Genomic DNA, 56,031 nt, shown 5'->3' with positions numbered 1-56,031 from the left:
CGGCTCATTGACCCAAAGACCTTTGAGCTTTTTGTCCCACACGCCAAGCTTCGGCATGACGAAGAGGTAGAGAGCAGGCACGTCTTCAGCCAGTATCTTTTGTGCATCGCCGTAAAGTTTTGCCTGCACGGCCGGATCGCTCGTTGCTTGAATTTTCGTCATCAGATCATTGAAGGCGGGGTTCTTGTAATTGAAGTAGTAGCCGTCGCGCGCATAGATATCGATGTCCAGCGGCTCTGCATGGGCAACGATCGTCATGTCGTAATTGGATGCCTTGAAAACATCGGCAACCCATTTGGCCGGAAATTCGCTGGTTTCGATCGACATGGTCACGCCGATATCGGCAAACATCGCCTGCATGACCTGAGCGCTGCGCTGCGCATAGCTCATTTGCGGCACCTTGATGGTGAAGCTCAGGCCGTTCGGATAGCCTGCCTCGGCAAGCAGGGCTTTGGCCTTTTCCGCATCGTAGGGCAGGAGCGTCGTCGTATCAATAAAACCTGGATCGTTGGGCGTGTAGTGGCTGCCGATCGGCGTTCCAAGGTTCGACCATGCGCCGTCGATGATCGTCTTGCGATCAAGCGCCATCATCAGCGCCTGGCGCACCCGCTTGTCGTTGAACGGCTTGCGGCTGTTGTTCATTCCGGCCACGACCTTCAATTCGGTGTTGCCGATTTCGACGGTCAGACGGTCATCCCCTTTGAAGCTCTCGATCAACTCCGGCGCAGTCAGCTCCGGAAAGGCGTCGACATCGCCGGATTTGAGAGCGGCAGCTTGCGCTTGAGGATCGGGAATGAACCTGAAGCTGACCTTATCGAGCTTAACGGAAGCAGATTTGTCCCAGTAGTCGCCGTTTCTTTCCATCTCGACCCTGTCGCCCTTGACCCAGCGCACGAACCGGAAGGGTCCCGTCCCGATAGGGTTGGTCTTGTTAGTCTCGGCAGAATTGGGTGAGACCATGACCGAAGCCGGCCAGCCGAGCCAGTAAAGCAAGCTTCCGGTCGGGGCGGAAAGATGCAGGACGAGCGTTCGCGGATCTGGTGTTTCGATCGAAGCGATCGAAGCGAAAAAGCGCTTCTGCGGGTTGATGGACGCTTCGCCGCGTGCGCGGTCCAGCGAGAACTTGGCGGTCGATGAATCGAAGGCGCTACCATCATGGAATTTGACGCCTTCGCGCAGCCTGAACGTGTAGGTCAGAAGATCGGGCGAAATCTGCCAGCTTTCAGCCAATTGCGGGCGCACCTTTCCGTCTTCACCGATCGTCACCAGCCCTTCGAAGACATTCTGCCAAGTGACCTGGCCGATTGCCACAGGCGCCGCTGCCGTCGGATCAAGGCCCGCCGGCTCGATGCTCATGCCGAGATTGAGACTTGTTTTTGCCGCATGCGCCGGGGCAAGGCTGAGCATCAGCCCGAGGGCAAGAGCGGCGCCAAATCCCACCTTCTCAAAGTGGCGGCCCGCAAACATGCGAAGGGGGGGCAAGCTCATGTTCATCATCCTGTTCTGGCAACCCCAAGGGCTCAGCGGCCGCTCATTGATCCATGTATCGTTTTTGTGTTCTCGGTGTATCGGAAAACGATACGCAGATAAAGCCCCTGGCGGTCTGGCCTTGATAGGAAGGTTACCGAGCGACTTGCTCGCGCATGAACTCGTCCAGAAAGCCGATCAGTTTCTTTGCCGCGAATGAAAGCTGACGATCCGGGGCGATCAACAGATCGATCCGGGTGCGGATTGCGGCGCTGTCTTCAAGCGGGACGGCAACAAGCCGGCCGGCCTTAATATCGCGAAGCATGGTCTGAGCTGGGAGCAAAGTTGCCGCCACCCCTTGCAGCATCAGCTCACGCAGCATTTCCAAGGAGCTTGTCACGAAGAGCGGATCAACGCTCGCCCTCTCCTTGCGCAACAGTGCATCGAAGCTTTGGCGGAAGCCGAAAGAGCCGTCCGGCAGAGCCAGCGAAACGTGCAATACATCGTCAAGGCTGACCTGCTTCTTGCAGGCCAGCGGATGAGCGGCGCCGACAATAAGGTCATAGCGCACCTCGGCATGAAGGCGAATGTCGAGATCGGGCGCTGGCGGCGTAAACAAGGTGATGGCCATATCCGCAAAAGCATCGCGCACAGCCTCCACGGCCTGAGGCGCACTGCCGATCGTCACCTCGAACCGGAGCTTCGGATATTGCAGGCTGAAGGCGGCCAAGGCTGGACCGAGCAGGTAGGCAACGCTCGCGCCGCTCGCATAGATGTTGACGCGGCCGCGTTCAAGGTCTTTGAGATCTTCGATGAGCCGTTCCACATAATCGAGCTCACGCAAGGTCCGTCCGGCCTGGCTCGCCAGCAACTCTCCTGCAGCCGTCAGCGTGACGCCTCTCGTGCTTCGCTCGACCAGCGGTGCGCCGAAATGCTCTTCCAGATTTTCGATCTGACGGCTGATCGCGGTCGGGGCGACGTTAAGGTTCTCGGCCGCCTGACGCATGGATTTGGTGCGAACCAGTTCATCAAAATAAAGAAGGGCTTTGAGTTGCATCGACATGGGCAGTGTTTCTGTTCGTTAAGCCGGCTGACCGAAGCGATCCGACCAGGCGGGCTGCGCCCCGTCATAGGGGAGGGCGTTGGCGTGATAAACGCCTTTCGCGACCGCCCTCGCCATGACGATAGTGGCAAGGTGGCACAACTCCATCAGCGTGCCGACATCCTGAACCGGCTTGTGGCCGGTCGAGGCCGAAAATACGGTATCGCCGTCAAACGGAAGATGCGCCGGCAGTAGGGCACGCGCCAGCCCGTCATGTCCCATGATCGCAAGACGATGGGCTTCGGCTTTGGTCAGAACCGCGTCTGTGACAACGAGGCCGATCGTGGTCGCGGTGATCTTGAAGCCCTTCAGGCGCATCGCAATATGCGAGGCATCAAACTGCGCGGGCAGGCCGAGGCCGCCATATTCCTTGTCCCGTTCATAAGGCGCCGCCCAGAAGTGCGGCCCCTCACCGATGAGCGGCGAGCCGAGCGCGTTGACGGCGACGATGGCGCCAACGCGGTGGCCTTCCGCCGTGCGTGCGCTGGCCGAACCCAAGCCGCCCTTCACCGATGCTGTGGTCGCGCCGGTGCCTGCACCGACGCTGCCCAGCGCAAAAGCGCCCTTTTCGGCCGCCCTATAGGCGGCGTAACCTAGCTCGGTATAAGGAGAGTAGCGTCCCCATTCCTTATCGCCGCCATTCAACAGGTCCATTAAAATCGCCTGCGGCACGATGGGCACACGCTTGTCGCCGACCAGAAAGCCGCGGCCGTCCTCCCGCAGGCCGGCCTGCATGCCCCCGGCCGCATCTAGCCCGAAGGCCGAGCCACCCGATAATACGAAGGCATCAACCTCGCCAACCGTCATTGAGGGATCTAAAAGCGCCGTATCACGTCCGCCCGGTGCTCCGCCAAGGACAAGCCCGGAGGCTTTCGCCGGACTATCAAAAACGATGGCAGTTACACCGGAACCAAGCTTGAGGTCGGTTGCATGCCCGACACGGACCCCTTCGATATCGGTGAGAAGATTGAGCATGTCTTTTCCTCGCAGAAGCCGATGGCGGTGAAGTCGGGCCTATCCTTCGCGCAATTTCGGGACAACGGCAAGCGCATGAGAAGGGAGCTGACACACCAAAGCATTGGCGAGGTGCTGCCATAAACACATCGCGCCCGAATGGTCCATTCGGGCGCGATATCAATATTATGAAATTTTTATTCACGTCAGCGCAGCGGGCTCTGCAAAAATTGTCACTGACTTTCAGCGCAGTGCCCGAATGCGGCTGGCGAAATGGTGATGTGAGATCGCTTTCGCCTCAGGCGTGAATGGGTCGGGGCGCGCGACGCGTCATCAAATCATGGATGGCATGCTTGACCTCCGCCGGAGAGTTGAACTGCTGCTCGTCCAGGTCATGGACGTGAAATTTCACAGCAATGAACTTCAACCTGTCCTCGTGAGGGACCACGATGCCGACGGGCACGCCTGCATATTCAATTACTTCTTTTTTCATGCGTAGTACTCCTGCGGTGCGGTAAGCACCAGCGAATGACGAACTGACTTGTCTGGACCGTTTAACGGGGGACGAAGGTCACATTCGACAGCTCGGGCGGGAGGTGGCGCCCGGACGGTCATTGCAAAGTGCAAACCGCCCGATGACGCTTTTGAGCACGGCAAATTCAGTCATGTCTTGCTCCTTGCGGTTGGCGTTGCACTTGTCGGCATTCCTGCCGACGCGCTACCGATCTCTACACTGCTGGTAGAATATATTCGGTAGTGAACCGGAAATATATTCCGAAAAATGTCAAAATGGCGACGATCCGAAAAATATCATTCCACTTTCTTCTCGTTCCACTGAAGAAACTTTACGCGTCTTCTGTGCAAGCTCGATGACAGTGATCACCGTTTCGACTGCGGACGAGAGATAGGAAGTTGCTCTGATTCCGGCAATGGGACTTTTATTAAAAAACGGTCATCTCGCAAAATGAACAAAATGGTTAATGGCCGCAGCCGTCTCAGCCGCGACGACCGTTTCATGGCCTGCTGTGTCAGCGACCGAGTTCTAAGCGAGTTCTAGGAGTGTCATGTCCAGCATATCGATAAAGAAGTCGGCGCTGTCACGTGAGATGCAAAGCGGCGGCTTGATCTTCAGAATGTTCAAATGATCGCCTGTCGGTTGCATGATGACACCAAGTTCCAGGAGCCGCTCGCATATCAGTGCGGTTTCATGCGTTGCCGGTTCAAGCGTTTCGGCGTCACGCACAAATTCGGCACCGAGGTAAAGCCCCATGCCGTGGACCGCGCCAAGCAGAGGATGCTTCTCGGCAAGCGCCTCCAGACGCGACCTCAGGTGCGCCCCGATCTGCCGGGCATTTTCCTGAAGGTTGTCGGCCTGCATGACATCAAGAACGGCCATCCCGACAGCGCAGCTGACAGGGCTGCCTCCGGACGACGAAAAGAAATAGCCTTCTCGTTCCAGCGAGGCGGCGATCTCTTTGGTTGTGATCACGGCACCGAGCGGATGTCCGTTGCCCATGCACTTTGCCAAGGTAATGATATCAGGCCTCACGCCCTGTTCTTCGAACCCCCAGAAATGATCGCCAAGCCGGCCGTATCCGACCTGCACCTCATCGGCGATGCAAAGCCCACCGCGCGCGCGAACTTCTTGATAGATGCCGGCAAGATAGCCTGCCGGAAGGCGAAGACCGCCAGCGCTGCCGTAGACCGCTTCGCAAATAAAGCCGGCGAGCCCCGCTCCGCTAAGTTCGATCAGGTCAAGCTTGCTGCGCGCTGCCTGAAGATAGGCTTCTGCTGCATTTTCACCTCTGAATTCGCCGCGATAGGTATTGGGGCAGGCGATGGCATGAACCCATGCCGGCCGCGTCTCCAATGCGCGCGGATTGTCCGCAATCGAGGTCGAAATGGCATCGCTGGCCACAGACCAGCCGTGATAGGCTTCCAGCAGGCACAGCATGTTTCGTGCGCCAGTATGGGCCCAGGCAAGACGCAAGGCGAGGTCGTTTGCCTCAGATCCGCTATTGACCAGAAAGACTGTATCGAGACCTTCAGGGGCAAGCGATGCAAGCCGCGCACTGAATTCGGCAACGAGACCGTAATGAAAACGGGAGTTGGTGTTGAGCTTTTGCCATTGCGCCGCGGCAACCTCGGCAATGTAGGGATGTCCATGCCCGAGGATGGTGACATTGTTGACCATGTCGAGATAGGCGCGGCCCTTTACATCGAAAAGATATTCGCGCCAGCCGCGCTCGATCTGGGGTGGTGTCGCATAATAATGCTTTTGTGGAGCCGCAAAATGGGCTTGCCGAAGAGCGAGAGATTGTGCGTCATCAGGCTGTTGCGCTTCGGCAGATGCGCCAAGCAGATGCTTCATGGACGGACATAAGATGGTCCAGGCCCCAGCCTCGCGTGAAGTCGCAAAAAGAGGTGGATCGGCCAGATCGGGCTGGCAGAGCTGCAGGCGAAGTCCGCCCAGCGCGCCCTCTTCACCGCTGACGGCCCCGAGCAGCTGACCGGCTTCGACGACAGCCTCGCCTTCAAGGTCCGTCTCGATGCCATCAAGATGCAGGCTCAGCATATCGCCGTTCAGGATCAGGTGCTGGTTGTTCCACGAAATACGGCCGGCAAAAGGGGCGGCAATGGAGGTGCGGGCTGGCAAGCAAAGGTCTGAATGCAGGGCAAAACTCGCTGGTTCGCCGGCGCTGAGCGGAGCGGCCCGTGACAGGCGATACTCCCCATAGCGGGTTGCGGCAGCACCGGTTTCGGACGCCGTGCGCGCCAAGAGCCGCCAGTCGAAATCGGGTTCGCGCCAGTTGCCGTCCACGAAATGCGGACCGTCGATACTGAGGTCGAGAAAGGCGATCTCGTTCTGCAGGTTCGGAAAGATTGCCGACCAGCTGCTGGTATCAGGGGCAGCGGGCGCAAAGCCTGTTGCCTGCAGGATCGCGGCTTCCATAAGGTCGAAGGACATTCCCGTCGCGACATCGAAGATTTGTCGTTCGGCGGCGAGGTTGCCGAGCACGTAATCGTTCTGCGGATCGACCGCAAGCTGCTGCTCGCTGCTTGCGACGAGAATGACGGCCCGCGCCACGATCAATGGCCAGAGGGCTTTGGCTTCGACTTCCTCGAGAGGATAGATGGCGTGATAGGCGGCGATCGCCGGCAGCATATCGAATGGATTGCCGCCCGTCTGGTGCAAGAGGGCCGCGCAGGTGACGGCAAGATCGCCGGCTCGCCAGCCGCTGATAATATCGCCGAAGTCGATGACGCCATCAGGGATCAAAAGACCCGCCTCATTGACCTTGCCGACCACATTGTCGGCGGTGACATCATGATGGACAGCCTGCACGCGAAGGTGAGGTGCGAGCGGCTGAATGCGCCTTACCGCCGCAACCATGGCCTTTGCGATGCGGTCGCGCGCAGCGCCGTCGGTAATGGCCGAGAGAAGCTGAACGGCCACTGGCCCAGCGCGTCGCAAATCCCATTGCAGATTTCGGTCGAGGCCGGGATGATTGAAGTCGGACAAGGCAAGGGCAAGTCTTGCGCAAAGCGCGCCCAGGGCCGAGATGGCGGCCTGAGGCAGACGCTGCGCATCTTTCAGGCTCTCGCCCTCCAGATAGCCAAGCAGCCTTACTTTGTAGGTCTGATCGCGGACGAGAACATCGACAATCTCCTGCCCATCCGCGGTCGGCACGACCGAGGGCACGCGCGGAGCGCCGTCGATGGCGCGAAGATGCGCGAGCGCCGCGATCTGAGCTTCCAACTCTTGTGTCTCATAGGCGGCATGGCAGATTTTCAGCACATAGCGGCCGCTATCGCTTGTCAGCTGGTAATTTCGGTCTTGCTGGCTTCCCAGTTCGGAAAGGGTGCCGGAAAGATGATAGTGCTCGGCGAGGATGTGCGCGGCCTCGTCGGCCGTAACATCCGGACGTGGCAATTCCATACGATCGACAGGCGTCTCTCCGGCCATGACGTTTCCTCAATACGATTCGATACGGTCGAGCCGATCATTGGGCTTTTTCCACTGCTTAGCAATGCTGAAGCGTTTTGCGCTTGTTGATTGTATCTCGGTGATTGTCAGGACCGGCGGTATCAACCTCAGGCCGTCTTGAGGGGAGCCTGCTGCGACATAGGATCGATTTCCTGCCGCCCCTCATTGAATTTCAGGAAATTGATCAACAACCACACCAGTCCTGCGGTCTTCATCGAGAAGATCGAGGTCGCTCCGATCATCAGGTTAAGGAACATGAAAAGGCAAACGGCATGTCCGAGGCGCTTCTGGTTCGCTGTCTTCCCACCCGGATAAAGCGAGATGAAGAGCCAGAACAAGATAAGGCCGAAAATCGTCGCGCCGTAGGTGATGTAGACGTAGCCGCTATCGACGTACACCGTCGCCTTGTCGAGTTCGAGGCCGAGTGTTGCCTGCAGGTCCATGTCGATGATGTTGCGCACAGTTCCGCTGATGCGCCCGACGAAATCGTCCTCATGCGCATCCGGCCGGAAGGAGTGGATGATAAAGCCGACGGCCACGATGCCCGGCATCATGAAGATATCGAGAACCTTCGGAATAAAGGGATAGATGAAATAGCCGACGATGCTGAGGAGCGAAAAGATCAGCATGGTGCGTGCGTCATTGGTGATCAGAATGAGGATCGCGGTGCTAAGGCACAAGAGCTTGTCGAAGACGTTGAGCCGGTTGATGAAACCGACGAGATAAATGGTCATTACGCCCGCATAATTGGCGTTCGACACCTGCTCGAGAAAGATCGAGGAGGAACGGTGGTCGATGATGCCGAACGAAAAGCGGCCGGGAAAGCCGAGCGCACCGCGAAAAAGACCGAGGTCGCTGTAGGTGGCGGGAGGGACGCCGCGCGTATTGAGGAAATATTCCGCAGGGTGAACCAGGGAGACGTAAGTCTTCACCGAAAAGATTTCGATTAGAAGCATGATCAGGACGGCCAGCGTGCAGGTCCTGAAAACCAGCTTCAGCGTCCGCTCGTTGCACCAGCGTCCGAGAACCGTGAAGGAGAAGATGATCATCACATTGCGCAGATGATCGATATAGACAGAGCGGTTGACAACGATGACGTACACTGTGAGGGCAATGGTGGCGAGCAGATACCCGAGCGGAATGAGATCTTCTTCGTAGATGCCTTTGTAGAGGATATAGCCGATGCTGTAGGTCAGGATCAGGATTTCGCTCAGCACCACGATCGATGGGCCGAGCGGCATGATATTGTGATTGATGAAGGCAAGGATCGCATTATAGGTCACGCCGAGCACGCCGACGGCAAGAATGCTCCAGTCGATCTTCTCCTTCTCGAGCAATTTGTCGTCCACGGTTGCCGCGCCTATCTGGTCAGAGCTTTGCAGGCCGCATCTTTTGCAACGTCCTTGCGTGCGGCGGCCGAAAGGGTTGCCATCTGCTGGCGGTCTCGTCCCTTTTGCGGCTGCACATTCAGCGGTTCGGTTTCCGGCCACCACTCGCCCGCAACCCAATAAGTCCAGCCGAGCCAGACATCGCCGTTCTTAGCGATCGTTTCCAGCAAGGCTTTCAGGTCTGCGATACAGGCGGTGTCCTGTGGAACGCCGAACTCGCCGAGAAAAAGCTTTCGGTTGTTCTTTCTCGCCCAATCGCCGACATCGGTAATAGCCTGACGTGCTTTTTGTCCACCGGAACATTCCGCATGCGTGCCGGAAAAGTCGGCGTCAAAATATTGATGCACCTCGTAGGCAAGGTTGTTCTTCGGGTCTCTTACCTTCAAAAGAGTTGCGGCATTTTGGCCGAGCGGGCCATCGCTCATCCAGGAATGAGCGCCGGTCCAGTAGGTGCCGGGCACAAGAATGATGTTTTCGGCCCCGCCAGCGCGGATGGCGCGGATGGCAAGATTGGCTGCCTTCAGCCAATCCTCTGCCGCAATATCGTATGGCTCGTTCATCAGTCCGAAAATTACGTGCGGGTCGCCTGAAAATTCCGCCGCCAGCCGCGCCCAAAATTCTGCGAACTGCGCCTCACTGACGTCAGCCGTACCGATCCGGCTCTTCCCGTAATAGGCGCCGTCGTGTGGGTCTAGCACGATAGCCATATGGTATTTTTCCGCCAGCACCACCGTGTCTTTGATGTGGGTCAGTTCTTCGTCGGACAATGGCTTGCCGAGCTCTGGCTGCAGGCGCTGCCAGCGGAAGGGCAGACGGATGGTGTTCATGCCCTTGCCCGAGAAATAGCGGATATTCTCTTCGCTCGGATATATGTAGTTCTTGCCGTAGGTTCCTCCGGCATCGCCGAATTCGGCGCCCGAAAGATTGATGCCGCGAAGGCAAGGGCCTGCGGCGTTTGCAACCTCTGCAAGAGACAGGCTGATGGCGCTGGCCAGAACAAGAGCCCGCCAAGCCGCAGCGCGCCAATACGTCGATTGTCTCTTCATAATGCGTGCATCCAGCGTGGGGTTGATCTCAATTTAGCCGCTATCTGCTTAACGATCCCTTAGCTAAGACTTGCTTAAACTTTGACAAACCCCGCTCACGGGGTCAACGAGTACCGTATGAGCGAATTCGACAAGATGAGGGACGACCGGCAGCCAATGCCGTCGCAGCGTCATGCGCAGCAATCGGCTTCTGCCGAGCCTGCGCCGCGTAGCCCTGTCTTGCGTCCAGCCGATTATGGCGCGCGCTACCGCAATGAAGCCGAGGAGATCGCCAAGGCGCAGGCCGACCTGGAGCGCAAGCGCCGTCTGGAGAGGGACTATCTTTCAACAAGCACGGCTGTGCCCGCCGAAAAAGTCGAAGCAGCCGCACCGCCGCCGCCGACACCACCACCACAAGTGCCGCCTCCAGCCTCACAGCCACTTCCGGCGCCGACGCCCTTGCTGGATCTACGGTCCGGCGCGCAATCGGTATGGGACCGCCGTCTTCTCGTTCTCGTTCTGGCGGTTGCCGGCGCTCTCGCCGGAGGCTTTATTCTGCCGAGGTTGCCGCAGAAATTCACGGCCAATGCCAGCCTCTACTTCGACCCACGCCAGATCGGACTTGCCGATCCAAGTGCGCAAAATTCGACGCCGCCCGCCGATATGATCTCGGCAACGATCGACAGCAAGGTGCAAATCCTCACCTCGGGCAATGTGCTGACCCGTGTCGCAAAAGCCTTGAACCTCGATCAGGACCCGGAATTTAATGCCGGGCGTACGGACGGCGCGGCTGTATTGACGAATGTGAAGAAGGCGCTGACTGTTACCCGCGAAGGCTTCACCTATGTTGTCTCGCTTACCGCCACCACGAAGGATGCGCAAAAGTCTGCGCAGCTTGCCAATGAGGTGATCAAGGCCTTCATGGCTGAGGAGGCCGACGCCTCCGGCGGTCTTTACGACAGCACAACGGCAACGCTCGACAATCGCTTGAACGATCTGCGCGCCAAGGTCCAAGAGGCCGAGCAAGCCGTCGAAAACTACCGCGCCGAAAACGACATGGCGGCAACGTCCGAAGGCTTGATCTCCGACCAGCGGCTTGCCTCGCTCAACAACCTGCTGGTCACGGCTCAAGAGCGCACCATCCAGGCCAAAGCCAAGGCGGACGCAGCCTCGCATCTCAATTTTGAAAGCGTGGTCTCGGGAAGTCCGGCCAACCAGGACGGCGCGCAGACCACCAACGCCTTGTCCAGCCTGCGCCAGCAATATGCGACGCAGGCTGCCACCGTCAGCAGTCTGCAAAGCCAGCTCGGTGCGCGTCATCCGCGCCTCTTGGCAGCGCGCTCGTCGCTCGACAGCATCGGCGGGCAGATCCGAGACGAGATCCAGCGCCTCGTCAATGCCACCAAAGCAGATTACGATCAGGCCAAAAAGGCCGAAGACGCCATCGCGAAACAGCTTGCGGTTCAGAAGTCGTTGCAGGCAACGACATCGGACAAGCAGGTCGAACTCAACGAGTTGCAACGCAAAGCCGCCGCCGCTCGCGATCTCTACGAGACCGTGCTGAAGCGCTCTGGCCAGACCAGCGAAGAGCGCAACCTTGTCAGCAACAATATCAGGGTCTTGTCACAGGCCGAACCGCCCGTGAAAGCGAATGGACCGGGTAAGACAAGCCTCCTGGTGGCCGGCGTTATCGGCGGCTTTTTCGGCGGCTTCGGGCTAGGCGCGGTCTTGGCTGTTTTGGCCGGTATGGCGGCTCATCCCACCGTGCGCGGTTTTGTCCGCCGGCGGTGAGGCGGACGGTGAGGCCAAATCTTCAGGGCCCTGGGCGATCCCAGATGCCTTGATCCTGCCGGATGTGCCACCTAAGTTATGGACTACGCCAGCGAAGGATGTGAACGCGGCGAGAGGCAAGGCAATGTTACGGTCTCCGACGGTTTTTCTGGCATTCGCGACGCTTCTGGCGGCGCATTCTGCCGCGCTGTCTACCGATTGGAAAAACGCGGGGAAGGATGATTCGAAGTCGCCGTACCCCTTCGCCGATCTGCCGGGCGTCACGGCGCAAGGCACCAAGAAAGACGAAGACCAATATGCCTGCCGTACCGAGACGCGAGAAGTGCGGCGTCTTGAAACCCGCACCTTCCGGCCAAGTGGCATTCCCGAACTGGTTTATGTCTGTGAGCGTGACGGCGTCGAGTCAGTCGGCGATCAGGTGCCATTGAAGGGACACTATCAGCCGGTCCGCTGACGGGCATTGGGCCGTGCTGAAACACATTACATAGCGTTTTCAGGTAAAGGGCTGAATGCGAAGCAGCGCCTGGCCGATGAGCTATACGCTCGTCTACCGTCTCACTGATCCTTCATAAAGGGAATGGTGCCCAGAAGAGGACTCGAACCTCCACGCCTCGCGGCACAGGTACCTGAAACCTGCGCGTCTACCAATTCCGCCATCTGGGCGACGAGGTGCCGTGTAAGGGGAGGGTCGGTTGCTGTCAACTGGTTTTTTGAAGTTTTCCTGACGGCCCTTCAAAAAGGCCGCAGGAGCGCCGCAAAGCGCACGCTTCGATGAAAGGCATGGGCGAGAGAAGCTTTCGGCCTATATAAGAAAAGACGAAAGGATGGGCTTATGCATATGCTTCGATTCGCCGGCGCTTTGTCTTTGTCTTTAATGGGATCTTTGGCTTTGCCGGGAGGAAGCGGGGCAGCGCTTGCCTTCCCTATGGTAAAATCGGTGGATGCGCCTCGCTCCCCATCACTGCCTGTGATCGACGTGCAGACGAAATGCGACTATCGCGGCTGCTTTACCTTCGGACCTGTCCAGTCCTTCCGCCCCGCCTACCAGCAGCCCAACTATCGCCCGCCCGGCGCACCGGAAAATTATTACCGGCCGCGTGCAGCGGGGCCCGCGCCACTCTACAACAATCCGCCGCCGGTTCGGCGTATCCTGCCGGATCAGACCAAGGCGCGGTCGAGCGATCACGTGCAATGGTGTCGCAACCAGTACCGCAGCTATAATCCACAGACGGACCGCTTCATCAGCTATGAGGGCGTCTACAAGACCTGCAATTCGCCCTATAAATGATCAGCTTTCCGGCGAGGCGCGATCGATGTGACCGAGATCGCGCCCCGGCTCGATCACATCACGTATCCGCTGCTTGAGCTCCTTCGGCCCGGGAAAGCCGCCGTCACGTTTGCGTTCCCATACCAGGTGATCGTCAACACGGATCTCGAAATTTCCGCCTGTTCCCGGCAGCAAGGCCACTTCGCCGAGCGAATCGGAAAAGGTACTGAGCAGTTCCTGCGCCATCCAGGCGGCGCGTAGCAGCCAGTTGCACTGCGTGCAGTATAAGATCGCGATGCGAGGTTTCCGGGTCATTGCCCTCTCCAGTCCAGTTCTGCAAAAGAACACGCCGATTCTCTGCGTTCTTGTCTTCAATAGAGCAATTTAGGACGATTTGCGGACGTAGACGCAAGCTGGAAATACCATCAACCGTCGCGCCTGCTCTTGCCAGCTTTGATGCATCATGGTCATTTGGAGCCTCAAGACGCATCCGCTCTAGCTGGACAGACACAGGAGGCATCATGCGCGTTGCCATCATTGAAAATATGATCAACACGCAGCTCGGCGCTTTGGGCGAAGCGCTGAACGAAGCGGGCGCGCTTCTTAACTGGTATCGGCCTTGGAAGGACGGTGTTCTACCCCGCTTCGATAGTGCCTACAGCGCTCTTCTCGTTATGGGCGGAGAGCAAAGCGCGGTCGATGATGATGTGCATCCTTACTTGCCTGAGCTCGTTCGCCTCTTGCGCCAGTATGGTGAGGCTGGACGTCCAGTGCTTGGCATCTGCCTTGGAAGCCAGATCCTTGCGCGGGCCTATGGCGCGGAAAACAAGCTCGGCGCGACGCTCGAATTCGGGTGGCACGAGATCGAACTGACAGACGAAGGAAAGGACGATCCTGTTCTTTCTGCCGTGGCCGGCAGTTTCACCATCTTCCAGTGGCATTCCGACACCTTTTCTCTGCCTGAAGGCGCGATCCGTCTCGCCAAGAACGGCGCCGTTGCCAATCAAGCCTTTCGTGTCGGCAGTTTGGCCTACGGCACGCAATTTCATTTCGAGGCAAATTCGGACGTCATCGAGGTTTGGAAAGGCGAATCCGCACCGACGATCGAGCGGCTGGCGCCCGGCTGGCTTGCCGACTACGATCGTATTGCTGCGGAAAATGCACCCAATGCGGAGGCCGCCGGACTGGCTCTTGCGCGGGCTTGGGTTCGGCTTGTCAAGCAACATGAGCAGGCAACGCAGATGCCGATAAGAATGAGGGAGGCAGGAGGATGAGCAAGTTGAAACTTCCGGCAAATGGCAGTTGTCGCTGTGGCCAGATCAAGTTCAAGGTCGATGCGCAGCCTCTCGTCACCATGGCCTGCCATTGCAAGGGCTGCCAGCGCATGTCTTCCAGCGCTTATTCGCTGAGCGCTGCAATTCCGTCCGAAGGTTTCTCGGTCACGGAGGGCGAGCCGGTGCTCGGCGGCCTGCGTGCCGATCTCAAGCATTATTTTTGCCCGTCCTGCATGAGCTGGTTATTCACCCGGATGGACGGCATGGACTCGTTCGTCAACATCAGGCCGACAATGTTGGAGGAGGTCGGTTGGTTCAGCCCCTTCGTCGAGACCTACACCAGCACGAAACTGCCTTTCGCAGAAACCGGCGCTCAACACAGCTATCCCGAATTTCCGCCGATGGAGGCTTTCGAGCCACTGGTGAAGGAGTATCAGGCCCTGCCATAGAAAGCCTGACGGACCGCGCGACACGCTAAAGAAAAAGGCGCGAAGCCTGCTCGCGCCTTCTGAACGTCTTACCCCAGTAGAAGCGGTCTATTCGTCGCCCATCTTGAGCGCGGCAATGAATGCTTCCTGCGGAATTTCGACTTTGCCGAACTGGCGCATGCGCTTTTTGCCTTCCTTCTGCTTTTCCAGAAGCTTGCGCTTGCGCGTCGCGTCGCCGCCATAGCATTTCGCTGTGACGTCTTTACGCAAAGCACGCACCGTTTCTCGGGCAATCACCTTGCCGCCGATCGCCGCCTGAATCGGGATCTGGAACATGTGCGGCGGGATCAGGTCTTTTAGCTTTTCGCACATCGTCCGGCCGCGTCTGTCCGCTGCCGAGCGGTGAACCAGCATCGAAAGCGCGTCGACCGGTTCGGCATTGACGAGGATCGACAGCTTGACGAGATCGCCGGCGCGGTAATCCGCCAGATTGTAGTCGAAGGAGGCATAGCCTTTGGAAATCGACTTCAGACGGTCATAGAAATCGAACACGACTTCGTTGAGCGGTAGCTCGTAGCTCAGCATGGCACGCGAGCCGACATAGGTCAGTTCGGTCTGGATGCCGCGCCGGTCCTGGCAAAGCTTCAGGATGCCCCCGAGATATTCGTCCGGCGTCAGGATGGTGGCCTTGATCCAGGGTTCGCGGAATTCTTCGATCTTCACGACGTCAGGCATGTCGGCCGGATTGTGCAGCTCGCGCTCCGTTCCGTCCGTCATGGTGATCTGGTAAACGACCGAAGGCGCTGTTGCGATGAGGTCGAGGTCGAATTCGCGTGACAACCGCTCCTGGATGATTTCCAGGTGCAACAGGCCGAGGAAGCCGCAGCGGAAGCCGAAGCCCAGTGCCGCAGAGCTTTCCATCTCGAAGGAGAAGGACGCGTCGTTGAGGCGCAGCTTGCCCATGGCGGCGCGCAGCTCTTCAAAGTCGGCGGCATCGACTGGAAACAGACCGCAGAAGACGACCGGCTGCGCGGGTTTGAAACCGGGCAAGGCCTCCGCCGTCGGCTTGCGATCATCCGTAATCGTATCGCCGACACGCGTATCGGCCACTTCTTTGATCGACGCGGTGATAAAGCCGATTTCGCCGGGGCCCAAACTGTCGACATTGACCATCTTCGGTGTCAACACACCGATCCGTTCGACCTGGTACTTCGCACCGGTCCCCATCATGCGGATCTGCTGGCCCTTTTCGAGCGTGCCGTCGATGACGCGCACCAGAACCATGACGCCGAGATAGGTATCGTACCAGCTGTCGACGAGAAGTGCCTTCAACGGTGCCTTTTCGCCTCCGGCGCTTTTCGGCGCGGGCAATCGCTTGACGATCGCTTCCAGCACATCGGGAATGCCAAGGCCGGTCTTGGCTGAAATCAGGACGGCATCTGACGCGTCGATGCCGATCACCTCCTCGATCTGTTCCTTGATTCGGTCGGGCTCGGCGGCCGGAAGGTCGATCTTGTTGAGGACCGTGACAAGCTCGTGATTGTTGTCGATCGCCTGATAGACGTTGGCAAGGGTCTGCGCTTCGACGCCCTGAGAGGCATCGACCACCAGAAGTGAGCCTTCGCAGGCTGACAGCGAGCGTGACACTTCATAGGCGAAGTCGACATGCCCGGGCGTGTCGATCAGGTTGAGGACATAGGTCTCGCCGTCATTTGCCTTATAATGCAAACGTACCGTCTGGGCCTTGATGGTGATCCCGCGCTCACGCTCAATCTCCATATTGTCGAGCACCTGTTCGCTCATTTCACGCTCGGCCAATCCGCCTGTCGTTTGAATGAGGCGGTCAGCCAGGGTCGATTTGCCGTGGTCGATGTGGGCCACGATCGAGAAGTTGCGGATATGGGAAAGGGGCGTCGTTGAATTGGTGCTCATGCGCGCCATATAGCAGCGCCCTTGAGCCCCGCAAAGCGGAAAGTCAAGCTCTTTGACCAGCCTTTTGCGGCAAGGGAAAGAGTGTGACGAAGCATTGGGCAAGCGCTCGATCTCCAGCAACGGTCACCAGCCCGTCTTTTTCGGCCGCATCAAGCGGTTGGCCGCCGTAAATAACGGCGGCAATCGCGGGTGGCTCTCCCTGCAAAGCAAATGAAAAATCTGTCGCTTCGGAGCGCGAAATCGTCAGCCCCTCAGCGCTGAAGTGGCCGACAAATCGTTCAACTGGGAGAATAAGCGCAAAATCATGATCAAAGCCCTGTGCCTGCGAGGCGTCGAACATAGTGCGCAAAGACAGGCAAAGAGAAGATGCGGAAAAGGGCAGCGTCGGATCATGCAGTGGGGAGCGGGCGCCGAAATTGCCCAATGCCTGAAATATCGGCTCGGCCTCGTATCCCCATTCGGTGAGCTCGTAGACCTTGACCTTGGCTGGGGCTGGCAACGTCCTCTGAATGAGGATGCCCGAAGCTTCCAGTCCTTCCAGGCGCTGCGTGAGGATATTGGCACTGATGCCGGGGAGGCAGGCGCGAAGATCGGAAAACCTTTTCGGCCCGAACATGAGTTCTCGCACCACAAGCAGCGACCAGCGCTCCCCAAGCAGGTCCAGCGTATGTGCCGCGGCGCAGGCATCCTTGTACCAGCGATCACGCAAACCAAGAGCTTGAGAGTTTTTGGTTATTTTTTGTAACTTCATAGTTGCTAATAATAACAAACCATGAGAGCCTGTAAATATTGCTTCTGCAGTTATCCGCAGAGCCGGCGCCTTAGGCGGCGAGGAGCATCGACGTCAGCAAGCGCTTCGGAGGAGGAGCTCAATGTACGATCAGGTTTTCATCAATTTTCCCGTACTCGACCTCAAGAAGGCAATCGCCTTTTACGAAGGTGTTGGCGGGCGCGTGAACCCGCAGTTCAGCGACGAAACAGCTGCCTGCATCGTTCTGTCAGACAAGATTCACGTGATGCTGCTGACCCACCCAAAATATCGGCAGTTCACGAACAAGGAGATCATCGATGCCAAAACAGGCAGTGAAGTCCTTGTGTGCCTGTCGGCCGATAGCAGGGAAGCCGTGAACGATATCGCCGAAAAGGCAAAGGCCAGCGGCGGTCGCGCCGATCCCAATCCACCGCAGGATTACGGTTTTATGATGAGCCGTTCGATCGAAGATCCGGACGGCCACGTTTTTGAAATCATGTTCATGGACATGGAAGCGGCAGCCAAAGCGATGGCGAAGTAGGGGCAGGCGATGGATAAGATTACGCCTTGCCTTTGGGCTGACGGCAACGCTGAGGAGATGGCGGCTTTCTATATCTCGATCGTGCCCGATAGCCGCATTGTTGCCGTCACCCGCTCGCCTGCGGACAATCCTGGGAACAAGGAAGGCGAGATCTTGATGATCGAGCTCATCCTTGCTGGGCGGAGCTTCACCATTTTGAACGGTGGTCCGCAGTTCAAATTCACGGAAGCGCTTTCGCTGCAAGTCCTGTGTGAGGATCAGGCCGAGGTCGACCGCCTGTGGAGTGCCTTGTCGGCTCATCCGGAGAGCGAAATCTGTGGCTGGCTGAAGGATCGGTTCGGCCTCTCCTGGCAGATTGTGCCAAAGGTCTTGCTCAAGATGATTTCGGATCCCGATCGAGCAGCCGCCAAACGCGCAATGCAGGCGATGATGTCCATGAGCAAGCTCGATATCGCGTCCCTAGAATCCGTATTTAAAGCTGCTTGATCTACTATAGTAATCATCTATTCTAACATAATGGATGATTCGACGGACAGCGCGATTGCCGCAAAACTGAGAGAGCTGCGAGCGGAGCAAGGGCTGACAATCGAAGCGCTTGCGACAGCATCGGGCGTGAGCCGCGCGATGATCTCGAAAATCGAGCGCGGCGAAGCAAGCCCCACGGCCGCGCTTTTGGCGCGTCTCTGCTCGGCCCTCGGCTTTTCCCTTTCAACCTTCTTTGCCGATCAGACCACGGCCCCATCGCCCCTTTTGCCGCGTCGAGAGCAACCGGTCTGGCGTGATCCGGAAACCGGCTATGTTCGGCGTTCCGTATCGCCTGCGGGCAGCCCCTCCAGGGTCGATATCGTCGAGGTCGACTTTCCATCCGGTGCGCGTGTTTCGTTACCGCCGCAGCCCCAGCGCGGCGAATTGCAGCACGTCTGGCTGTTCGAAGGCGAGCTTGAGATGACGGTGGGCGAGAACACACATCGACTTTCGCCTGGCGATTGTCTGTTCATGCCGCTCGGTCGCGGCCACATCTTTTACAATCCGGGAAAGACACCTGCTCGCTACGCAGTGATCTTCGAGCGTCAATCCATCCCATATGCCAAGGAATTGCCATGACTGCACCCGTCATTATCACGATATTGGATCATTTTGCTGCAAGGGCTGCCGTCAACGACCTGGCCGCCGTGCTTGTCGCATGTGTCGAAGGAGGCGCCTCCGTCGGCTTCATGCAGCCTTACCGGCACGAAGATGCTGTCGCCTATTGGGAAAAGATTGCCGAGGATGTGGAGGCGGGTCGCCTGATCCTGATTGGGGCGCAAATACGCGGCCGGACTGTCGGGACGGTACAGGTGGCGCCATCGGCCGCGCCGAACCAGCCGCACCGGGCCGATCTGCGCAAGCTTCTTATCCACCCTAAGGCGCGGGGCCAGGGTCTGTCGCGTGAACTGATGCAGGCGGCCGAGGCGGCTGCAGTGAAGCAGGGACTGAGCCTGCTGGTCCTCGATACCGCGACCGGCAGTGATGCCGAGGCTATCTATCCCCGCTTCGGCTGGCAACGAGCTGGCGTCATCCCCGATTATGCCCTTTGGCCGCAGGGCGGCTATTGCGATACGACCCTTTTCTACAAAAAGATTGCCGCACATCGTTGACATTAACGCATGCCTCCACCTTATCGGCTCGCATGACGTCCGTAACGTGAAGGCCTGATATGGTGACTGTGCCGCCCGAAGACGAGCCGCAGGCTGCGCCCACGCCGCGCATGCTGACCTGGGCAAAAAACGCTACGATCTACCGTCTCGAACGATGGATGATGAGCGAGCGGCAGCTGCATGATGCCATCGCACGCAAAGCCAAGAGTAAATTTGAGGATATCAACGAGGCGCAGGTTGCTGCCCTTGCGCGCTACGCGGTGTCCTTCGCCCACGAACTGAAGGCGATCGACGACCGCACTTATGCCGAGACCATGGCACGTTCAGGCGAGCGCAGCGGTCGTTCCAAGCGTTTTATGGCTCAGAAGCTTGCCATCAAGGGCGTAGGGCAGGAAGATATTTCAGCCGCGTTGGCGCAGGCGGACGATCGCGCTGCAGCCGTGGCCTTTGCAAAGCGCAGGGCCTTCGGCCCGTTCCGCCGGTTGGACGCGGATGAAAAGCGCCTTGCGAAAGAATTCGCAGCCTTCATACGCAATGGCTTTTCCAGCAGTCTTGCCCGTCAGGTCATGGACATGGAGCCTGAAGAGGCGCTTGAGATCCTCGATGAGGCACGCGGGCGCTGAGGTGATGCCTGCTCCAAAGCGCAGACGATCTTGCGCGTCGCGCTTTTGGCGGAATTCGATTTTCCCGCCTTGTCAGACGACGCAATCTTGCTAGATTAGAATTTATCTAAACTAGGAATGCTCTGATGCTGCGTCTCTTCCGCTCGTCCAAACGCTCTTTCGATTCATTGACCGAACAGGAAATTCTGGCCGTCGCCATTGCGGCGGAGGAGGATGATGCCAGGATTTACCTTTCGTATGCCGATTCTGTCCGTGCCCAGTTCCCGGCGTCTGCCAAGTTGCTGGAGGACATGGCCGAGGTCGAGCAGACCCATCGCAATTCGCTGATTGCCATCCATCGCCAGCGTTTCGGGGAACGTATCCCGTTGATCCGACGTGAGCATGTCAGCGGCTTCTATGAGCGTAAGCCGGATTGGCTGCGCAAAAACCTCTCGATCGATTCTATCCGTCATGAAACGGAGGCCATGGAGGAGCAGGCCTATCGTTTTTATGTGGAAGCCGCAAAGCGGACCAGCGATGCCTCGACCCGGCAGCTGCTCGGCGATTTGGCGCTGGCCGAACAAGGCCACGAAGACATCGCCCGCATGTTGACCGAGAAGCATGTTCCCGAAGACGTCAAAAGCGCCGAAGACGAAACGGCGAAGCGCCAGTTTGTGCTGACCTATGTCCAGCCCGGCCTTGCCGGCCTCATGGACGGCTCTGTCTCGACCCTCGCTCCGATCTTCGCTGCCGCTTTCGCAACGCAAGATACCTGGCAGACCTTTCTTGTTGGTCTGTCGGCCTCGGTCGGTGCTGGTATCTCCATGGGCTTCACCGAGGCAGCGCATGACGACGGCAAGATTTCAGGACGCGGTTCGCCGATCAAGCGGGGGCTTGCCTGCGGCATCATGACAGCGCTCGGCGGCCTTGGCCACGCGCTTCCTTATCTTATCCCAGAATTTTGGACGGCAACCATCACCGCCGCCGTCATCGTCTTCTTCGAACTCTGGGCGATCGCCTTCATTCAGAACAAATATATGGAAACCCCGTTCCTGCGCGCTGCCTTCCAGGTCGTGCTCGGCGGCGGCCTCGTACTGGCAGCCGGCGTTCTCATCGGCAATGGATGATGCAAGCGGCGCGTGGACAGGTGTCGTCCAGCAAGTACGTCGTGGTCTTTCCGAAACCCCGAGTGAGATTGACTGTCTTGGACGGCTGATTCCTTTCGAGACGAATGTCTCCATCGGTGTGATCCTGCGTTCAAGTCAGTACACTCGATGAAAGTTGGCTAGTTTCGCACCCGCCCTTAACAAAAAAGCCCCGCTGGCGACAGCGGGGCTTTCGATATCGGCTTCTTCTTGTTTCTTAGTGCAACGCGCCAACCAGAAGGTCGCGGCCGTTTTCGATCGTGACCCAGCGTCCGGCGTTGTAGCTCGCCTGGCGTTTGATAAAGGAGTATGGCGTATCCGACCACAGCTTCACGGAAGAGGACAGGTTATCCAGAATGTAGTCGCCGTCGGTCGTGCGCAGCGTCAGCACGGCGTGGCCTTCACCGTCCGGCTTGCGAACAACGGTCATCAAGAGATTTGCCGCTGAAATTCCGCGCTGCATGAGGATACGACGCTTCAGGAGTGCATAATCCTCGCAATCGCCGGCAGTCGTTGGGTAAGCCCAATATTCTTCCTTGCCGTAGATCTCCATGTCGGTCATCGGCTTGATCGTGGTGTTCACCTGCATGTTGACCGATTGGACGAGGGCCCATTTGTCCGCGTCCATCTGAAGCACCGCCGTATCGCGGATCGAGCCGCACTCATTGCGGTATCTCTGACAGAAATCGTAATGGCCGATCGGCTGTGACGTCGTATTGCCAATGACCATGGATCGCGTTGTTGTCGTGGATGCCGGCATGGCGGCGCTCGACATTGCACAGAAGGCCATCATGGCCAGGAAAAGACCCTTGATTTGCACGCCCTATTGTTCCCTGCATCGCCCTTTGATCGTTAACAAAACGTTAACGGAGAGGGGCGCGGCAAGTCAATCGGTAGTTGTTCGGGCTGTCATAGAACCGTAAAAGATGGTTAAAATGCAACAGAAACCCCCATTTCTCAGGGGTTTCGCGACGTTCATAGTTCCTTAAGGGAGATTAACCGACGAGGTTTTCAACCGCCGAAAGCATCTGGGCGATGTCTTGTGGACGCGAGAGGCGGTGGTCGCCATCGCGCACGAAGGTCAGAACGACATCGTCCGCCGGCAGATGCTCGACGAGCTTCATGGCATGCAGATAGGGAACGTCCTTATCTTCCATTCCTTGAAGGATATGCACGGCGCAGCCGACTTCGATAATGCCGGTCAGCACCCGGTTCTTCCGGCCGTCCTCGATCAGGGCGCGCGTATAGATGTTGGGCTCGGGGCTATAGGCAGACGGCTCCTCCAAATATCCCTTTTCGGTCAGAACGGCGCGGTCTGCGTCGCTCAGCTGCGGCTCGATCAGGTCGCTGGTAAAATCAGGGGCAGGGGCAATCAACACCATCCCGGCTACGGCCGTCGCCGCGCCTTGACGCTGCAGTTCCTGCGCAAGGCGAAGCGCAATCCATCCGCCCATGGAAGAGCCGACCACCAGCACTTCGGCCGGCGCAATATGCGCGAGAATCGCCAGCACCTCCTCAAGCCAGCGCGAGATCGTGCCATCTGCGAACCGCCCCTTCGAGGCCCCATGACCGGAATAGTCGAGGCGAATGCAGCCAAAGCCGTTTTGCGCGGCGAAGCGATCGAGCTCCACGGCCTTCGTGCCGCTCATGTCGGACCGGTAGCCCGACAACCAGAGCAAAGTCGGTAGATCTTTGTCTGGTGCTCCCGGACGCACTATATAGGCAATATCGCGCGCCTCAGCGCCTGTTCCCACAGTGATGAATTGAGGTGTGTCGGTCACGGCTGCATCAGACATCAACGAATCTCCTGTTTTCCGGTCTATAAAACAGATTCTTGACAGGCTGACAGCAGGTGATTTTTACGCTAAAGCGTGCTATCAAATCGACCGCAGCGCTTGAGCCGTCCCGTGGGTGGAACCTGTCTTAATGCCGGGCGTTGCAGCGATTGAAACAATTCGAAGGAGAATACGACCATTCGCAGACCGTTTAAAGCCGACGCGCCCGTCAAGGAAGGGCCGCGCTCGAACCGGGAAATCCGCATCCCCCGCGTACAGCTGATCGACGCAGAGGGACAGAATCTAGGCATCGTGCCGACCGATCAGGCTATAAAGATGGCGGAGGAAGCCGGTCTCGATCTCGTCGAAATCTCGCCGAATGCCGAGCCGCCGGTGTGTAAGATCCTTGATCTGGGCAAGCTGAAATATGCGAACCAGAAAAAGGCTGCTGAGCAGCGCAAGAAGCAGAAGATCGTCGAAGTCAAAGAGATCAAGATGCGTCCGAACATCGACACCCATGATTATGAGGTGAAGATGAAGGCGATGGGTCGTTTCTTTGAAGAGGGCGATAAGGTCAAGGTGACGCTGAAGTTCCGTGGCCGTGAGATGGCTCACCAGGAACTTGGCATGAAGCTTCTTCAGCAGGTTAAGGCCGACACGCTGGAATATGCGAAGGTGGAAGCCGAACCGAAGCTGGAAGGCCGTCAGATGATGATGGTGCTGGCTCCGAAATCGTAAAATGACACTGGCCGGCGAGTGTCCTGGGGTCTGACTTCGGGCTGATCGCTGGTGTCAAAGCCGTCCGTAAGGGCGGCTTTTGTGTTTTGAGCGGTTGCCTCGCGGTGAAGCCGAAAGCTGAGTGTCGGCATGGTCCGACCATCGGACAAAGATTCCTGATATCGACCGTTGCGCTTTTATGACTTCGCGGTTATAAGCGCGCGTCCGAACTGGCCGGCAGGGCATGCCGTGGCAGTTTCGAATGCTTGTGGGCCGGTTCGTCGCCGTGTCCGCAGATCAACAACAAAAACTCTTCGCCCATCGTGCGGCAGCCGGAGACGGTTCGTCGATGCAGGCGGCCTTTGTGGCAGGCCGGCGCAAGAGACCAAGAACGGAGTAGCAAAATGCCCAAGATGAAGACGAAGTCTGCTGCCAAGAAGCGGTTCAAGATTACCGCATCCGGCAAGGTCAAGGCCGCTGCCGCCGGCAAGCGCCATGGCATGATCAAGCGTTCCAATAAGTTCATCCGCGATGCACGTGGCACGATGGTTCTGGCAGAACCAGATGGCCGCAAGGTCGTGAAGAACTACCTGCCGAACGGTCTCTAAGACTGATCGCGAACGCTGAAGATTAAGGAGATCATGAAATGGCACGTGTAAAAAGAGGCGTTACCGCCCACGCCAAGCACAAGAAAATTCTGAAGCAGGCTAAGGGTTTCTACGGCCGCCGCAAGAATACGATCCGCGCCGCCAAGGCTGCTGTCGATCGTTCAAAGCAATATGCTTATCGCGACCGCAAGGCGAACAAGCGCAACTTCCGCGCTTTGTGGATCCAGCGTATCAACGCTGCAGTTCGCGAATCTGGCCTTACCTATGCTCGCTTCATCGACGGCCTGAACAAGGCTGGCATCGAAGTCGACCGTAAGGTTCTGTCCGATATGGCAATCCATGAGCCAGAAGCATTCGGTGCGCTGGTTTCTGCTGCCAAGAAGTCGCTTGAGTATCTCAAGAACACCGGCCAGGCCAACGAGTTTGAAGCAGCCGTCAAGTAAGCCGGCGCTCTTCGAATAATCGAAAGATGAATTCAAACCCGCGCTGGTCAATCCGGCGCGGGTTTTTCATTTCAGCCTTATGATCTCAAATGCGCGGAAGGTTTGCCTGCGTGAATATGCATAATGGACATGACATGCTGCCCGCAGTTGCCGAGAATGACATTCCTCAGCTTCTTGCTGCGCTTGTGTCATCGTCCAGCCGTGTGGAACGGGTGCCGCTCTCGCAGGGGCCCGTCTGGATCAAACGCTATGGAACGGAACGCGGCCCAAAGCTGCTTTTTCTGCAAAGCCTCATCGCAAAACTCTTGAACAAGGCCTTTCTGCGTCCTTCGCCGATTTTAACGGATGAGGAAATGGCCGAACGTGAGGTGCGCCGGATCGAGGAGTTCGCGGCATGCGGCGTTCCGACGCCGGAGGTCCTTTACAGGTCCGGCAGGGCGGTCGTCTTTTCCGATGTCGGCATCACGCTGAGCCGACAGCTTTCGCGCTTCGGCGATGACGCGAAGGGCCATGACGATCTCCTTGTTTATTGCGCGGCAGAGCTTGGCGCACTCCATGCCGCCGGGCTTTGCCATGGCCGGCCTTACCCCCGCGATATGTTCATCAAGGACGGCCGCATCGGTTATATGGATTTCGAGGAAGAACCCACGAGTGTCATGCAGCTTTCCCTGGCGCAGGCGCGCGACGTTTGGCTTCTTTTTCTTCAGTTGACGAGCCGCGCCCGCCAAGGCCGATCAACATATGACAGAGCCTTTCAAGCCTGGGCTGAACGCGCGCCTTCCGCCGCATTGGGCCAGTTGAAGGATCTGACCGATTTTCTCGGCGGCTTGTTATCAATTGCCCGGTTGATCGGCCGCATCCACATGGGTAGTGATCTGCGGCGATTTATCGACGCGACGAGCTATCTGAAACACGTTTCTCATCAAAGACAGGACGCCCGCGAGAGGCAGGAAAAATGACGGATCTGGATATTCTCGAAAAACAGTTGCTCGCCGATATTGCCGCGGCGCAGGACGAGGCTGCCGTCGAGGCGGTTCGTGTTGCCGCCCTCGGTAAGAAGGGATCGATCTCGGAGCTCCTGAAGACCTTGGGCGCCATGACGCCCGAAGAGCGGCAAACGCGCGGCGCGTCCATCAACGCGTTGAAGACGACTGTTACCGAAACGATCGGTCTGCGTCGCAGCGAACTCAAGAAGGCAGCCATCGAGGCCCGCCTTGCCAGCGAGACGGTCGATGTCACCCTTCCGGTGCGCTCGTCGCCGGCAGAGCGCGGGCGCATTCATCCGATCAGCCAGATCGTCGATGAAATCACGGCAATCTTTGCCGATATGGGCTTTTCGATTGCCGAAGGTCCCGACATCGAGACGGATTACTACAACTTCACGGCATTGAACTTTCCCGAAGGCCATCCGGCCCGCGAAATGCACGACACCTTCTTCATGCAGCCGGATGAAAATGGCGAGCGCAAGGTTCTGCGCACCCATACGTCTCCCGTTCAAGTGCGCACCATGGAAGCGCAAAAGCCGCCGATCCGCATTGTCATTCCCGGCAAGACCTATCGCCAGGATTCGGATGCGACACACTCTCCGATGTTTCATCAGGTCGAAGGTCTGGTCATCGATAAGACGGCGCATGTCGGCAACATGCGCTGGATCCTCGAAGAATTCTGCAAGACCTTTTTCGAGGTCGACAGCGTAACGATGCGCTTTCGCCCGTCCTTCTTCCCTTTTACTGAGCCCTCTTTCGAGGTCGATATCCAGTGCGACCGTTCAGGCCCCATCATCAAGTTCGGTGAAGGCAAGGATTGGATGGAAATCCTCGGCTGCGGCATGGTGCATCCCAATGTCCTTCGCGCCGGTGGCCTCGATCCGGACGAATATCAAGGCTTTGCTTGGGGCATGGGTCTCGACCGCATCGCCATGCTGAAATACGGCATGCCCGACCTGCGCGACTTCTTCAATGCGGATGTGCGCTGGATGAGCCATTACGGCTTCCGCCCGCTCGATGTGCCGACGCTGTTCGGCGGCCTCAGCGCTTAATGGAGGGACAAAAATGAAATTCACGCTCTCCTGGTTGAAGGACCATTTGGAAACCGATGCCTCGCTCGAGGAAGTCTGCGCGCGCCTGACCGCTATCGGCCTTGAAGTCGAGGATGTCGATGACAAGGCGGCTTACAAGCCTTTCGTGATCGCCAAGGTGCTGAGCGCAGAGCCTCATCCGCAGGCCGACCGCCTGAAGGTTCTGTCCGTCGACACGGGCGATGGAAAGCCCGTGCAGGTGGTTTGCGGCGCTCCGAATGCGCGGGCCGGTCTCGTCGGCGCCCTGGCGCGGCCTGGTACCTATGTGCCTGGCATCGATGTGACGCTTTCTGTCGGCAATATCCGCGGCGTCGAAAGCCACGGCATGATGTGCTCCGAAAAGGAGCTCGATATGTCCGACAATCACGACGGCATTATCGATCTGCCCGCCGATGCGCCGGTTGGCCAGTCCTTCGCCTCCTATGCCGGACTTGATGATCCGGTCATCGAAATCAACCTGACGCCAAACCGTCCCGACTGCACCAGCATTTACGGAATTGCCCGTGATCTTGCAGCGTCCGGTCTTGGCCAATTGAAGCAGCCAAAAGCGCCGTCATTCGACGTCGCGGGAGAGACCCCGCAGGTGGTCCGACTGGATCTTGATGATGCGCGTCTTTGCCCGGGCTTTGCTTACCGGCTGGTGCGCGGCGTCAAGAACGGCGCGAGCCCTGCATGGATGCAGCGCCGGCTGAAGGCGATCGGTCTGAGGCCGATCAACGCCCTGGTTGATGTGACCAACTACATGACCTTCGATCAAGGTCGGCCGATGCACGTTTTCGATGCTGGCAAAGTCAGCGGCGAGATCGTCGTGCGCCGCGCCAAAGACGGAGAAAGCATCCTGGCTCTTGACGGGCGGGAGTATAAGCTCACGCCGAGCAACGTTGTGATTGCGGACGACAAGGGTCTGGAATCAATCGGCGGGATCATGGGCGGAGAACATTCCGGCTGCGATGAGAATACAACGGATGTTTTGATCGAGTCTGCGCTTTGGGATCCGATCAACATTGCCAAGTCCGGACGTGCGCTCGGCATCATCACTGACGCCCGCTACCGATTCGAACGTGGCGTCGACCCAGAATATATGGTGCCCGGTTTGGAGCGCACGACGCAGCTTGTTCTGGAGCTTTGCGGCGGGCAGGCAGCTGAGAAGAAGGTTGTCGGCTATCAAGGTCACCAGAAGAAGCTCGTTGAGTTTCCTTTCTCTGAAGTGAAGCGGCTGACCGGTCTTACCGTTTCTCCTGACGAAAGCCGGCAAATCCTGACGCGCCTCGGCTTCGAGGTCTCCGGCAGTGGCGAGCGTATTTCCGTCGCGGTGCCTTCCTGGCGTCCCGATGTCGACGGCAAGGCCGATCTTGTCGAGGAAGTGATGCGCATCCACGGCGTAGATCAAATCAAGCCGGAACCTTTGCCGGCTAAGGATGCGGTAAACGGTCGCATCTTGACGGTTTTGCAGATGCGTACCCGGTCGGCGCGGCGCGCCTTGGCCGCGCGCGGCATGCTTGAAGCTGTCACCTGGTCCTTCATTCCCGAAGATCACGCCCGTCTTTTCGGCGGCGGAAAACCCGCGTTGAAACTGCTCAATCCGATCGCCGCGGAAATGTCGGATATGCGCCCGTCGCTTCTGCCCGGTCTTCTGACAGCCGCACAACGCAATGCCGATAAGGGTTACGGCGATGTCGCGATCTTCGAGGTCTCTGGGACTTATGAAGATGACACTCCAGCCGGACAGCGGCGCGTTGCGGGAGGGCTTCGCCGTGGCACTGCGTCACTGCATGGCAGTGGGCGTTTGTGGTCAAATGCTGCCAAGGGTGGCGGGAAGTCTGTCGACGTCTTCGATGCAAAGGCAGACGCTCTTGCCGTTCTCGAGGCATGCGGTTTGCCGATGGCGAATATCCAGATAGAGCGGGGCGCGCCTGACTGGTATCATCCGGGCCGTTCCGGCGTCATCAAGATGGGGCCAAAGGTCGTGCTGGGCCATTTTGGTGAATTCCATCCTCAGACATTGGAGGCACTCGATGTCTCCGGTGCGCTCTGCGGCTTTGAGATCTACTTGGACGCTATGCCCGAGCCGAAGAAAAAGGCGACGAGAACCAAGTCGGCGCTCGATCTCTCACCGTTCCAGATGGTCAAGCGCGACTTTGCATTCGTTGTCGATAAATCGGTGGATGCGGGTGCCATCATCCGGGCGGCAAGCGGCGCTGACCGCAAGCTCATCACGGCCGTCAACGTCTTCGATATCTTCGAAGGCGCAAGCCTCGGCGAAGGCAAAAAGTCGGTGGCAATCGAAGTACAGATCCAGCCTGTCGATAAAACGCTGACCGATGAAGACTTTGAGGGACTGACCGCAAAGATCGTCTCGAATGTTGAAAAGACGACCGGCGGTGTGTTGCGCGCCTAAATAAAAAGGCCGTGGCGGCTGGGCCACGGCCTCTCATTTGCATGGAAGCTAGCTTAGGCCGCAGCTTTGGCGTTTGCCGCCGTGCCTGCCAACTTGGTCAGCTTCTGGTCGGTGGCGCCTTCTTCCTGAAGCGTCTGGTCCAGGAGCGTTGCAGCCTCCTTGTAGCCCAGCGTTTGTGCCCAGGTCTTCAGCGTCCCGTAGCGCGCGATTTCATAGTGTTCGACAGCTTGGGCGGAGGAGATCAGGCCGGCATCGAGAGCGGATGTGCCCTTGAAGTCTTCCATGATTTCTTCGCCTTCTGCGATGATGCCTTGAATGGCTTCACATGTTTTGCCCTGAGCACGACGGCCAATAATTTCGAAAACCTGCTGCAGACGTTCGATTTGCCCTTCCGTCTGGTCGCGATGTTCCAGGAAGCCTGCCTTCAGTTCTTCCGACTGTGCAGCGCGAGCCATCTTCGGCAATGCCTTCAGGATCTGCCGTTCAGCGTAGTAAATGTCTTTCAGCGTGTCATAAAACAGGTCTTCCAGGGTCTTTTCCTTGGCCACGATAGCTCTCCTCGATTGATAAACACTCGATACGCCGTTCTTTTTCGGCTGGAGACTCGAAGCGTCAGCTAAACTAAATGTTCCTGATCCGACTCATTTTTCGAACGAGATGCGATAGCGAACATGGCCGTCGGATTGAACATATCGATCGTAGAGCGCCCGCGCCGTTCGATTGTCTTCGGCCGTATGCCAATAAAGCCGCGACCATCCCTTTTCCTTGCTCATTGCCACGAGGTCATCCACCAGAGCCTTGCCGATTTTCTGGCCGCGATAGGCAGCATCCACGTAAAGATCTTCCAGATAGCAGTCATGACCCTTAATCCAGGTTCCCTCATGCGTCAGGAACAATGCAAACCCAACGAGTTTCGCGTCGAGTTCAGCAACGCGCATCTTTAGCGCGGAAGCCGGATCGAAAACCCGGGCAAATGTCGAGGCTGTCACCTCAGGGGCGACGCTGACACGATAGAAGGCGAGATAGCCATTCCATAGTTCGAGCCAGCGCGCCTCGTCTTCTCGGCTTGCATCTCTGATGGTAATGGCCAACTTAGGCGCCCGCTTGGTCGAGATGCGCAATCTGCGCGGACGTCAACGAGAGCTTTCCGGCTGCAATGAGGCTTTCGAGCTGTGAAAGGCTGGTGGCTGATGCGATAGGAGCGGTAATTCCGGGCTTGGCGGCAACCCAGGCAATGGCAACGGTTGCGAGCTTTTCTCCCGTCTCCTTTGCCACCTCGTCAAGCGCCTTGAGGATACGAAAACCGCGCTCGTTGAGATAGGTTCCGACACGTCCGCCACGTGCCGCACCCTCCGCATCCTCAGCGCTGCGATACTTGCCGGTCAGGAAGCCGGAAGCCAGAGCGAAATAGCTGATAACACCGATGTCTTCCCGCTGGCACAACGTCGACAGCGGACCTTCAAAGCTGTCGCGCGTGTAAAGATTATATTCCGGCTGGATCACATCGTAACGTTGCAGACCTGCTTTCGAGGCGATATCGAGCGAGGCCTGAAGCTGATCCGCATTGAAATTCGAGCAGCCGAAGGCGCGAATTTTTCCTTGCTGCTGCAGTTTCGTAAAGGCTGAGAGCGTCTCTTCCTGGTCTGTGTTCGGATCGAATGTGTGGGCGAGATAGACATCGATATGGTCTGTTTGTAGCCGGCGAAGAGAGTTCTCGACTTCCTCGATGATCCATTTGGCGGACAAATCCGGCTTGCCCTGACCCATGTCCATGCCGACTTTGGTAACGATAATGGCGCGATCGCGCGTGCCGCGTTTCAGCCAGCGACCGATGATCGTTTCGGATTCTCCGCCTTGATGACCACTGACCCAGCGGGAATAGACATCGGCGGTGTCGATCGTGTTGAAACCGGCATCGAAGAAGCGGTCTAGAAGTTCGAGGGAGGTTTTCTCATCGGCCGTCCACCCGAAGACATTGCCGCCGAAGACGACCGGGGAAATAGAAAGACCTGTTCTGCCGAGCTGGCGCTTTTGCATGATGCGCTCCTGATAAGACATTTTTCTTGTTTGACCTCGAGCGGTCAAATCGACTTGCCTCATAGGTAGCGCACGGTCGGTCGGTGGAAAGCCATAATCGCGATTGCGCCCGTCAACGCAGATGAATAAGTTCGCGGAGATAAAAATGAGGAGACACGCATGCTGCGCTTTGGGATTTTGTCGACCGCAAAAATTGGGCAGGAACTGGTCGTGCCGGCTATTCAGGATGCTGAAAATGCCGTCGTCACGGCAGTAGCGAGCCGGGATCTTGGCAAAGCCAGGCAGTTTGCCGATCGTTTCCAGATCCCGCATGCTTTCGGCTCCTACGAGGAAATGCTTGCCTCCGATCTGATCGACGCCGTCTATATCCCGCTGCCGACCTCGCAACATATTGAATGGAGCATTCGCGCCGCCGATGCGAAGAAGCATGTCCTTTGCGAAAAGCCGATTGCGCTCAAGGCACAAGATATCGATGGTCTCATTGAGGCGCGCGATCGCAACGGCGTTGTAGTGTCCGAGGCTTATATGGTCGGCTACGCACCGGTCTGGCATAAGGTGCGCGAGCTGATTGCCGAAGGCGCGATCGGCCGCCTACGCCATGTGCAAGGCGCCTTCACCTATTTCAATCGCGACCCGTCCAACATGCGCAATATCCCGGCGCTCGGCGGCGGCGGCTTGCCGGATATCGGTGTCTATCCGACCTTCACCACACGCTTTGCCACCGGCAAGGAGCCTATCCGGGTTCAGGCCGCCATCGAGCGTGATGCGGAGTTTGGAACGGACATCTATTCCAGCGTGAGAGCGGATTTCGGCGACTTCGAACTAAGCTTTTATATAGCAACGCAGCTCGCCGGTCGGCAGATCATGGTCTTCCACGGAACCGATGGCTATATCGAACTGAAATCGCCCTTCAATGCGGATCGTTATGGCGCCGAAGAGCTTGAGCTTACCAATGCCAAGCATAACCAGTCGATCCATATGCGCTTCCAGGACAGCCGCCAGTATCGGTGTGAAATCGAAGCCTTTGCGCGTGCTGCCAAGGGAGAGACCGCAGAAATTGTGACGCTCGAATATTCTCGCCGCAACCAGGCTCTCATCGATGCCATTTATCGGGCTGGAGAACACGACGGCTGGGAAAAGGTCTAAGGTTCCTGAGCGGCGGAAGCCGTTGAGCTCTCGGCCGGGTGTCGAGAGCTTGAAAAGACATAGCGTGCATAGCCAAAGAAACTGAGGCCCATGGTTGCTATGGTCGACAAGGCCATCGCAGCAAGCGGGGCGATCATCGGCGTGCTGATGAGAAGCGCCGAATAGAAGGCATAGTTGAAGATCGCCGTGATGACGGCGATGATGGCGTACCTGATGCCTTCGCGATGGACGGGCAAGCCTGAGCGACCAAAGGTCAGGCGGCGGTTGAGCTGCCAGGTGACGCTTATCGCGGCGGCAATGGAGATCAGACGACTGAGAAACAGTCCGCACCAGTCCAGATGCTGGAGAAGGGCAAGGATGCCGGCGTCGGTCAAAAATCCTGCGCCCCCCGCCAGGACAAAACAGGCTAGCCGCTTCATGCGGCTTTTTCCGACAAGGGATTGCCACCGCGTCGATCGTTATCTGCGACGTCATGTGAGCCGGGCAAGGACGGCAGGTTGAGATAGTGGATCCGCAACTGTTCTGTTCGCCCGCGCGACACGGAGGCGAGCGTAATGCCTGCTGTCCAGAGCATGAAGGAGATCATCATCAGAACCAGCGAGAGCACCCATGTCGGCAGTCTGCTAACATGTCCGGTGCTGAAATATTCCATCAGGACAGGCGTCATGAAGGCAAGGCTTGCGCCGAGGAAGACGCAACCGAGCAGACCGAAAAAGGCAAAGGGTCTCGTTTCCTTCATCAGCATCGCAAACATCCAAAGAATGCGCCTGCCATCGCGCAAGGTCGAAAGCTTGGAATGCGATCCTTCCGGTCGACGTCCATAGTCGAGTTCGATTTCGCATACGGGCAGCTTCAACTGCGAGGCATGCACCGACATCTCGGTCTCGATTTCAAATCCGCCGGAAAGGGCGGGAAAGCTTTTGACGAAACGTCGCGAAAAGGCACGATAGCCTGAAAATATATCGGTGAAGTCGTTGCCGAAAATCAGGCGGTAGAGCCGATTGAACAGCCTGTTGCCGAGGGCATGGCCTTGACGGCCCGCATCTGCACGAATACCGCGCCGCGTACCCACCACCATATCGACACGCTCCGTGATCAGCGTGCGGGCCAGATCTTCCGCATCCTCCGGACGGTAGGTCCCGTCTCCGTCCGCCATGATGTAGATGTCGGCCTCGATGTCGGCGAACATGCGCCGCACGACATGGCCTTTGCCTTGTCTCGGCTCACGCATGACGGTCGCTCCTGCCAGCATGGCACAAAGTGCAGTGCCGTCCGTCGAGTTGTTGTCGTAAACATAGACGGCAGCATCCGGCAGGCTCGCTTTAAAGCCTTTCACGACGTCGCCGATCGTTGCTGCTTCGTTGTAGCAGGGAATGAGAACTGCAACCCGTATCGTCTCTGTCTGGCGAACCATGGCAACCCTATCACGCACTAGGCCTGCCACGTTAAGCCAGCGCCGTTAACAACAGGCTTCATTGCCGCGATATTCTCGCATTAGATCGTCTTGCTTTTATTCCGTGCCCCAAAAGATTCATTAGCGGGAAACGAAGATCCTTTATGTCAGGAATACCGGCCGCTGCATCTTGTCGCTTGGCTGTTAATCGTCCGCCTTGGCATTGGATATCGCGATGACATTTGCCGCAGCTCAGCACCACCGGAAGCTCATTTCGGCTCTGAAACAAGGGCTCATCGTTCAGTCGAGCCGGCTTTGGCCGAGCGTGCTGGCTTACAGCCTCCTCGTCATGGCCTTGATTGCCGCGCTGAAAATACCGAACGCGAGCGATTACGTCGGGGCGGACAATGACGATGCCATGCGGCTCGTGGAGGTACGTGACTTTCTGAGTGGTCAAGGCTGGTTCGACCTGCATCAATACCGGTTGGGCTCTAGCGGCACCTTGATGCATTGGTCACGTTTCATCGATCTGCCGATCGCTGTCCTGGTGCGCTTCTTTTCGTTTTTTCTTTCCAGCCCTAAGGCCGAAGCGGCTGCTCTGATCGTTTGGCCCTTCAGCTTGATCATTCCTGTCATGGCGGGCATGGGCCTTGCGGGACGACGGATCGGCGGCGTCATGACGATGCATTTCAGCCTGATCTTGACGGCCTTCATCGTCATGGCGTCGAACCGCTTTGGACCAGGCTCGATCGATCACCACAATGCTCAGATGGGGCTGGTGGCCATCATGCTGGCGATGCTGCTCGATCCGTCTGCAAAGACATCCAGCGCCGCTGCGTCCGGGATTGCTGCAGCCATGGCCATGGCCATCGGCGCGGAAACCACACCGTTCATCGCCGTTTTTTCTATGACGGTCGCGCTGCGATGGGGCTGGGAAGGCAAAAGCTATGACGCCTTTGCGTCAGCTTACGGACTTTCTCTCGCCGGAGCCCTGACGTTTTTCTTTTTTGCGACCGTTCCTCGCCAATCTTATGCGGTCGTAACCTGCGATAATCTATCGGTGGGCTTTTATAGCCTTGCAGCGATCGGCGGCGTCCTGCTTGGCCTGTCATCGCGGTTTGCAGGTGGCATTAGCCGATCCATGCGTTTTGTTTGTCTTGGAGCAACCGGCATCGTCCTTGCAGCCGCCGCGCGGATCATCACACCCGCCTGTCTTGAAAATCCCTTGAGCGGTCTTGATCCGCTGGTCGTCCAGTTCTGGTTGAGCTTGGTAGGAGAGGCGCAATCGATCGTTACATTGATGAGGTCGGATCCCGCTTCTCTCGGTTTTCATTATGCGACCGGATTCCTCGCGCTCTCACTCTGCCTGTTTCAGGTGTGGAAATGGCGTCAAGTCACGCAGCACCTACTTCTATTGCCTCTTCTTGCTGTCAGTCTTGCCATTGCCGCCGTTCAGGTCAGGGGGGCGATGTTCTCAAATTTGATTGCCATCTTGCCGCTGGCTCTCGCCGTCGCGCAGCTTAGGCACGCATCCATGGCCGAAAGAGGCAACCCGATCAAAGCCTGCGCCTACATTCTTTCAGTCTTCGCGAGCGTCGCCTCTGTCTGGGGTTTGCTCGCCACTTTGGTCGCTAGCCGTGATCCGTCAAACGACCAGGCAAGAAGCCAGGTTCATCCCGCTTGCTATGACGAAAATGCGTTCCAGTCGCTGAAAGGCTTGCCGCCTGGCCTTGTCGACGCGCCGGTTGATATGGGTGTTCCTGTGCTCCGCTTTACTGCCCACAGTGCTCTTTCAGCGCCATATCATCGTAATGCTTCGGGAATTCTGGCGCAGATCGAAACGGGTCTGAAAAGTCCTGAGGAGGCAGAAAGTGTCATGCGCAAGGCAGGTGTTACCTTCTTTGCCTTTTGCGATCGCGATGCTCAGGTCGCAAAAATCATCGAGGCGAGCCCGACCGGTCTGTACGCTCGCATGAAAGAGGGGTTCGTTCCGTCTTATCTGTCGCCCGTCTCGGCCCAGTCCGGCAGCGCTGTTCGCTTTTATCGGCTGTCCTCGCCGTAGTTAGAGATAGTCAAGCGCCAGGGCAATCGAGGAATAAAACGGCCAGCCATCGACCGTCATTCATGCCCTTCACGAAGGGCAGTGATTTACTTGCCGACGAAGGAACTACCTCAGCTGTTGGCCGTTGTCTGCACGCGTTCCATCAGGGACTTGAGCTTCAGCCAGACCACGAGACTGCCGATAATGGCCATCAAGCCGACATTATATCCGGCAAGCGCCAGAAGAAGGCTGATGATTGAGGAAGGACCTGTCGCTGCGGCCAAAGCAAAGGCAGCAGTGATGGAAACCGCTACTAGCGTCACGGATGCAAGTGAACGGGTCAAACCCGTCGCAACGCCCAATAAGGTAGATATAGCAAAGATCATGGCTCACTCCCGCTAAACATCGGTGCTTGTGCGGACGCCTCCTCAAGCATCGCGCACCCGAGTGTCTTAACCCATAAGAGTTGTAACACAGTAAAAACGCTTTTGCGTCGCAAAATGTTCACAAATGGGATTCTTTTTTGCAGGAGCTCCCGAATCTGCCTAAAAAATTGCCATAAAACGGTTGAAAAGCCTTAACTTGCGTATTCTTTTCCACTGAAGCTCTTAAAGAATCACGGGAAAGTTCTTGAAAATGGTGTGCTGCAACCAAACTTTGGCTGCTGTATAGGCCGCAGTGCGCTACAAATCGCGGATGACGAATTTGTTCGACAGTGATTCGCTGACAAACCTGACGGAATACTCTGTTTCCGAGCTGTCCGGTTCGATCAAGCGTACCATGGAAACCGCCTTTGACCGGGTGCGTGTACGGGGAGAGATTTCCGGGTATCGTGGCCCTCATTCATCGGGACACGCCTATTTTTCGTTGAAGGACGACCGCTCGCGTATCGATGCCGTGATCTGGAAAGGGACGTTCTCGCGTCTGAAATTCCGGCCCGAAGAGGGCATGGAAGTGATTGCCACCGGAAAGGTCACGACCTTTCCTGGTTCTTCAAAATATCAGATCGTGATTGAAACGCTGGAGCCCGCAGGGGCCGGCGCTTTGATGGCGCTCATCGAAGAGCGAAAGCGTCGACTTGGCGAGGAGGGGCTGTTCGATCCGGCGAGAAAGCGCCGTCTGCCGTTTATGCCTAAGTTGATCGGGGTCGTGACATCGCCGACCGGCGCGGTCATCCGGGATATTCTGCACCGGATCGCCGACCGCTTTCCTGTTCATGTCTTGTTGTGGCCTGTCAAAGTCCAGGGAGAAGGGTCGGGGCAGGAGGTCGCAAACGCCATTGCAGGCTTCAATGCGCTTGAGCCTGGCGGCGTCATGCCTAGGCCGGATGTCCTGATCGTGGCCCGCGGCGGCGGCAGCCTGGAAGATCTGTGGAGCTTCAATGACGAGGCGGTGGTTCGCGCAGCGGCCGCCAGCGCCATTCCACTGATTTCTGCCGTTGGGCATGAAACAGATTGGACGCTGATCGATTACGCCGCCGACATCAGGGCTCCCACGCCAACCGGGGCTGCCGAAATGGCCGTGCCGGTCAAGGCAGAGCTTGATGCGCAACTGGCGGCCTTGTCTGCGCGCCTACGTGGCGCGACGAGCCGGCAGATGGATCACCGTCGCCAGTCTCTGCGATCCCTGATGCGGGCCATGCCCTCGCTCGATCAACTTCTGGCTCTGCCGCGTCGGCGTTTCGACGAGATAGCAGTCAATCTCGGGCGCGGGCTCGAGATGAACACACTGAACAAGCGGCGCGCCTTCGAGCGGATCAGCGCCAGGGTCGCCCCTGCAATGGATCAATTGCTGGTCCATCCCAAGAGGCGCTTCCATGAAGTGGCCAGTCATCTCGGCCGCGGGCTCGAACTGAATACCTTGAACAAGCGCCACAGTTTCGAGCGTATGGCTGCCCAATTGCGCCCTGACCTCGTTTCCTCCCGGCTCGCCGAGAGGCGCCAGCGGTTAGAAGACCGCTGGTCGCGGGCAGCCCGCAGCACCGAGCGGATGCTTGAGCGGTTGAAGGCACCGCTTTTGCGCGCCGATGCGACATTTGTATCGCTTCCCGCTCGTCTGAAGGCTCAGACGGAGCGTCTGCGCGAGCGGATCAACAGCCTCACGCGTCATGCCGATACAGCCGTTCGCCATCAACTTGCCCGGGGGCGGGCAGAACTGACAGCCCAGGACCGCATGCTTCTCTCACTATCCTATGAGAACGTCTTGAAGCGCGGCTATGCCATCATTCGCGACGAGGACGAAAAGATCCTGGGTGCAGCTTCGGCCATATCGGCAGGTGCCGGATTGACCATCCAGTTTCAAGATGGACGGATCGGTGCACTGGCAACAAGCGGCGATGGTTCTACCGGGTCTCGCAAGCGCCCGTCAAAGCCAGCCGCCGCGCCAGAACAGGTCGAACCCAAGCCCAAGCAGGGAACCTTGTTCTAAGGCATGTCAGGCTCATTTGGCTCGATTTGCGTGAAATGAACATTCAATCGCATCAAGCGATTGCGGATCAATCGCGGATGAGTGCTGAAAGCGCATCGCCGTCCAGCCGATAGAACAGCTTTTCCGGTCTTCGAGCCGCGCCCAGGCCATCATAAAAAGACAGTAGCCTTAAGTCGTTGGCATCTGCGGTCCAGTCGATGCGTGCCAAACCTCTTTGCACCGCGATCTCGGCCAGCTCCTGCATGAGATGCCGTCCGATACCCTCGCCACGGCAGTCCTGCTTCACATAGAGCTCTTTCAGAAAGATGCCGGCCTGTAAGCCAGGCCCCGGATAGACCGTCGTGAAGGCGCAAAATGCAATGACGCGGTCATGCTTCTCGCCAATCAGCATCTCCGCATTGGCCGGCCTGTCTTTCAGCCCCTTCATGAGCTTCGCACGGGGCGGACAGGCCACGTTATAATGACGCTGCATCTCTTCCATCAGCGATGCAACGCTTTCCAGGGCAGGGTCACCCACGGTCAGCAGTCTTGCGGTTCGATGCATGCTCCAACCCCTTACTGACGGAAAGACCCCGACCGCAGCGCGCGAAGTACGCGGGTATTTTTCGCGGTCGGCTCTGATCGTAAAGATTTGATCCCGCCTCAGCTGTTGCAGGAAAAATTCAGGCCCATTCGCCGGCGCGCATAACCGGTACGCGCGCGCCATCCTCTTTGACGCCGTCGATATCGACCTTATCGGAGCCGATCATCCAGTCGACGTGGATAAGGCTCGAATTGCCGCCCTGCGCCTTGATCTGATCTTGCGAAAGATTAGCCCCGTCGAGGAAGCACTTCGAATAGCACTGGCCGAGCGCGATATGGCAGGACGCGTTTTCATCGAACAAAGTATTGTAAAACAGGATGCCGCTCGCCGAAATCGGCGAGGAGTGCGGCACCATCGCCACTTCCCCAAGGCGGCGCGCGCCCTCGTCAGTGTCTAGCAACTTGGCAAGAACCTCGGCGCCGCGGCTGGCAGTCGCTTCGACAATGCGGCCGCCCTCGAACCGCACCCTGATATCGTCGATCAGCGTGCCCTGATGCGACAGCGGCTTGGTGCTGGAGACGTGGCCTTCGACGCGCAGGGCATGCGGGGTCGTAAACACCTCTTCCGTCGGGATATTGGGATTGCAGGTAATCCCGTTCTTCGCGGTCGATGCGCCGCCGTGCCACTCATGGTCATCGGCGAGGCCCACTCTCAAGTCGGTGCCTGGGCCCGTGAAGTGCAACGCTGCGAATCTTTGGTCATTCAGCCAGCCGGCACGGCGGGCAAGATTGGCATTATGGTCGGTCCACGCTGCGATGGGATCGTCCTGATCGACCCGCGAGGCAGCGAAGATCGCCTTGGAAAGCTTCGCAACGGCAATCGCTTCCGGATCGTTCGGAAAAACGAGTTTTGCCCAGGATGGGTTCGGAAAGGAAACGATGTTCCAGTTGATATCGAAGTTCGAGATCTTTTCCAAAGCCGGCTTGTAGGCCGCGGAGTTGGCGCGTGCCGCCCGGGCCACCCGGGCAGGATCCTGCTCCGACAGCAGCATCGGGTTATCGCCGGCAATGGCGAGGCGCGCAGTGCCGCCTTCAAATGCCTTGGCCATCCCCTGGTAAAGCCAGTCCGCCGCGCGATCGAAGCTTGCCTCGTCGGCCTCGCGGTAGCGTTCAAGTGTCGACTGTTCATCGGAGTAGAAGGTGGTCACCAATCCCGCACCGGCTCGATAGGCGTGCTTCGTGATGAAACGAACGAGGGGCAGGGCGGCCATGGGTGCAGTAATGAGAAGGTCCTGGCCCTTTTGCAGCCTCAGGCCGACCTTCACCGCCACTTCGCCGAGCTTTTCGAGTTTAACGGGATCGACGGAAACTGCGTTCTGCGGCACGACGTTCATAAAATTGCATCCTCTCATGATCACTCACCCACACCCTAATTTGCTTTGTGGCAAAAAGGCGGGGATCAGGCGACCAATGCCGCAGCTTTTGCATTCAGGGCCTTGAGCGCGTCCTTCGGGTCCAGCCTCACCTGTAGTCCGCGCTGTCCGCCATTCATATAGACGCGATCTTCGGAAAGGGCCTGTTCTTCGATAGCGGTTGCCACCTGCTTCTTCTGGCCGAATGGGCTGATGCCGCCGACATGGTATCCGGTCAGCCGCTCGGCGTCGGCCGGTTTCATCATATGGGCGGACTTGCCCCCAAAAGCGTGCGCCAGTTTCTTCATGCTGACTTCCTTATCGGAAGGAACCACCACGCAGACCGGCTTGCCATCGACCTCCGCCATCAGGGTTTTCAGAACGCGATGAGGCGCTTCGCCCATCGCCTCGGCAGCCTGCAGACCGATGCGCTCGGCATTGGGATCATAGTCATAGGCATGCAATGTAAAATCGACACCTGCCTTTTCTAGAAACTGGGTCGCACGAGTGGTTTTCGACATGCTCAGGCCTTGAAGAACGTTTCGTATTGATCAGGGCGAAAGCCGATGATGACCTTCCCATTCGCCTCGATGACCGGTCTTTTGATCATCGCCGGTTGCTCGAGCATCAGTGCGATTGCCTTTTCCTCGTCGAGACCGGTTCGGCCTGTATCGGGCAATTTGCGAAAAGTCGTTCCGGCGCGGTTCAAGACGGTTTCCCAGCCGTGTTCGGACGCCCATCTGCGCAGGTGCTCACGCTCCACACCTGCCACCTTATAATCATGGAAGTCATAGGCGATACCATGCTCGTCAAGCCAGGTTCGAGCCTTCTTCATCGTGTCGCAGTTTTTAATGCCGTAAATCGTGACGCCCATCTCAATCCTCCAGCGTGCCAGGCTTGCGGTTGACTTTGCTCGGTTGCCCGCAGGCAATCTTCATGAGGTCGCCGCCTCGTCGCACGGCGCGTGCCGATACCCGGGTAAGGATCAGACCGGCCTGTGGGGCACGCACTTCATGCTCCCCATCGGCGAAACCCGGCTTTGTCAGAAGGGTCGCCACGACATCGCCGGCCTGGACATATTTTCCGATCGGATGGTGGAAAAGAACGACGCCAGGCTCGGGCGCGCGGATCATCTCGACATTATCGAGGGGCAGTGCAGGACCTGCAAAGTCGTGGGAAACGACATCCTCTTTCACCAGCCCGCGCAAGGCAAGAAAGCGTAGCAGACCTTCGGCGTCCTTACGGGCAAGGTCGGCATCGACGTCTCGGCGCCCGCGCAACTCGAGTGTTACCGACAATTTTCCCGGCAGGCGGCTTTTGCGCGCACCGGGTACCTCGGTCTTCCAGGCATAGGATACTGCCTCTTCGAAAGCCGAGCTTTCTCCGTCGGACAAGAGGACCGCCTGCATGTCGAGGCTTGCCGCCAGATCCGAAGCCTCCGGCCAAAAAGCGCTGTCGATATAGGCATATTGCAGGGATTCGTCGTCGCAATGCAGGTCTAGAACGAGATCGGCGTCGAGCGCCATGGAAAGAAGGTGCCTCTTGAGCCGGTTGATCGCAGTCAACCGATCGAGCTCCTTCGTCAGGCTCGCCTTCTCGCTGATGGAAATCAGCGGGAAGTCCCGGTTGAAATTGTTCCGCGAGCCAAGGTCGAAGCGCCCTTGCATGTCGCCGAAATGCGATTGTGCAGCACCGAACGGATTGGCCTGTGGAACGATCGTAATTTCGCCCAGGAGTGCGCCGCGGGTCTCGGCATCGCGCAAGAACCCGGTGAGAAAGTGCAGGACGGCAGCGCCAGGCAATTCGTCGGCATGAAGAGCGGCCTGAAGATAGACCTTTGGTGCTTTGGGGTCTTGGCCCTTGAACGAAAGGATCGGCAGTTTCCAGCTTACGCCCGGCGTATCGCCAGGAATGATAAGTTCGGAAATCTCCATGGTTGCGCGCCTTTCTGAATAGAATAAATGGAAGTCTCAACGGATCAGGCTCTCAAAACCAAACCGAAGCGGCCTCACTGATGTTTCGTCTTAGCGGCTTTGAACTGTTCCAAGCAAGCCGGCTTCGAGCCGCGTAAGTCGATCTGCCGCATAAAGATCTCCGGCTGAATTGATGACTGGATAGCTGTTCTTTGCCAATTCTTGACTCTTGCAGCGCATCTTCCTGGTGCTGAAGCGGAAAGATGGACCAATGCCCTTGATTTACAGTCGCAGCCTTTCGCAAGAAACTGCCACGATGAAAGCGACGATGAGCCGTCACATCGATGAAATTGTAGGAGCACCCGACGTAGAGGCTTTTGGAGACAGCGCATGCGCATTCTGATGGCCTGTGCGGCTTTTCCGCCATTCATGGATGGCGGCGGGCCGATCTCCTCTATGATGATTGCGAAGACCTTGATTGCGGCGGGCCACGACGTTCTGGTCGTCAATGTTGCGGGAGAGGACAAGCATGAGGTTTATGAAGGCGTTCCGGTTCATCGCCTGCCCAGCCTAAACATCGACTGGAATTACCGCCTGCCGCGTCCTGCCTGGAAGAAGCTGGCCTGGCATGCGATCGAAAACTTCAACCCGCGTGCCTTTTTCGCCATGCGCCGTGAGATCCGAGCCTTTCGCCCTGACGTCGTGTTCACGGTCAGCATAGAGAACATCAACGTGGCGACCTGGGCGGCAGCGAAAAGCCTTGATGTACCGACGGCCCATATGCTTTTCAGTACCTTCCTTATCTGCTGGAAGGGAAGCATGCGCCGCGGCGACCACAATTGTCGGACGGCCTGCGCCTCCTGCCGCGCTGCGTCTCCGGGCAAGAAACTTCTGACCCGTTATGTCGATCTCGTGATGGGCGAAACCGATTTCATCATCGACTGTCACCTGTCGGAGGGCTATTTCCCGAAGGCCTTCCGCCGAACGGTGCCAGGGATCATTCCCTCCGTTGCTGCACCGGTTGCGAAGGAATCCGTCGAGAACAGACCGATCCGTTTCGGCTTTATCGGCCTTCATGACAAGGTGAAGGGGTTGGATACGCTGGCGGCGGCCGCTCACCGTTTGGCCGGCAACAAGAACGTGACCTTTCTCATCGCCGGTACCGGTAACAGCGATTATGCCCGCGATGTGCATAAGAGCTTTCCCGCATCCAACACCCGCTTTCTTGGATGGTCGAAGCCGGATGCATTTTTTCCCCAGATTGATGTGAGCATTGTTCCCTCGCTTTTCAACGAACCCTTTGGTCGCGTTGTTGTCGAGGCCTTTTCACATGGGGTGCCAGTCATTGGCGCACGATCGGGCGGCATTCCGCAATCCATCCGTGAGGGTGTCGACGGTTTCGTCTTTCCGGCTGGCGATGACGCCGCTTTGGCCGAGCTTATTCAAGCCATCGCTAACCATCCGCAGCGCCTGCCGGAGATGTCCCAGGCCGCGCTTGCTTCGGCACATCGTTATGTTCCGGACCGGATAGCTGCGCTTTTCGACGAAGCGTTCGACGAGCTTCTTGCCAAGCGGCCTTCAAAGGCTACGCGAAAGGCGGCGTAAAATCAGGCAGCCTTCTCGCGCGGTTTACCGTAGAGGCCGATATTGGCGTCTCCCCAGGCCTTCAGCGCCAGCAAGATGGGCTCCATGCTGCGCCCCAAGGCCGACAAGCTGTACTCCACCTTTGGCGGCACAACCGCGTAGACTTTTCGCTCGATCAGTCCATCTTCCTCCAGTTCGCGCAACTGATTGGTCAAGGTGCGCTGCGTGATCTGGGGAATGTGACGACGGATTTCGCCAAATCGCAGCGTTCCGTCAAGCAGATGAAACAAGATGACCGATTTCCACTTGCCATCAATGAGGCCGACGGCGGCCTCTACGGAACAGCCCGGACTGCAGTCGAACCTCGAATGACGGACTTTGGCCATCATGGTATCCTTTTTGACACTACTGGCAACTTTTGTGCGTATTGCTTCTTTATGAGGATATGCACAATTGCAGATCATCTTCAATTGGTAAGGAGCTAATCGATGAAAGCTGTGGCTTATAAGACTGCCGGATCGCTGGACCGTGACGACGCGTTGGTGGATGTCGAGATCGAAAAGCCAGCGCCACAGAGCCGCGACATTTTGGTGCAAGTCGAGGCCATCTCGGTCAATCCTGTAGATACCAAGGTTCGCCGCAGTGCCTCTGCGCCCGATGGCGGTTGGAAGGTATTGGGATGGGATGCGGTCGGACGCGTTGCCGCCACGGGTGAGGGCGTCACCTCGTTTAAGGCGGGCGACGAGGTCTATTACGCAGGATCGATTACGCGACCCGGCGCCAACAGCGAGTTCCACCTCGTTGATGAGCGCATTGTCGGACACAAGCCGAAAAGCCTCTCGGCTGCCGAGGCTGCCGCTCTTCCTCTGACGAGCTTGACGGCATGGGAAATGCTGTTCGACCGGCTCGACGTTCGCAAGCCGGTTGCAAGCGGTGCACCGGCAGTCCTCATTATCGGCGGCGCTGGCGGCGTCGGATCGATTGCGATTCAATTGCTGAGGGCTTTGACTGACCTTACGGTCATTGCAACGGCGTCCCGCCCGCAGACCCAGGAATGGGTCAAGGAACTTGGCGCTCATCATATGGTCGATCACTCAAGGCCGCTCGCCCCGCAGATTGCGGAACTCGGCATCGGTGCTCCGTCCTTTGTCTTCTCCACCACCGAGACACACCGACATTTGAAGGATATCGTCGAGCTGATTGCCCCGCAGGGCCGTTTTGGCCTGATCGACGACCCTCAATCGCTCGATATAAATGGCTTTAAGCGCAAGGCCGTCTCCATCCATTGGGAGCTGATGTTTACCCGTGCGATCTTTGAGACAGCCGATATGGCCGAGCAAGGAAAGATCCTTGATGAGGTCGCTGCTCTCATCGACCAGAAGAAGATTCGAACGACGGTGACCGACGTCATGAGCCCGATCAATGCAGACAATCTCAAGAAGGCGCATGCCGTCTTGGAAAGCGGCGCGGCCAAAGGAAAGCTCGTGCTCGAAGGCTTCTGATTACCGCTCGCGCAGGCACCGGGCTAGAGCCGCTTAAGACACAACGAGCCGAAACAGCAATGCTTCGGCTTTGACGACGAGGAAGGCGAGGGTTCGCCTTCTTATTCATCCACTCTGCCGAAGGCGGCCTTGATGTCGGCCCGCGAAGCCTTCCCGGCAATCAGGCACATCAAAAGAATGCGCGCCTGTCCGGGTCTCAGGACTGCGGAATGGAGCGCACCAACCTTTTCGAGGTCGTGTCCGCCGCCGCCGCCGCCATAGCTTGCCACGAGCCTTCCTTCCGGGACACGGCTGGAGACGACAACGGGTACCTGTCGCTCCGTGCAGCGGGAGACGGCTTCGACCACCAACGGTGTCGCATTGCCTGAACCGAGCGCAGAAAGCACAAGGCCATCCGCCCCAGTGTTCAGGCAGGCATCGATCAGATTTCCATCGCAGCCAGGATAGAGCGCGACAATGTCGACTCTCACATGTGCAATATCGCCATCGCATGTCCAGCGTGGGTTTTCACTGGAAGCTGCCTGACGAAAAGCGTCCGGCTTATCGGCAGAATGCTTGTAAAGGCTCCAGGCTTGGCAGCACTTTGCCGCCGAATACGATGAGAACACCCCTCGCCGCCTGACTGTAATCAGCGGCAAGTTCGATGGCTGCCTCGAGATTGCCGGGACCGTCGGCTTCGGGATGATCGGCAGTGAACTGCGCACCGGTGAAAATGACGGGCTTGCGGCATTCGTGCTGAAGTTCGACCAGAAGGGCAGTTTCTTCCATGGCGTCGGTGCCATGCAGCACAACGATGCCATCGATGGCGGGATCGTTGAGGAGGCTGCCGACGCAGTGGCTGATCTCCTGCATATCGGCAGCGGTGAGGCTTGCCGAATCCTTTGCCATCAATTCGATTGCCTTGAGATTGACGGCCTCGCTCTCAATGCCGCCAAGCAGACTTTCGCCGTCGAGTTTCGGCTGGCTTGCGCCGTTCCTGCCGCGCTCGCTGGCAATCGTGCCGCCGGTGGCGATGACGGCCACCAGGGGCTTTTGAGCCTCTTGCTTCACGTCCGGCTCCGGTTTGCGGCTGGCTGACCATGCTGCGACGCCAGCATGCGAATGCGTTTGCGAGCCAGGAACCATCCAATGACAAGCGCTGGAATGATGATGACGAGTGAGGCAATGGTCCAGGTGCCGATCGGATAATCGAGACCCATCAGAACCAGTACGCCAAACAGGAAGGCGAGCGTTATGATGCCGGTATAGGGGGCGCCGAACATGCGAAACTCAGGGCGGCTCATCTCTCCGCGGCGCGCCTTTTGCCACAGCTTGAGCTGGCACAAGACGATGACGCCCCAGGCGCTGATGATCCCGAGCGCCGAAAGGTTCAGCGCGATCTCAAACGCCATGGAAGGCAGAACCGCGTTAAGACCAACACCCATAGCCGTCACGGCCGCCGTCACCGCAATGCCTCGATAGGGCACGCCGGATTTGTTCATCTTGGCGAGCGCGGCAGGCGCCGAGCCTGATACGGCCATGGCGTGCAGGATACGGCCCGTCGAATAAAGTCCGGCATTCAGCGATGAAAGAACGGCGGTCAGCACCACGAGGTTCATGACGATGTCCGCGCCCTCGACGCCGATCGAGCCGAAGAAGGTCACGAAGGGGCTCTCGCCAGCCTTATAAGCGCTATAAGGCAAGAGCAGAGAGAGCAGAATGACCGAGCCGACATAGAAGATCAGCAGGCGGAAGACGACCGTTCTGATTGCGATCGGCATGATTTTTCGTGGGTCTTCCGTTTCGCCGGCGGTGGTGCCGATCAGTTCAATCGACGCATAGGCAAAAACGACCCCTTGGATGATCACGAAAGCCGGCAATAAACCATTGGGAAAGAGGCCGCCATTATCCCTGATAAGACTAAAACCGACGACATGACCTTCGAGGGGCGTGCCAAAAGCAACAAAATAGATGCCGACGAGAAGAAAGGTCACGAGAGCGAGAACTTTGATCAGGCTGAACCAGAATTCGAGTTCGCCAAAGACTTTGACGGACAGCATATTCATCGCCAGAACGACGATCAGCGCCACGAGGGCAAAAACCCATTGGTCTATGCCAGCGATCAGAGGCACGTATTGCTTGAAGAAATTCATGTAGAGCGCGACGGCCGTCACGTCGGCAACGGCGGTCATTGCCCAGTTCAGCCAGTACATCCAGCCAACCGCAAAGGCCATCTTCTCGCCGTAGAACTCGCGCGCATAGGAAACGAAGGAGCCTGACGTCGGGCGGTGCATGATCAGCTCGCCAAGCGCTCTCAGAACGAGAAAGGCAAAGAACCCGCAGATCGCATAGACAAAGATGAGCGCTGGGCCGGCCGTGGCAAGACGCCCACCTGCGCCAAGGAAGAGACCCGTTCCGATGGCCCCGCCAATTGCGATCATCTGAATTTGACGAGGCTTCAGCGCTTTCTGATAGCCGTGATTTTCCGTGAGTTCGAAATCACGCTCTGCCTGCAAGCGGTTGTTGTTTTCCACCAAACGACTCCTCCGCGTGAAGCTTTGGGTCGGCCGCGCTCCCGTCACGACTTCGCGCCCGCTTGCTTCGGTTGAAAATCTGTCATGCTGTCTTACAGGTTGGTGTTAGAATCCGGAAGGTACTCTCGTCAAGCTGTGGCGATTTTGATCAAGGTCAAGCCCGGAAGACTTTGCAGCCAATGCATTCTATTCCTAGACATGTGCTTGCGCGAGGAATTGGAAAAAATCGATGCAAAGCAGAAGGTTACAATAATTCAGCCACGCTGAGAACCTGTCAGGCAGCTTGTCAGATCGCGCAAGCATGTCTTTGTCGCCGCGATACGCTCACAAGGTAGAAGCATGTTTGATCCGCATCAGCGTGAAGTTTCAGAAAACGCAGACCCGGCAGGACGAGGTGATCAAAACCGTAAGGCTATCGCGCTGCATCTTATGAGGTGAGTTGCCGGCGGGCGGTCAGGCCTCCGTTTCTGGAACGCCAATGATTTCGGTCACCGCCTGTTTGACGCGAACCAGATGCAGTTCCATGGCGCGCGAGGCGTTCTCCTGAAAGCCTGCCTCAACGGCTGTCGCAATCTTGCGATGCTCGCGGTTGGAAGCGATGCGCCGGCGTGCCATCATGTTGACGAGCTCTGACTGCTGCATGACGGCGTCACGGACCTCTGCCACGATCGTCACGAAGACGCTGTTGCCGGAGGCTTCGGCGAGCAGCATGTGGAATTCCGAGTCCAGCTTGACCCAGCGATGCTGATCTTCCTCGCGATCCATCCTGTCACAGAGATCGATAAGCCGTGCAGCCTGCTCTGGAGTACGGCGGATGGCCGCCCATCCTGCGGCGGGGATTTCGATGAACGGGCGCGCCTCGATGAGATCTCTGGCGGAATAGCCGCTATAGCTGAGATCGGCGGCAGGCGATGCGGTTTTGACCACCGTGCCGCTTCCCGTACGAGTTTGCGTCATCCCCAATGTCTGTAGTGAGCGAAGTGCCTCGCGGATGACCGGTCTGCTCACTCCATATTTCAGAGCAAGCCGATTTTCGGCGGGTAGGCGCGCGCCAACCGGAATTTTGCCCGCAGCGATCGCCGAGCGCAGATCCTCGAAGACAGCTTGGGCCGCATTCTTGCGGCTGATCAATGATTTTTCTGATTCCCAATCCGGCACTGCGCTCATGTAAGCAGAGTTCAGCATGCGCTATTTCTTGTCAACCTCGCGGCTGCCGATCCGGCAGGGCGAATTCTAGAGATTGCTGAGGCTGTTCGCCGGCTGCAGAAGAAGGCGCACAAGAGGATTGGGGAAACGGCGGGTCATAGTGACAGCATAGAATGTTTCGGCGATGCCGGGCAGAGGATCAGCCTCGACCAGCACGCCGCTCGCAAGTTCGTCCTTGACGACGATTGGCGGCATGACGGCAAGCCCGATATCTTCGCGTGCCAGTAGACGCATCATCGCCATATCTTCCACCTCCGCGACGATTTTGGGTCGCACGCCAAGCCTGTCGGCAAGTGCATCGAAGCCGGTACGAACACTGCTGTCGACGGTAGGCAGAATAACGGGATGATTTTGCAGGCGCTCAGCAAGGCTGCCGGCTTCGCCAACACGCTCAGGCGTTCCGATAAGGCTGACAGATCGTTCCGCCAGGCGGTGCATGACAAGAGGCGTCAAGGCGTCGCTGGCTGGCGCATGGTTGAGAAGGACGACATCGAGATTCAGTGCTTGGAGGGCGCGTAGCAATTCGGCGCTGCCACCGGACCTAAGGATGAGGTCGATATCGGTGCGCCCGAGCAGCGGGCGCAGAAACTCCATCTGAAAGTTGCGCGACAGCGTTGCAAGAGAACCAACCCGAAGCGCCTGCCGGGTTGCCCCGGCTTGACGCAGTGTTCCCAGCAACTCGTCACCGGTGGAGAAAATGGCGTCCGCATAGTCGAGCGCAATGCGCCCCGCTTCGGTCAGGTGCAGTTGCCGCCCCTGCCGATCGAACAGCGAATGACCGAGCCGTTCTTCCAGCTTGCGGATCTGTACCGACAGCGCCGACTGGGTGAGATTCAGCCGCTCGGCGGTGCGCGTCAGGTTGCCGTCATGGGCGACCGCCCAGAAATAACGCAGATGGTTGTAGTTGAGCGATGTCATACGTTCGATATTATCGAACGGTTTCGAATAAACAATGAATTTTTTTATGTGTTCCAGGTTTGCTATTCACCCTGGCATTCAATCGCTATTGTTTGAAGGATTTTCACATTGCTGTATCTGTTTCCGCTGATTGCGCCTCTCCTGCTGCTGCTTGCAGCTCTCTACGGCTTGTCGCAGTCCAGCCGAAGGCCACCGCTGGTGGTCACGCTGGCGCAGGCGGCATCTTTTGCCGCAATGCTGCTCGCGATCGCGGCGCTCGTTACTCTCGTTTCAGGCGGCGCTGCTACAAGTGCCTTGATTGGCTGGAGCGGCCTTGGCCTGTCCGTCAGGCTTGATGCCGTGAGCGTTGCACTCTTTCTTCTGGTGACGTTCGTCGGGTGGATCGTCGTCCGTTATGCCGGAACCTACCTTGATGGCGAGGCTCGCCAAGGACCCTTCATGGGGTGGCTTTGCGTAGCGCTGGCCGCCGTCTTCCTTCTGGTGCTGGCCGGCAACCTGCTGCAGGTTATTATCGCCTGGATCGCCACGAGCAGCGCGCTGCATCGCCTCCTGCTGTTTTACCCGGATCGGCCTGAAGCGCAGCGCGCCGCCCGCAAGAAGAAATTGTTCTCGACGATCGGAACAGCGGCCTTGATCCTCGCTGCGGCGCTGGTCGGATTGTGGTCTGGAACCGGCGACATCGCCTCGATCAATGCCTTTGCAAGAGGCCATGAAGCATCTTGGATCGCCGTGGCTGCAGCAGGCTTTTTTGCGCTCGCTGCCCTTTTGAAGTCTGCGCAGTTTCCAACGCATGGCTGGCTGACGGAGATGATGGAGGCGCCAACGCCTGTATCAGCCTTGCTGCATGCTGGTGTCGTCAATGCAGGTGGATTTCTGCTGATCCGCTTTGCCGACGTCATGCTTCTGGCACCGGGCGTTCTGGCGGTTCTTGCCATGCTGGGTGGTTTTACGGCGCTCTTCGGGGCTCTGGTGATGCTCACGCAGCCAGCGGTCAAGACATCGCTTGCCTGGTCGACCGTCGCGCAGATGGGCTTCATGATGCTGCAATGCGGCCTTGCCCTTTTTCCTCTCGCTCTGCTGCATATCGTGGCGCATTCGCTTTATAAGGCGCATGCCTTCCTCTCATCCGGCGGTGCCGTCGAACAGGTTGCCGCGATCCGCCGCCCGGGTCCCGTTGCGGTTCCGAGCGGGGCGGCAGTCACGCGTGCCTTTCTGATTGCCCTTGGCATTTACGCAGCCATTGGCGGCGCCTTTGGATTTTTCTTCGGCTTCGAGCACAAATCGCCACAGGCACTGGCTCTTGGTACGATCCTTATCTTCGGCGTCGCCTACTTGTTGGCGCAGGGTTTTGCCGACAGTGCGCCATGGCCTTTGACGCGGAAGACGGCACTCTATTCGTGCATGGCGGCGATCGGATACTTCGCCCTACAAACCGTAGCCGAGTGGCTGACCACAGGCATATTGCTGCCACCGCCGGCGCCTGGCCGGCTTGAGTGGACGCTTATGGCTCTTGCCGTCTTGAGCTTTGGGCTGGTTGCAATTGCGCAGGCGCTGCTTCCCGTCTGGTCCTCGCATCCTGCCGCTGCCGGCCTGCGAGTGCATCTTTCCAATGGCCTTTACGTCAACGCGATCATCGATCGCATGCTCGGCGGCTGGTCCGTCCGCAAGTCTTCTTGACACGATCACAAAGGGACAAGTTCCATGTTGAATACCGAGACAAGATCAGGACTTCCGTCGGCCGATGCGATCGCAAAGGCGACTGAAAGCGCAGTAAGGGCCATTCCGCCGCTGTGGCCGCTTTCTTCCAGCGTTGCAGTCAATCCCTTCCTTGGGCAGACGGGCGAGCCCTTGGCCGTCACCGCGGCGCGGCTGCAGCGTGTTGCCGGTGCCGGTATCACCATGCCGCGCTCATGGTATCGCGAACGGCTCGCAGCCGGCGCAATCGCTGATAAGGATCTCGATGCCGCCTTGCAGGCAGCACCAGAGGCGCTTCGGCCACAAAGCCTCGTTGCCTTGAAGCAGGCGATTGAAAGAGATCGGCCGAGGCCTCAGGCCTTACCTACCATTGCCGATCTTGCCGGCAAAGTGACGGCCATCGATTGGCCTGGGCTCGTCAACGACCGTATCGGTCATTGGGCAGCCGGCTATTTCGATCAGGGGCAGGCGCTGTGGGCGTACCCGATAACAAGTGACGCCTATACCGCCTGGCGGGCCTTCGCGACGCATGATCTGACACCCGAGATCGCCGGTCTGTCCGGTTTTGGACAAGCGATATCGACATTGCCCCAGTCCGCCGAAACGGCCATTGCCGAACACGTCGAGAACCTCAGTCTTGGTGAGGCAGCGCTGGAAACCTATTTTCATCGCTTGCTGACGAGCCTCGGCGGCTGGGCGCAGGTTGCTCGATATCGGCTGTGGCAGGCTGAGCTTGAGGGAAAGACCGATACCGCCCTGACCGATCTTCTGGCGATCCATCTAGCGTTCGAGACAGCTCTCTTTCGTGAATATGGCTCCTTGATGCGGGCCGAATGGCAGGAGGCGATTGTCGCCTATGCCAAGCCGGTTGCCGCGTCCTCCGACGATGTCATCGACGCGATCTTCCAAGAAGCCGTCGAGCGGGCGGCGCAGCGCCAGATCGATATGGTTTTGGCGACCACCGCCCATCCTCGGGCTCCGAACCGTCCTGCCCTGCAGGTCGCCTTTTGCATCGACGTCCGTTCGGAGGTCTTTCGTCGGGCGCTGGAAAGCCTCGATCCCGCCATCAGCACACTTGGTTTCGCCGGTTTCTTCGGCATGGGCATTGCCCATCGGCGCTTTGCCTCCGATGTCGTGGAAGCGCGGCTTCCCGTATTGCTGAAGCCGGGTCTTTTCACCTGCACGGGGGAGGCGGCGCCAGAGATCGAGCGGGCTGATCACACCGCGCGGATCAAAGCGCGCGCAAAACGTGCCTGGGGCCGGTTCAAGCTTGCCGCCATCTCATCCTTTGCCTTCGTCGAGGCAACCGGCCCGGTCTATGTCGTCAAGCTTTTGCGCGACGGTCTTGGCTTGGCGGGTCATTCTGCGCCGAACGATCCGCCGCCGCGCTTCAGCAACGCAATCGATCGAGATGCTCGGATTGCAATGGCCACGAATGTGCTCAAGGCCATGTCGTTGACAGAAGGCTTTGCACCTTTGGTCCTCTTGGCCGGCCATGGCGCAAATGTCGTCAACAATCCACACGCGAGCGCCTTGCATTGCGGCGCCTGCGGAGGCTATTCCGGCGAAACGAATGCGCGGCTCGTCGCTTCTCTCTTGAACGACCCGGAGGTGCGTTCTGGCCTTGCAGCGCGTGGCATTCAGATCCCCGCCGACACCTTGTTCTTGGGTGCCTTGCACGACACCACCACAGACGAAGTCACGATCTATGAAGGCGATTATTCTGCGGCGGCGCATGCGTCCGATCTCGATCGGGCTAGGCAGTGGCTGAAGGAGGCGGGAGCTTTGGCGCGGAGCGAAAGGGCGCTGCGCCTGCCGAGCGCCAAAAGGGCGTCTGACGTTGTCCAACGGGCCCGTGACTGGGCGCAGCTTCGGCCGGAATGGGCGCTTGCCGGTTGTCAGGCCTTCATCGCCGCACCTCGTCTTCGGACACGGGGAAGCGATCTCAAGGGTCGGGCTTTCCTGCATGACTATGACTGGCAGCGTGACGAGGGGTTTGGCGTCTTGGAACTGATCTTGACCGCGCCCGTCGTGGTCGCGAGCTGGATCAGCCTGCAATATTATGGCTCGACCGTTGCGCCGGATGTCTTTGGTGGCGGCAATAAGCTTCTTCACAATGTCACCGGCGGCTTTGGCGTCGTCGAGGGCAATGGGGGCGTGTTGCGCGGCGGTCTGCCTTGGCAGTCGGTTCATGACGGCGAACGTCTTATCCATGAGCCGTTGCGGCTTTCGGTTCTTATCGAAGCACCGCGCGAAGCGATTACGAATGTGTTGCAGCGGCACCCCGGGGTTCGTGCACTGTTCGATAATCGCTGGATGCATCTCTTCGCGTTGGACGATGAAGGCCGCATGTCCTGGCGTTACGCGGGTAATCTTGAATGGGAGAAGGTTACGCGGGACATCATCGCACATAAGAAGGGGGCAGAGTTGTCCGCGTGAAGATCTAGCGCCACATCCTCCATCAACCTGCCGGCACCTATGAGGAGCCGGCAGATGCATGGCAAAGGCATCGAAGATCCGGGAGCCCTCATGAAAGCCGTGGAAGCATCTGAAGAGAACGCCACCTCAGCGCATGATCCGACAAGCGTCTATGCCGGACGCCACGCTGTCCTTGCCACGATGCATGGAAAGGAAAGCGTCATTGCACCGGTCATGCTCGAAAAACTTGGGCTAATCGTCAGTATCGCGCCTGGTATCGATACCGATACGTTCGGCACCTTCACCGGCGAGATTCCGCGCGCCGGGACGATCCGAGAAGCGGCAATTCGAAAGGCAAGGCTCGGTATGGATGCAACTGGCTTGCAGATCGGACTGGCGAGCGAGGGAAGCTACGGGCCGCACCCTCATTTCCCCTTCATCCCCGGCGGGGTGGAAATCATGGTGTTGGTCGACAATCTCAACAACATCGTCGTTAGCGAGACGTTGATCGAGGATGCCCCCGTCTTTGGCAATGTCTTCGCGTCAACGGATGATGAGCTCGCTTCTTTCCTGGAAAGGGTTGATTTTCCACACCACGCGCTGATCGTCAAATCGGCCGACCCCCCGACCCCGTCCCGTGCGATCTACAAGGGGTTGCGCGATAGAGAAGAGGTCAGTGAGGCTATGGTCCGTTGTGCGGCTCGATCGCGAGACGGGCGTGCGCTGGTGCAGACGGACATGCGTGCACACATGAACCCGACGCGCATGTCGACTCTGCAGCGGCTCGCAGCACGCCTCGCAGACCGGCTTTTGCAAGCCTGTCCAGCTTGTCGGATGCCTGGCTTTGGTCAGACGGATGTCGAGGTTGGCCTACCCTGCGAAGACTGCGGCGCGCCAAGTCTTCTTGTTCGTCACCACATCTTTCAATGTGTGGCCTGCTCATATCTGGAAAAGCGACCGCGGCCCGATGGGCGAGACTATGCAGATCCTGGTCAGTGCCCGCAGTGCAACCCGTGATGCGTTCTACAAGATCGTTGCTTTGCCAATGGGCCTCAAACACTGGTGACAGCCCAGAGCTTCACCCCAGGCAAAAGAAGGCCCTCAGCGCTCAAGATAAATAGCCAGCTTTAGCCTCGGATCGTCGTTGGCCTGGAAGGTTGCATATTCGAAATTCACGGCGCCGCGGCGAGGGTGATTTAGCAATTTGTTGCCGGACCCTGGCGCGCCAATGTCATGCGCTTGCCACCAGCCATCAAACTCAGGACATTTCACACGAACGCGCTCAACCAGATCCGTGAACGCTGTGTCGCTTGCCCAGTGGTCTTGCGCCGCATGAAAGAGCGACACGATACGTTTGACCTCTTTCTGCCAGCCGGCACCAAATAAGCGTCGCGCCCTCGGATCAGTGAGCACGAAGTAAAAGATATTCCGATCCTCAATCGGCATACGTCCGAAGTCGCCAAACAGCTCGATTGCCGCCTTATTCCAGGCAAGGAGATCCCAGCGCTGACCGGTCACATAGGCCGGATAGGGGAGCCCCTCGACGAGATGCTGGAGCAATGGTGGTGCGTTCTCTCGCTCGAATGGCGGGCCTTTCGCCTTGCCGACCAAAGAGCGGAGATGTGCCCGCTCGAAGGCATCCAGTTCAAGCGCGCGGACCAGTGCTTCAATAGTGTCGTCCGATGGCGAAACGGCACGCCCCTGTTCTAATTTCACATACCATTCCACGCTGATGCCGGCACGTTGGGCTACATCCTCGCGCCGCAGGCCTGGCGTGCGCCGACGGCGGTGTGCCGCAAGCGCGCTTCCGTCAGGGCGAAGCCGCGCCCGACGCGAACGCAGAAAGTCAGCAAGTGCTTGGTTACTTCCCATTCGGGCCTCCTCTGGTACTGCACAATACTAGTATAATACCAGCTCTGTTAAACAATGTCGCGCCTCGTAGTCTCCTACCGAAAGCAACGAGGAGACGTATGATGAAAGCAGCCATCTTGAGA

At 58.0% G+C, this 56,031-nt stretch carries 54 protein-coding genes, 1 tRNA gene and 1 pseudogene (2 of these 56 only partly in view); 26 read left to right on the top strand and 30 right to left on the bottom strand.

Annotated elements, in window-relative coordinates; translation table 11 throughout:
- From VQ830_RS10970 to VQ830_RS10940, 7 genes are all read right to left on the bottom strand, one after another.
- Window positions 1–1,488, bottom strand: the 5' portion of a protein-coding gene (locus tag VQ830_RS10970; RefSeq protein ID WP_337268130.1) for an ABC transporter substrate-binding protein. It extends 42 nt beyond the left edge of the window; 1,488 of the gene's 1,530 nt are visible here — the first part of the coding sequence; it begins with the start codon at window positions 1,486–1,488; its stop codon lies beyond the left edge, outside the window.
- Between the two features lie 133 nt (window positions 1,489–1,621).
- Complete coding sequence (locus VQ830_RS10965; protein WP_337268177.1) at window positions 1,622–2,524, bottom strand: LysR family transcriptional regulator; 903 nt, start codon at window positions 2,522–2,524, stop codon at window positions 1,622–1,624.
- A 24-nt stretch (window positions 2,525–2,548) separates the two neighbouring features.
- The gene (locus VQ830_RS10960; RefSeq protein WP_337268129.1) at window positions 2,549–3,544 is read right to left on the bottom strand and encodes a P1 family peptidase; all 996 of its coding nucleotides are present in this window, start codon (window positions 3,542–3,544) and stop codon (window positions 2,549–2,551) included.
- Window positions 3,545–3,821: 277 nt separating this feature from the next.
- A complete protein-coding gene (locus tag VQ830_RS10955; protein WP_337268128.1) occupies window positions 3,822–4,016 on the bottom strand; it encodes a hypothetical protein in 195 nt (64 codons plus the stop codon).
- A gap of 549 nt (window positions 4,017–4,565) precedes the next feature.
- Entirely contained in the window at window positions 4,566–7,490 is a 2,925-nt protein-coding gene (locus VQ830_RS10950; protein WP_337268127.1) for an aminotransferase, read from the bottom strand.
- 128 nt (window positions 7,491–7,618) lie between these two features.
- Complete coding sequence (locus VQ830_RS10945) at window positions 7,619–8,860, bottom strand: hypothetical protein (protein ID WP_337268126.1); 1,242 nt, start codon at window positions 8,858–8,860, stop codon at window positions 7,619–7,621.
- A gap of 11 nt (window positions 8,861–8,871) precedes the next feature.
- The gene (locus tag VQ830_RS10940; protein WP_337268125.1) at window positions 8,872–9,945 is read right to left on the bottom strand and encodes a glycoside hydrolase family 5 protein; all 1,074 of its coding nucleotides are present in this window, start codon (window positions 9,943–9,945) and stop codon (window positions 8,872–8,874) included.
- 117 nt (window positions 9,946–10,062) lie between these two features.
- On the opposite strand from VQ830_RS10940, the gene VQ830_RS10935 reads away from it, so the two are divergent.
- Together VQ830_RS10935 and VQ830_RS10930 are read left to right on the top strand one after the other, a co-directional pair.
- Window positions 10,063–11,715 (top strand): GumC family protein, encoded by a 1,653-nt coding sequence (locus VQ830_RS10935; RefSeq protein ID WP_337268124.1) that lies wholly within the window; start codon window positions 10,063–10,065, stop codon window positions 11,713–11,715.
- Window positions 11,716–11,839: 124 nt separating this feature from the next.
- Complete coding sequence (locus VQ830_RS10930) at window positions 11,840–12,169, top strand: hypothetical protein (protein ID WP_337268123.1); 330 nt, start codon at window positions 11,840–11,842, stop codon at window positions 12,167–12,169.
- 124 nt (window positions 12,170–12,293) lie between these two features.
- Here VQ830_RS10930 and VQ830_RS10925 read toward each other — a convergent pair.
- Window positions 12,294–12,378 (bottom strand) — tRNA-Leu (locus VQ830_RS10925).
- Window positions 12,379–12,547: 169 nt separating this feature from the next.
- Between VQ830_RS10925 and VQ830_RS10920 the strand changes: the two genes are divergently transcribed.
- Window positions 12,548–13,003 (top strand): BA14K family protein, encoded by a 456-nt coding sequence (locus tag VQ830_RS10920; RefSeq protein WP_438617676.1) that lies wholly within the window; start codon window positions 12,548–12,550, stop codon window positions 13,001–13,003.
- Here VQ830_RS10920 and VQ830_RS10915 read toward each other — a convergent pair whose 3' ends face one another.
- Complete coding sequence (locus VQ830_RS10915) at window positions 13,004–13,297, bottom strand: Rdx family protein (protein ID WP_337268122.1); 294 nt, start codon at window positions 13,295–13,297, stop codon at window positions 13,004–13,006.
- Between the two features lie 206 nt (window positions 13,298–13,503).
- On the opposite strand from VQ830_RS10915, the gene VQ830_RS10910 reads away from it, so the two are divergent.
- Window positions 13,504–14,256: a type 1 glutamine amidotransferase gene (locus tag VQ830_RS10910; protein WP_337268121.1), complete on the top strand. Its 753-nt coding sequence runs from the start codon at window positions 13,504–13,506 to the stop codon at window positions 14,254–14,256.
- Window positions 14,253–14,705, top strand: coding sequence for a GFA family protein (locus VQ830_RS10905; protein ID WP_337268120.1), 453 nt, complete (start codon window positions 14,253–14,255; stop codon window positions 14,703–14,705). The genes VQ830_RS10910 and VQ830_RS10905 overlap by 4 nt, the downstream gene beginning before the upstream one ends.
- An 87-nt stretch (window positions 14,706–14,792) precedes the next feature.
- On the opposite strand, the gene lepA is transcribed toward VQ830_RS10905, so the two are convergent.
- A complete protein-coding gene (lepA, locus tag VQ830_RS10900; protein WP_337268119.1) occupies window positions 14,793–16,625 on the bottom strand; it encodes a translation elongation factor 4 in 1,833 nt (610 codons plus the stop codon).
- Between the two features lie 34 nt (window positions 16,626–16,659).
- Window positions 16,660–17,367, bottom strand: a complete 708-nt coding sequence (locus VQ830_RS10895; protein ID WP_438617672.1) for a winged helix-turn-helix transcriptional regulator — start codon at window positions 17,365–17,367, stop codon at window positions 16,660–16,662.
- Window positions 17,368–17,488: 121 nt separating this feature from the next.
- On the opposite strand from VQ830_RS10895, the gene VQ830_RS10890 reads away from it, so the two are divergent.
- The 6 genes from VQ830_RS10890 to mbfA all read left to right on the top strand — a co-directional run bounded on the left by VQ830_RS10890 (window position 17,489) and on the right by mbfA (window position 21,274).
- Window positions 17,489–17,908 carry a VOC family protein gene (locus tag VQ830_RS10890; RefSeq protein ID WP_337268117.1) on the top strand — a complete coding sequence of 140 codons (420 nt, stop codon included), beginning with the start codon at window positions 17,489–17,491 and terminating at the stop codon, window positions 17,906–17,908.
- A 9-nt stretch (window positions 17,909–17,917) separates the two neighbouring features.
- A complete protein-coding gene (locus VQ830_RS10885) occupies window positions 17,918–18,394 on the top strand; it encodes a VOC family protein (RefSeq protein ID WP_337268116.1) in 477 nt (158 codons plus the stop codon).
- A gap of 30 nt (window positions 18,395–18,424) precedes the next feature.
- Complete coding sequence (locus VQ830_RS10880; RefSeq protein WP_337268115.1) at window positions 18,425–19,012, top strand: helix-turn-helix domain-containing protein; 588 nt, start codon at window positions 18,425–18,427, stop codon at window positions 19,010–19,012.
- Window positions 19,009–19,545 carry a GNAT family N-acetyltransferase gene (locus tag VQ830_RS10875; RefSeq protein ID WP_337268114.1) on the top strand — a complete coding sequence of 179 codons (537 nt, stop codon included), beginning with the start codon at window positions 19,009–19,011 and terminating at the stop codon, window positions 19,543–19,545. Before VQ830_RS10880 ends, VQ830_RS10875 begins: the two co-directional genes overlap by 4 nt.
- 59 nt (window positions 19,546–19,604) lie before the next feature.
- Window positions 19,605–20,168, top strand: a complete 564-nt coding sequence (locus VQ830_RS10870; protein ID WP_337268113.1) for a regulatory protein RecX — start codon at window positions 19,605–19,607, stop codon at window positions 20,166–20,168.
- A 122-nt stretch (window positions 20,169–20,290) separates the two neighbouring features.
- Entirely contained in the window at window positions 20,291–21,274 is a 984-nt protein-coding gene (mbfA, locus tag VQ830_RS10865) for an iron exporter MbfA (protein WP_337268175.1), read from the top strand.
- 235 nt (window positions 21,275–21,509) lie between these two features.
- Here mbfA and VQ830_RS10860 read toward each other — a convergent pair whose 3' ends face one another.
- Window positions 21,510–22,112: a transglutaminase-like cysteine peptidase gene (locus tag VQ830_RS10860; RefSeq protein WP_337268112.1), complete on the bottom strand. Its 603-nt coding sequence runs from the start codon at window positions 22,110–22,112 to the stop codon at window positions 21,510–21,512.
- A 175-nt stretch (window positions 22,113–22,287) separates the two neighbouring features.
- Window positions 22,288–23,088 (bottom strand): alpha/beta hydrolase, encoded by an 801-nt coding sequence (locus tag VQ830_RS10855; protein ID WP_337268111.1) that lies wholly within the window; start codon window positions 23,086–23,088, stop codon window positions 22,288–22,290.
- Between the two features lie 177 nt (window positions 23,089–23,265).
- Between VQ830_RS10855 and infC the strand changes: the two genes are divergently transcribed.
- The 6 genes from infC to pheT all read left to right on the top strand — a co-directional run bounded on the left by infC (window position 23,266) and on the right by pheT (window position 29,310).
- The gene (gene infC, locus VQ830_RS10850; protein WP_337268174.1) at window positions 23,266–23,805 is read left to right on the top strand and encodes a translation initiation factor IF-3; all 540 of its coding nucleotides are present in this window, start codon (window positions 23,266–23,268) and stop codon (window positions 23,803–23,805) included.
- 383 nt (window positions 23,806–24,188) lie between these two features.
- Window positions 24,189–24,392: a 50S ribosomal protein L35 gene (gene rpmI / locus VQ830_RS10845; RefSeq protein WP_337268110.1), complete on the top strand. Its 204-nt coding sequence runs from the start codon at window positions 24,189–24,191 to the stop codon at window positions 24,390–24,392.
- 38 nt (window positions 24,393–24,430) lie between these two features.
- Window positions 24,431–24,835, top strand: a complete 405-nt coding sequence (gene rplT, locus VQ830_RS10840; protein WP_337268109.1) for a 50S ribosomal protein L20 — start codon at window positions 24,431–24,433, stop codon at window positions 24,833–24,835.
- Window positions 24,836–24,951: 116 nt separating this feature from the next.
- Window positions 24,952–25,794, top strand: coding sequence for a BUD32 family EKC/KEOPS complex subunit (locus tag VQ830_RS10835; protein ID WP_337268173.1), 843 nt, complete (start codon window positions 24,952–24,954; stop codon window positions 25,792–25,794).
- Window positions 25,791–26,873 (top strand): phenylalanine--tRNA ligase subunit alpha, encoded by a 1,083-nt coding sequence (gene pheS / locus VQ830_RS10830; RefSeq protein ID WP_337268108.1) that lies wholly within the window; start codon window positions 25,791–25,793, stop codon window positions 26,871–26,873. The genes VQ830_RS10835 and pheS overlap by 4 nt, the downstream gene beginning before the upstream one ends.
- A 13-nt stretch (window positions 26,874–26,886) precedes the next feature.
- Complete coding sequence (pheT, locus tag VQ830_RS10825; RefSeq protein ID WP_337268107.1) at window positions 26,887–29,310, top strand: phenylalanine--tRNA ligase subunit beta; 2,424 nt, start codon at window positions 26,887–26,889, stop codon at window positions 29,308–29,310.
- A gap of 53 nt (window positions 29,311–29,363) precedes the next feature.
- Here pheT and VQ830_RS10820 read toward each other — a convergent pair whose 3' ends face one another.
- The 3 genes from VQ830_RS10820 to VQ830_RS10810 all read right to left on the bottom strand — a co-directional run bounded on the left by VQ830_RS10820 (window position 29,364) and on the right by VQ830_RS10810 (window position 31,347).
- On the bottom strand, window positions 29,364–29,858 hold the full coding sequence (locus tag VQ830_RS10820) for a YciE/YciF ferroxidase family protein (RefSeq protein ID WP_337268106.1): 495 nt from the start codon (window positions 29,856–29,858) through the stop codon (window positions 29,364–29,366).
- A gap of 93 nt (window positions 29,859–29,951) precedes the next feature.
- Window positions 29,952–30,401 (bottom strand): GNAT family N-acetyltransferase, encoded by a 450-nt coding sequence (locus VQ830_RS10815; protein WP_337268105.1) that lies wholly within the window; start codon window positions 30,399–30,401, stop codon window positions 29,952–29,954.
- A 1-nt stretch (window position 30,402) separates the two neighbouring features.
- Window positions 30,403–31,347, bottom strand: coding sequence for an aldo/keto reductase (locus VQ830_RS10810; RefSeq protein WP_337268104.1), 945 nt, complete (start codon window positions 31,345–31,347; stop codon window positions 30,403–30,405).
- A 159-nt stretch (window positions 31,348–31,506) separates the two neighbouring features.
- Between VQ830_RS10810 and VQ830_RS10805 the strand changes: the two genes are divergently transcribed.
- The gene (locus VQ830_RS10805) at window positions 31,507–32,493 is read left to right on the top strand and encodes a Gfo/Idh/MocA family protein (protein ID WP_337268103.1); all 987 of its coding nucleotides are present in this window, start codon (window positions 31,507–31,509) and stop codon (window positions 32,491–32,493) included.
- Here VQ830_RS10805 and VQ830_RS10800 read toward each other — a convergent pair.
- Window positions 32,490–32,912 (bottom strand): GtrA family protein, encoded by a 423-nt coding sequence (locus VQ830_RS10800; protein WP_337268102.1) that lies wholly within the window; start codon window positions 32,910–32,912, stop codon window positions 32,490–32,492. The two genes, VQ830_RS10805 and VQ830_RS10800, sit on opposite strands and share 4 nt — an antisense overlap.
- The gene (locus tag VQ830_RS10795; protein WP_337268172.1) at window positions 32,909–33,907 is read right to left on the bottom strand and encodes a glycosyltransferase; all 999 of its coding nucleotides are present in this window, start codon (window positions 33,905–33,907) and stop codon (window positions 32,909–32,911) included. The genes VQ830_RS10800 and VQ830_RS10795 overlap by 4 nt, the downstream gene beginning before the upstream one ends.
- Before the next feature lie 214 nt (window positions 33,908–34,121).
- Between VQ830_RS10795 and VQ830_RS10790 the strand changes: the two genes are divergently transcribed.
- Window positions 34,122–35,948, top strand: a complete 1,827-nt coding sequence (locus VQ830_RS10790; protein ID WP_337268101.1) for a hypothetical protein — start codon at window positions 34,122–34,124, stop codon at window positions 35,946–35,948.
- A gap of 110 nt (window positions 35,949–36,058) precedes the next feature.
- Here the strand turns inward: VQ830_RS10790 and VQ830_RS10785 are convergent, their stop codons facing one another.
- Window positions 36,059–36,313 (bottom strand): hypothetical protein, encoded by a 255-nt coding sequence (locus tag VQ830_RS10785; RefSeq protein ID WP_337268100.1) that lies wholly within the window; start codon window positions 36,311–36,313, stop codon window positions 36,059–36,061.
- 310 nt (window positions 36,314–36,623) lie between these two features.
- On the opposite strand from VQ830_RS10785, the gene xseA reads away from it, so the two are divergent.
- On the top strand, window positions 36,624–38,354 hold the full coding sequence (xseA, locus tag VQ830_RS10780; protein WP_337268099.1) for an exodeoxyribonuclease VII large subunit: 1,731 nt from the start codon (window positions 36,624–36,626) through the stop codon (window positions 38,352–38,354).
- A gap of 67 nt (window positions 38,355–38,421) precedes the next feature.
- Here the strand turns inward: xseA and VQ830_RS10775 are convergent, their stop codons facing one another.
- The 5 genes from VQ830_RS10775 to VQ830_RS10755 form a co-directional block, all read right to left on the bottom strand.
- Window positions 38,422–38,898 carry a GNAT family N-acetyltransferase gene (locus tag VQ830_RS10775; RefSeq protein ID WP_337268098.1) on the bottom strand — a complete coding sequence of 159 codons (477 nt, stop codon included), beginning with the start codon at window positions 38,896–38,898 and terminating at the stop codon, window positions 38,422–38,424.
- Window positions 38,899–39,016: 118 nt separating this feature from the next.
- Window positions 39,017–40,270, bottom strand: coding sequence for an aminopeptidase (locus VQ830_RS10770; RefSeq protein ID WP_337268097.1), 1,254 nt, complete (start codon window positions 40,268–40,270; stop codon window positions 39,017–39,019).
- A gap of 65 nt (window positions 40,271–40,335) precedes the next feature.
- Window positions 40,336–40,809 carry a Cys-tRNA(Pro) deacylase gene (gene ybaK / locus VQ830_RS10765; protein ID WP_337268096.1) on the bottom strand — a complete coding sequence of 158 codons (474 nt, stop codon included), beginning with the start codon at window positions 40,807–40,809 and terminating at the stop codon, window positions 40,336–40,338.
- 2 nt (window positions 40,810–40,811) lie between these two features.
- The gene (locus VQ830_RS10760; protein ID WP_337268095.1) at window positions 40,812–41,162 is read right to left on the bottom strand and encodes an ArsC family reductase; all 351 of its coding nucleotides are present in this window, start codon (window positions 41,160–41,162) and stop codon (window positions 40,812–40,814) included.
- 1 nt (window position 41,163) lies between these two features.
- Window positions 41,164–42,222 carry a succinylglutamate desuccinylase/aspartoacylase family protein gene (locus tag VQ830_RS10755; RefSeq protein ID WP_337268094.1) on the bottom strand — a complete coding sequence of 353 codons (1,059 nt, stop codon included), beginning with the start codon at window positions 42,220–42,222 and terminating at the stop codon, window positions 41,164–41,166.
- A gap of 369 nt (window positions 42,223–42,591) precedes the next feature.
- Between VQ830_RS10755 and VQ830_RS10750 the strand changes: the two genes are divergently transcribed.
- Window positions 42,592–43,806, top strand: a complete 1,215-nt coding sequence (locus tag VQ830_RS10750) for a glycosyltransferase (protein WP_337268093.1) — start codon at window positions 42,592–42,594, stop codon at window positions 43,804–43,806.
- Window positions 43,807–43,808: 2 nt separating this feature from the next.
- Here VQ830_RS10750 and VQ830_RS10745 read toward each other — a convergent pair whose 3' ends face one another.
- The gene (locus tag VQ830_RS10745) at window positions 43,809–44,171 is read right to left on the bottom strand and encodes a winged helix-turn-helix transcriptional regulator (protein WP_337268092.1); all 363 of its coding nucleotides are present in this window, start codon (window positions 44,169–44,171) and stop codon (window positions 43,809–43,811) included.
- Between the two features lie 102 nt (window positions 44,172–44,273).
- Between VQ830_RS10745 and VQ830_RS10740 the strand changes: the two genes are divergently transcribed.
- Window positions 44,274–45,287 (top strand): zinc-binding alcohol dehydrogenase family protein, encoded by a 1,014-nt coding sequence (locus VQ830_RS10740; protein WP_337268091.1) that lies wholly within the window; start codon window positions 44,274–44,276, stop codon window positions 45,285–45,287.
- Between the two features lie 101 nt (window positions 45,288–45,388).
- On the opposite strand, the pseudogene VQ830_RS10735 reads toward VQ830_RS10740, so the two are convergent.
- The 4 genes and pseudogenes from VQ830_RS10735 to VQ830_RS10720 form a co-directional block, all read right to left on the bottom strand.
- Window positions 45,389–46,337 (bottom strand): annotated as a pseudogene (locus VQ830_RS10735) (asparaginase).
- Window positions 46,334–47,800 carry an amino acid permease gene (locus VQ830_RS10730; protein ID WP_337268090.1) on the bottom strand — a complete coding sequence of 489 codons (1,467 nt, stop codon included), beginning with the start codon at window positions 47,798–47,800 and terminating at the stop codon, window positions 46,334–46,336. Before VQ830_RS10730 ends, VQ830_RS10735 begins: the two are co-directional and overlap by 4 nt.
- A 453-nt stretch (window positions 47,801–48,253) precedes the next feature.
- Window positions 48,254–48,967, bottom strand: a complete 714-nt coding sequence (locus VQ830_RS10725; RefSeq protein ID WP_337268171.1) for a FadR/GntR family transcriptional regulator — start codon at window positions 48,965–48,967, stop codon at window positions 48,254–48,256.
- Between the two features lie 66 nt (window positions 48,968–49,033).
- Window positions 49,034–49,924, bottom strand: coding sequence for a LysR family transcriptional regulator (locus VQ830_RS10720; RefSeq protein WP_337268089.1), 891 nt, complete (start codon window positions 49,922–49,924; stop codon window positions 49,034–49,036).
- 108 nt (window positions 49,925–50,032) lie between these two features.
- On the opposite strand from VQ830_RS10720, the gene VQ830_RS10715 reads away from it, so the two are divergent.
- From VQ830_RS10715 to VQ830_RS10705, 3 genes are read left to right on the top strand one after another with little or no spacing between them, the layout of a single operon-like run.
- Window positions 50,033–51,601, top strand: coding sequence for a proton-conducting transporter transmembrane domain-containing protein (locus VQ830_RS10715; RefSeq protein ID WP_337268088.1), 1,569 nt, complete (start codon window positions 50,033–50,035; stop codon window positions 51,599–51,601).
- A 24-nt stretch (window positions 51,602–51,625) separates the two neighbouring features.
- Window positions 51,626–54,058, top strand: coding sequence for a YbcC family protein (locus tag VQ830_RS10710; protein ID WP_337268087.1), 2,433 nt, complete (start codon window positions 51,626–51,628; stop codon window positions 54,056–54,058).
- 54 nt (window positions 54,059–54,112) lie between these two features.
- The gene (locus VQ830_RS10705; protein ID WP_337268086.1) at window positions 54,113–55,054 is read left to right on the top strand and encodes a DUF6671 family protein; all 942 of its coding nucleotides are present in this window, start codon (window positions 54,113–54,115) and stop codon (window positions 55,052–55,054) included.
- Window positions 55,055–55,138: 84 nt separating this feature from the next.
- On the opposite strand, the gene VQ830_RS10700 is transcribed toward VQ830_RS10705, so the two are convergent.
- Window positions 55,139–55,909: a helix-turn-helix transcriptional regulator gene (locus VQ830_RS10700; RefSeq protein WP_337268085.1), complete on the bottom strand. Its 771-nt coding sequence runs from the start codon at window positions 55,907–55,909 to the stop codon at window positions 55,139–55,141.
- 101 nt (window positions 55,910–56,010) lie between these two features.
- Here VQ830_RS10700 and VQ830_RS10695 point away from each other — a divergent pair, with 101 nt between their 5' ends.
- Window positions 56,011–56,031 carry the 5' end (the start) of an alcohol dehydrogenase catalytic domain-containing protein gene (locus tag VQ830_RS10695; protein ID WP_337268084.1) on the top strand. 1,065 nt of this gene lie beyond the right edge of the window, so the window shows 21 of its 1,086 coding nt (coding positions 1–21); the start codon lies at window positions 56,011–56,013; its stop codon lies off the right edge, out of view.

Source organism: Oryzifoliimicrobium ureilyticum, from assembly GCF_037199735.1.
GTDB lineage: Bacteria > Pseudomonadota > Alphaproteobacteria > Rhizobiales > Rhizobiaceae > Rhizobium > Rhizobium ureilyticus.
This window is presented reverse-complemented; position numbering and strand designations above follow the sequence as displayed.

Bases quoted from the DNA above. Each gene is read 5' to 3' on its own strand.
- VQ830_RS10760 (WP_337268095.1), bottom strand. From the start codon at position 41,162: ATGGGCGTCACGATTTACGGCATTAAAAACTGCGACACGATGAAGAAG.
- VQ830_RS10910 (WP_337268121.1), top strand. From the start codon at position 13,504: ATGCGCGTTGCCATCATTGAAAATATGATCAACACGCAGCTCGGCGCT.
- VQ830_RS10795 (WP_337268172.1), bottom strand. From the start codon at position 33,907: ATGGTTCGCCAGACAGAGACGATACGGGTTGCAGTTCTCATTCCCTGC.
- VQ830_RS10920 (WP_438617676.1), top strand. From the start codon at position 12,548: ATGCATATGCTTCGATTCGCCGGCGCTTTGTCTTTGTCTTTAATGGGA.
- VQ830_RS10855 (WP_337268111.1), bottom strand. From the start codon at position 23,088: ATGTCTGATGCAGCCGTGACCGACACACCTCAATTCATCACTGTGGGA.
- lepA (WP_337268119.1), bottom strand. From the start codon at position 16,625: ATGGCGCGCATGAGCACCAATTCAACGACGCCCCTTTCCCATATCCGC.
- VQ830_RS10955 (WP_337268128.1), bottom strand. From the start codon at position 4,016: ATGAAAAAAGAAGTAATTGAATATGCAGGCGTGCCCGTCGGCATCGTG.
- VQ830_RS10895 (WP_438617672.1), bottom strand. From the start codon at position 17,367: ATGAAGTTACAAAAAATAACCAAAAACTCTCAAGCTCTTGGTTTGCGT.
- VQ830_RS10805 (WP_337268103.1), top strand. From the start codon at position 31,507: ATGCTGCGCTTTGGGATTTTGTCGACCGCAAAAATTGGGCAGGAACTG.
- VQ830_RS10785 (WP_337268100.1), bottom strand. From the start codon at position 36,313: ATGATCTTTGCTATATCTACCTTATTGGGCGTTGCGACGGGTTTGACC.
- VQ830_RS10770 (WP_337268097.1), bottom strand. From the start codon at position 40,270: ATGAACGTCGTGCCGCAGAACGCAGTTTCCGTCGATCCCGTTAAACTC.
- VQ830_RS10740 (WP_337268091.1), top strand. From the start codon at position 44,274: ATGAAAGCTGTGGCTTATAAGACTGCCGGATCGCTGGACCGTGACGAC.
- ybaK (WP_337268096.1), bottom strand. From the start codon at position 40,809: ATGTCGAAAACCACTCGTGCGACCCAGTTTCTAGAAAAGGCAGGTGTC.
- VQ830_RS10810 (WP_337268104.1), bottom strand. From the start codon at position 31,347: ATGCAAAAGCGCCAGCTCGGCAGAACAGGTCTTTCTATTTCCCCGGTC.
- VQ830_RS10915 (WP_337268122.1), bottom strand. From the start codon at position 13,297: ATGACCCGGAAACCTCGCATCGCGATCTTATACTGCACGCAGTGCAAC.
- VQ830_RS10890 (WP_337268117.1), top strand. From the start codon at position 17,489: ATGTACGATCAGGTTTTCATCAATTTTCCCGTACTCGACCTCAAGAAG.
- VQ830_RS10950 (WP_337268127.1), bottom strand. From the start codon at position 7,490: ATGGCCGGAGAGACGCCTGTCGATCGTATGGAATTGCCACGTCCGGAT.
- VQ830_RS10720 (WP_337268089.1), bottom strand. From the start codon at position 49,924: ATGACATCGCTCAACTACAACCATCTGCGTTATTTCTGGGCGGTCGCC.
- VQ830_RS10905 (WP_337268120.1), top strand. From the start codon at position 14,253: ATGAGCAAGTTGAAACTTCCGGCAAATGGCAGTTGTCGCTGTGGCCAG.
- pheS (WP_337268108.1), top strand. From the start codon at position 25,791: ATGACGGATCTGGATATTCTCGAAAAACAGTTGCTCGCCGATATTGCC.
- VQ830_RS10775 (WP_337268098.1), bottom strand. From the start codon at position 38,898: ATGCATCGAACCGCAAGACTGCTGACCGTGGGTGACCCTGCCCTGGAA.
- VQ830_RS10755 (WP_337268094.1), bottom strand. From the start codon at position 42,222: ATGGAGATTTCCGAACTTATCATTCCTGGCGATACGCCGGGCGTAAGC.
- VQ830_RS10790 (WP_337268101.1), top strand. From the start codon at position 34,122: ATGACATTTGCCGCAGCTCAGCACCACCGGAAGCTCATTTCGGCTCTG.
- VQ830_RS10940 (WP_337268125.1), bottom strand. From the start codon at position 9,945: ATGAAGAGACAATCGACGTATTGGCGCGCTGCGGCTTGGCGGGCTCTT.
- pheT (WP_337268107.1), top strand. From the start codon at position 26,887: ATGAAATTCACGCTCTCCTGGTTGAAGGACCATTTGGAAACCGATGCC.
- VQ830_RS10930 (WP_337268123.1), top strand. From the start codon at position 11,840: ATGTTACGGTCTCCGACGGTTTTTCTGGCATTCGCGACGCTTCTGGCG.
- rplT (WP_337268109.1), top strand. From the start codon at position 24,431: ATGGCACGTGTAAAAAGAGGCGTTACCGCCCACGCCAAGCACAAGAAA.
- VQ830_RS10885 (WP_337268116.1), top strand. From the start codon at position 17,918: ATGGATAAGATTACGCCTTGCCTTTGGGCTGACGGCAACGCTGAGGAG.
- VQ830_RS10800 (WP_337268102.1), bottom strand. From the start codon at position 32,912: ATGAAGCGGCTAGCCTGTTTTGTCCTGGCGGGGGGCGCAGGATTTTTG.
- VQ830_RS10700 (WP_337268085.1), bottom strand. From the start codon at position 55,909: ATGGGAAGTAACCAAGCACTTGCTGACTTTCTGCGTTCGCGTCGGGCG.
- VQ830_RS10835 (WP_337268173.1), top strand. From the start codon at position 24,952: ATGCATAATGGACATGACATGCTGCCCGCAGTTGCCGAGAATGACATT.
- VQ830_RS10870 (WP_337268113.1), top strand. From the start codon at position 19,605: ATGGTGACTGTGCCGCCCGAAGACGAGCCGCAGGCTGCGCCCACGCCG.
- VQ830_RS10745 (WP_337268092.1), bottom strand. From the start codon at position 44,171: ATGGCCAAAGTCCGTCATTCGAGGTTCGACTGCAGTCCGGGCTGTTCC.
- VQ830_RS10960 (WP_337268129.1), bottom strand. From the start codon at position 3,544: ATGCTCAATCTTCTCACCGATATCGAAGGGGTCCGTGTCGGGCATGCA.
- VQ830_RS10710 (WP_337268087.1), top strand. From the start codon at position 51,626: ATGTTGAATACCGAGACAAGATCAGGACTTCCGTCGGCCGATGCGATC.
- VQ830_RS10725 (WP_337268171.1), bottom strand. From the start codon at position 48,967: ATGAGCGCAGTGCCGGATTGGGAATCAGAAAAATCATTGATCAGCCGC.
- VQ830_RS10875 (WP_337268114.1), top strand. From the start codon at position 19,009: ATGACTGCACCCGTCATTATCACGATATTGGATCATTTTGCTGCAAGG.
- VQ830_RS10965 (WP_337268177.1), bottom strand. From the start codon at position 2,524: ATGCAACTCAAAGCCCTTCTTTATTTTGATGAACTGGTTCGCACCAAA.
- VQ830_RS10705 (WP_337268086.1), top strand. From the start codon at position 54,113: ATGCATGGCAAAGGCATCGAAGATCCGGGAGCCCTCATGAAAGCCGTG.
- VQ830_RS10880 (WP_337268115.1), top strand. From the start codon at position 18,425: ATGGATGATTCGACGGACAGCGCGATTGCCGCAAAACTGAGAGAGCTG.
- VQ830_RS10750 (WP_337268093.1), top strand. From the start codon at position 42,592: ATGCGCATTCTGATGGCCTGTGCGGCTTTTCCGCCATTCATGGATGGC.
- xseA (WP_337268099.1), top strand. From the start codon at position 36,624: ATGACGAATTTGTTCGACAGTGATTCGCTGACAAACCTGACGGAATAC.
- VQ830_RS10935 (WP_337268124.1), top strand. From the start codon at position 10,063: ATGAGCGAATTCGACAAGATGAGGGACGACCGGCAGCCAATGCCGTCG.
- rpmI (WP_337268110.1), top strand. From the start codon at position 24,189: ATGCCCAAGATGAAGACGAAGTCTGCTGCCAAGAAGCGGTTCAAGATT.